This is a genomic window from Stenotrophomonas sp. STEN029, assembly GCF_056760015.1.
The window spans coordinates 1-57,671 of record NZ_JBRREC010000015.1 but is presented as its reverse complement, the minus strand read 5'-3'; the positions used below and the strand labels follow the sequence as shown (position 1 = coordinate 57,671).

The window sequence follows — 57,671 nt, the reverse complement described above, 5'->3', positions numbered from 1 at the left end:
GCGGTGATCGTCCATTGAAAGCCGATACCGTCGATCTGCTCGACGCCATCCAGGGTCTCCGCAACCAGCACGTCGCCGCCCAGCGCGGTATGCAGCCGCAGGAAGCGCTGTGTCTGTGCGGGCCCGGCCAGGGCTGCCAATACGTTGTTTACCAAATCCATGGTGTTGATCTGCCTTCATGGGCTGTAGTGCGCACTACGGCCCGGACTGAAAACTGCTGGATGCATCTGTTTGTTGCCATCCATTCCGGTGCCCGCCAGCACCGGAATGGCGTTGTTACCGTTGCATCAAGCGACCTGCGCGATTTCCTCAAGGCGCAGACGCACGCCTTCGCTGACCTGCAGGCGATAGTCACGCCCACCAGCGGAAATAAGCACCTCACGCATATTGCTCACCAGCTGCGGCTTGCCGACCGGCGCGCTATCCATGTGGATGCGCCAGGAGCCACGGCTGATCTGGCCAGCCACAATGCGTGCATCCTGGCGCGCTGCCGGCACTGCAGTTTCGAGCAGTTCGACGATGTGTTCCGGGCGCAGGCGATTCCATGCGCGCACGCGGTCGAGGTCGCGCCCCAGGCCCAGCTCGAGGCTGTCGCAGTGGTTCAGTGCTGCCTGGCGGTCAAATCCGAAAAATTCCATGCTGTTCTCCTTCTTCCGTAATCAAGAAACTTTGTACTTGAAATCGCCCTTCTTGCCGGCGCTGACTTTGATGCTGTTGATGCGGGTGCCTTCGGCCATGGCAGTCAACACGTTCTCCGCAATCTCCGGCAACAAGGTGCCGTTGAGAATGTGATCGACATTGCGTGCGCCCGAGTCCACCTCGGTGCAGCGCGCCAGTACAGCTTCAACCAGACCTTCGTCCCAGCTGAAGCTGGCCTTGTGGTTTGCGCTGACGCGGTCACGAATGCGGCCGAGCTTGAGGCTGATGATGCGCACCAGCACGTCATCGCTGATCGGGTAATACGGCACCACCTTCAAACGACCAAGGAAGGCCGGCTTGAAGCTGCGCATCAGGATCGGCCGCAGGGCTTCGGCAAGTGCGTCTGCGGCGGGAATTTCTTCTGCCGGCTTGTTCAGGCAGGACTGCATGATCTGCGAGGAGCCGATATTGGAGGTGAGGATGATCAAGGTATTGCGGAAGTCGATCTCGCGGCCTTCGGCATCATCCATCACGCCCTTGTCGAACACCTGGAAGAACATTTCCAGCACGTCCGGATGCGCCTTCTCCACTTCATCGAGCAGCACCACGCTATACGGGTTGCGGCGCACAGCTTCAGTCAGCACGCCGCCTTCGCCGTAGCCGACGTAACCCGGCGGCGAGCCCTTCAAGCCGGACACGCTATGCGCTTCCTGGTACTCACTCATATTGATGGTGATCAGCTTGCGCTCACCACCATACAGAATGTCGGCCAAGGCCAGCGCGGTCTCCGTTTTGCCCACGCCGGAGGGCCCGACAAACATGAACACGCCGCGCGGCTTGTTCGGGTCTTCCAATTTCGCGGTCGCGGTACGCACGCGCTGGGCGATGGCGTCGAGCGCGTGATCCTGGCCGATGACCCGCTCTTCCAGCAGGCTGCCCAGCGAGCGGATGGTGCGGATCTCATCCTTGACCATGCGACCAAGCGGCACGCCGGTCCATGCCGACACGATTTCAGCGACGACGGTGCCATCCACCTGCAGCGGCACCATCGGGGTCTCGCCCTGCAGATCACGCAGCTCCGCCTGCAACTTCGCCAGCTCTGCATGTTGTGGCGAGAGCTCACGCGTTGACTTGCTGCGCTTGCCCGTCGTTTTTGCGACAGCGACGTCGGCCTGCTCGTCCGCCGACGCATCCGCATCACCCTCGCCCGCCAGGCCTTGCTCAAGCTGCTGGCGCAGCGCTGCAACCCGCCCGGCCAGTTCGCGCTCGACACTCAAACGCTGCTCATTGCTGGCAAGCACAGCCTGCGCTTCAAGCTGCTGCGCCTTCAGTTCGGCAAGACGCTCCTCATGCAAGGTGCTGCCGCCGGCGGTCTCGCGCTGCAATGCAGCCAGCTCGGCCTCGAGCCGATCCAGGTGCTTGCGGGTGTCTTCGATGATCGCGGGCGTCGCGCTCTGCCCAAGTGCGACCTTTGCACAGGCGGTATCGAGCACGCTGACGGCCTTGTCCGGCAGCTGGCGGCCACTGATATAGCGGTGCGACAGGCGCACGGCTTCGGTCACGGCTTCATCCAGCACACGAATGCCGAAGTGCGCCTCCATCAGGCTGACCATGCCACGCAGCATGGCGGCGGCCAGCACTTCGCTGGGTTCCTCCACCTTCACCACCTGGAAACGACGCGCCAAGGCGGCGTCCTTTTCAAAGTATTTCTTGTACTCGCTCCAGGTGGTGGCGGCGATGGTCCGCAGCTCACCGCGCGCCAAGGCTGGCTTGAGCAGGTTGGCGGCGTCGTTCTGGCCAGCGGAGCCGCCGGCACCAATCATGGTGTGGGCTTCGTCGATGAACAGGATGATCGGATGCGGGCTTTTCTTGACCTCGTCGATCACGTTCTTCAAGCGGTTCTCGAACTCGCCCTTGACGCTGGCACCGGCCTGCAACAAGCCCATGTCCAAGGTGTGCAGCTCAACGCCTTGCAGCACGTCGGGCACATCCTTCTCGGCAATGCGACGGGCCAGGCCTTCGACGACGGCGGTCTTACCGACGCCGGCCTCACCGGTGAGGATCGGATTGTTCTGGCGGCGGCGCATCAGGATGTCGATGACCTGACGGATTTCGGCATCGCGGCCAATCACCGGGTCGATCTTGCCGTCACGCGCACGTTGGGTGAGGTTGGTGGTGAACTGGTCCAGCGCTGGGGTCTTGGACAGACCGCCCTTGGCCTCGCCCGGTACTGCATCCGCATCTTCGCCAGCACCTTCGCCCGTCGCCGAAGCATCGGCGAAGCGAACGGTCTGCGCTTCCTGCGAGCCTTCGGTCAGCTTGGCGAAGTCGTGCTTCAACTCTTCACGCTTGAAGCGCACGAACAATTTGGAGCCGCGGTAGGCCAGCTGCGCAAGATCAGGCTCGGTCAGCAGCGCCAGCAGCAAGTGGCCACTGCGGATGCGGGTGGTTTCCGAATCCAGCGAGGCGATCAGCCAGGCGTGCTCGAACAGGGCCGGCAGATGCTGGGAGAACACCGGCGTACGCGTATTGCCGGTCTTGAACTGGCCGATCTCGTCGCTGAGATCGCGCTCGAGTGATTCAGGGGATATGCCACTGCGCTGGGCAATCAGCACGAAGTCGCTCTTGGGCTGCTCCAACAAGGCGAGGAACAGATGTTCCAGATCCACCTCGTAGTTGCCACGCGCCATGCACAGATTGGCTGCGCGTTGGGTCGCCTGACGGCAGGTGTCGTCCAACTTGCTGATAAGTGTTTTGAGGTTGATGCTCATTCGGAACCACGCACTCCCTGCTGAAACCGTTCAATTACCGGCAGCGTCATCGCTGCCGGCGCCTCGTTATTGCAATGTATGGATGCCATAGGTGGTGTCGTCGCGCGCGCCGTCTTGCCCGCGTGTACACATATAACTGTCCCAACCCAAGCGCGCTCCTGTTCCCAGTGCGCTGCCTTGGACGTCCTCGGCACGCAGTACCAATCGAACTTCGTACTCGAGCGTCCCGCCGGTGAGTAGCGACAGCCACTTGGCCAAGGCCAGGGCTGCAGTTCCGCCGGGCAGGAAATCGTCAAATGCCGTCTTCGACAACGGGCCGATGCGCAGGCGCAGGCGTAGATCCCGCTGCCAGACGCGATCACCTGCCAACGCGCTGGCACCCAGTACGGCATTGGCTTGCCCCAGACGCGTCGCCTGCCCTGCCGGTACGCGGTACCAGGCGCCGACGAACTGCTGCACTTCGAGCGGCACCTGGAAGTAGTCCAAGAGCACGCGCTGCATCAGCGCTGCCGATACTGGCCGCTGCCGGATCGCGCCCGCGTAGTACGCCACTGCCTGATCGAAGATGTCGCCTTCGCCGTCATGCAGCCGGTCGCGCAGCTCGTGCATCCCCATGCCGAGCAGCGACAAAACCAGCGGCAGGAAGCGCTCGCGCCGGTCCAGCTCGTACTGCAATGCCAGCCGGTGCTTCTTCCAGGCCGCGTAATGCAGCGCTACGGCGCGGGTTGAGAAAATATCGAGGAAAGCACGTGCGGTGCGATCGCGCTCGTACAGTTCGCGAATCTGCAACGTTTCGGTGTAATGCAGCGGCAATGCACCGGAGGTGCCGAGCAAGCCCATGAACTGCGGGGTCAGATGCACTTCGCCCAGGGTTTCGGCAGCCAGCGCCTGCTCGATGTCTTCACGTTCCTGCAGGCGATCGCCGGCGAGCGAGTACACCTCACCTTCGGCAGACAGCTCGGTCGCAGGGAAACCCAGGGACAGGCTGTTGCGGAAACGCAACCGCATCGGAATTGCCTGCCCCGATTTCACTCCTTGTCGCTCGAACACCTGCTCAAGCAGGCGCACCGCCTGGAAGAACTCGAAGCGGTGCGGCTCGGCCAGCAGCTGCTGGGCTACGCCAGGATCGATTCGCCGCTGCGCGCTTCGCATCGGACGATCTCCTCCCCGCTGTCGCCGGAAATCAGCACCAGTCGGGTAAAGCTATTGGCATGCACATACAGTGCGAAGAAATGATCCATCACCTGCGCGAATGCAGCCACGCCGGTGCCGACAAAATGGGCCTCATTGATGGTCAAGCGGATTTCAAGACCGCGTACGACAGATGCGAACTGGCGACCGGACATCCAGGTCGTCGCCGGCACCTGCTCAAGTGCAAGAATGCCGTCCACCTGCCGTGCGGAAACATTGCTGCCAGACAGGTCGTACAGGCGCAGCATTTCCTTCAGCGCTGCCAGGCCGCTGCCACTCAGGGACAGCTGGTTCAGCGACAGATGCGAGATCAGGCGCCATTGCGCACTCCGCCCGTGGCGGAAGCGCAGTGGTCGGGTTGGCTTGCGCAGCAATGTGATGGCCTTGGCAGGGCTGCCGCCTTCGATGCTCAAGTCGCCACCCGCCACGCCATAGGCGAGCTGATGCGGTAGATCGCGGTTGCTGCAGGTCAACTCCAGGCTGACCGTATCGGTCTGCGGCAACACCGGGTTGAAAGAGAGATCGACGAAGCTGATCTCCATTTCGAAACCGGGGCTTTGCCTTGCAATGTCTTCGTCGTGGCGGGCGACCCAGTATTGCCCGGTACGATCCGGGTCTTCGCCGTGATGCAGCGAGTAGAACGGACGGAACTCATGGATGGCCTCGCCCTGCGGTGTCTGCCGGATACGGTAGACCGAATCGATGGAATGCACTTCAAAGGCATAGGCACGGCGTGCGTCCGCCAACACCGGATAGTTCACCGTGCGATGGGTGACCCGGATCGGCTCACCGTTGATCTTGAACAGATTGACGATGGGCGTGCAGCCCAGCCGCACGTTGTGCAGGCCGATGTCCTCCAGCACCATTGCATTGGCCCGCTCCTGCTGCCCGGCGGGCAGGATCAGGTGCAAGGTGAAACGGCGGCTGGCGCCTGCGCTGGTGGCGGTCAGGTCCAGGTCGACGAAACCGAACTTTTCCGGGTAGCCGAACAGTTCTGTCAGCAAGCGATACGCAGGGTGCGAACGCGCCGGGAAATCAATCAGCGCTTCGCTGTCAGCAAAGCCAACCGGGCTGATCGGCACTGACTCAAGCCGACGCCAGCGACCATCGCCGTCCGACTCAACATACGCGGCCTTTACACCGAGCAGCAGTGCGTCACGCAAGGCGGCGCGCACCGACGGCTCCCCATCGAGGAACAGACGCAGTTTGTCGGTGCCCAACTGGGCGAACCCAAGCTGATCGGAGAGCAGATTGAAGCTCAGTGAGATTTGCCCCCCACTACCGCTCGGCAATGCGGTTGCCATGGGCGCGTCGGCCACCGCCCGATAGGTGACGGCGGAGATACCGATGGGTGCCAGCACCACATCGTAACTGGTGCGGAAATCACAAGGGACGCCGCGCACCGCGCGGCTCTGCAAGGACGTGCCGCGCGGAATCCGCACCGGTGCGCTCAGCTTGGAAGCGACGCCGTCCATATCGAAATAGGCGATCGAGCAGGCCGGGAATGGTCGCAGGTAGTGCGGGTACAGCACATCCAACAGCGCGTCGGTGAACTCAGGGTAGTCGTCGTCGATACGCTTGGATACGCGCGCACTCAATAGCGCGAATGCCTCGATCAAACGCTCAACGTGCGGGTCCTGGCTGCCATCTGCGGACAACTGCAGACGGCCGGCGATCTTGGGGTAACGCTCGGCGAACTCGCGGCCATAACGGCGCAGGTAGGCCAGTTCGCGCTCATAGAAGGGCAGCAGATCCTGCATCAGAGCGCCTGCTGGGTGCGACGGGCGCGGGTAACCTGGTACTGCAGCGTGGACGGCTGCAGCATCGCGTCGAAACTTACCGGCTCGCGCGCAGGCTCGAGATCCAGCAGCGCATGAATGGTGAAATGCAGGCCACCGGCGAACTGGTTGCCGGCATCAAGCTGCACATTGACGTTCTTCAAACGGCGCTCATGGCGGCCGACCGCCTGCTCCAACGAGCGGCAGATGGCGGAACGGTCATAGGCATTGGCAAGGCTCATCGCCGAGAAATCGGCAAGCCCATAGGTCAACAGGGATTGGCGGCAGTTCGGGAACTCCGCCATATCGCTTTCCTGGAAAGCGGCGCGCGAGTTCAGCAGCCCCTCCAGGTCACGCGCAATGGACTCCTTGTACTGCTCCAGCGATACGGACTTGAAGATCGGCCCGGCACCCGCACTGCGCGGGTTATCGTCAAACAGCTTTTCCAACAGGCTGGGTTCGAGTCCCTTCATCGTTGTTTCCGGTAGCTGGGCATCCGTGCGTCAAGGCAGCGATGCAACTGCAGGGCCGTTCCTGGCCTTGCCGGGATTGAGACTGCGATGGCGCTTATCGCGCCATCGCAGAACACATCATCAAACGGTGTAGTTCGGGATGTTCTTGGTTGCGCTCCACTGTGCCACGGTCTTGCCACCAACTCCGCCTTCCGGCTTCTGCTGCTGGTAAGTCCACTTGATTGCACCGAAGCTCAACTGAACCACTTCCTGCGGCATACCTTCCTTGTCAACCGTGGTGGTGACGCGGTGTACCAGCACGTTCAGCAGCTCGACCAGGTAGTAATTGATCGCGTTGCCGTCCTTGTCCGCACGCATGAACTCAACGCGTGCCTTCGGGAAGGTGGTGCCGTTTGCGGCGGCCTGGTTAAGGGCCGTGGAAGCGAGATCGATCGACTTGATGATTTCGATCGGCGACAGATTCACGCGGGCTGCCGTGGTACCACCGGAGGTGGAGGCAGTGGCCGAGCGAGGCTGCAGCAGATCCTGCGAGAAGGACTGGATTTCAATCCAATCCTTGTGCTTGTCGTCGTGCGACTCACCTTTGATGGTGTCAATGGAAAGAAAAGCATGTTGCATATCTGGTCTCCTAAATTCCGTTCTTCCGTGAGATTGTTTGCCGGGCGGGGGCCCGGCGGTTGAGGGGGGCTTCGCCCTCTAGAAATGTGCGCCGCCGCTAGGCAGGGACCGAGGTCCCTACCCGACGCTAAAGCAACATCAAAACGTTACGACTTCTTTGCCGACGCCGGCAGTTCAGCAACAAGACGCAACGAAACAGACAGCTCATCGAGCTGGAAATGCGGCCTGATGAAGGCCACAGCGCGGTAGACACCGGGCTTGCCCGGAACTTCCGAAACCTGCACAGATGCTTCACGCAACGGGAACTGCGCCTTGGCTTCCTGGCTGGCGTTGTCGTCCAACAGTACGTATTGGGCGATCCACCGGTTCAGGAATTCCTCGACGTTGCCCGCGGATGCGAAGCTGCCGATCTTCTCGCGCATCATCGCCTTCAGGTAGTGAGCGATACGCGAGACCGCGAAAATGTACTGCAGCTGTGCAGACAGGATCGCGTTGGCATTGGCCGAATCGGTGTTGTACTTCTTCGGCTTCTGTGCCGACTGCGCACCAAAGAAGGCGGCGTAGTCGGTGTTCTTGCAGTGCACCAGCGGCATGAAGCCGAGGTCACTGAGTTCTTTCTCACGACGGTCGGTGATGGCGACCTCGGTCGGGCACTTCAGTGCCACTTCACCGTCATCGGTGCGGAAGGTATGCGTTGGCAGGTCTTCGACCAGGCCGCCACCTTCAACACCGCGAATCGCCGCACACCAGCCGTAGCTCTCGAATGCCTGGGTCAGGCGTGCACCGGCCGCATAGGCGGTGTTGCACCACAGGAACTTGCTGTGATCGGCGGCTTCGATCTCTTCAACGAAGTTGAAGCCTTCAACCGTGGTGCCGTCCTTCGGGTTGTACGGCAAACGACCAAGGAAGCGCGGCAGCGTGAGGCCAACGTAGCGGCTGTCCTCGCTCTCGCGGAACGACTTCCACTTGGCGTACTCAACCGTATCGAACACCTTGGCCAGGTCGCGCGGCTTGCCCAGGTCGGTGAACGACTCCAGGCCGAACATACCTTCGCTGGCGGCAGACAGGAACGGCGCGTGAGCAGCGGCTGCCACATGCGACATCTGCTCGATGAAGTACATGTCTTCCGGCTGACGACCAAGGAAGTAGTCACCGATCAGGGCACCGAACGGCGCACCACCGAAGGTACCGAACTCTTCCTCGTAGACCTTCTTGAACAGCGCGCTCTGGTCGAAATCGATGGCCGACTTGAAGTCCTTGACCAGATCCTTCTTCGGCGAATTGAAGACCTTGATCTTCATGTTCGGGCCGGTGGAGGTCTGCGAGCACAGGTAGTGCAAGCCGCGCCAGCTGCCTTCCAGCGCCTGGAACTCCTGGGCATGCATCACCGCGCTGAGCTGCTCGGAAATGATCCGGTCAATCTCGGCGATACGTGCATCCAGGGTCAGGTTCAGGTTGTCGGACACCACAACCGTACCTTCCATCACTTCCTGCGCCAGCGCAGAGATGATGTCCTTGGCACGCTCATGCTCGGTGCGCGACTTGGCGACCTTGCTCTTCTCTACGATCTGGTCGAGCAGATCGATTTCTTCGGTAGCCGCGACCGGCGCGGACAGTTGACTGGCTTCAGACGCCATCGCTTATTCCTCCTTCGCCGCGCCGAGCTTCTTGAGCTGCTCGGTGTTGTTGAGCACGTCGGTCAACAGGTCCTCGAGCTTTTCATTGCCCGCCAACTTGTTGCGCAGATCAGCCAGCTTGGTGCGCGACTCAAGCAAACGGCGCAGCGGGTCGATCTGCTGCACCACCGACTCCGGACGGAAGTCTTCGATCGAGTTGAACTTCAACTCGACGCCGAACTCGCCACCACTCTCGCTGATCTTGTTGGGCACGCGATAGACCGCGCGCGGGCCAGCCGCTTCCATCACCTCGTCGAAATTGTCGAGGTCGACGTTGACGAACTTGCGGTCCTTGACCTTGGGCAGCGGATTTTCCGGCGTACCACTGAAATCACCCATCACACCGACCACAAACGGCAGCTCTTTCTGCTCGATCGCGTCGCCCTTTTCCACGTCATACGTAAGCTGCACGCGCGGCGGCCGGATCTTCTGCAACCGCTTTTGAACGCTGTCCTTCTTGGCCATGAGTGTCTCCTGACTGGTCCTGTTGATCCGGCTTAGTTGCCAATGTTCTGGAAGGGATCCGCGCCGTTGTCACGCGCCGGACGCGCCGGTGCAGGCTGGGCGGCTGCAGGCTGTGCGGCGCGACGGCTCGCAGCCGTTGAACGTGTTGCCTGTCGCGTCGCACGCGGCTTTGGCTTGCCGGTTTCAAGAATGGCGTCGCCCATGGTGCTACGCAGCGTGGTCACCAACGTCTGCGCTTCACGCTGTGCGGTTTCCGACGCCAACGCACCGCGCCCATCCAGGCGCTGCAGCGATTCGTTGGCAATGCGGAAGCCAGCGACGGTCAGAACGCCGTCAGCAACAAGGTCATCAGGATCACGCTGCAATACTTCTTCGGCCGCGACGATTGCGCGTGCATAGCGGTTCTGGTCGAACTGCAATTGCGCAATGCGTACCCACGGCTCCTTGCGCGTTGGATCAGCTTTCGCTGCAACCTCAAACGCACTGATCGCTGCATCCGCACCCGCGGTAGCGACCTGCGCCTCGGCATTCGCCAACGTTACATCGAAAGGAATTTCTGCTGCCTTCTTTGGTGTCGATGCACATGCGCCCAACCCCGACAGCAGTGCCAACGCCAAAACCGAACGACGTGTTGCCGCCCCAAACACCTTCACATCCATAGTGATTCCTTCGTCGAAATAAGTTCCTAAAGGGAGCCGCATTTCCGCCGATACAACTTGCGGGAATCCAGTCCCAGCGGCGGCAGTGTACATTCGCAAATGCGCGTGGGTATAGTTATTTTCAAATCCGCGATTTGTTTTCTCTAGACATTTCCTTCACATCGTCGTGCTGCACTTGCACCGACATGTCGTCACTTCCCCGCTGTTTTCTTGGCGCCCATCACTAAATGAATGCGTACATGAGCAAACTTCCGCGTGTGGTTTCCGTCACAACTTTCGTCCTTGTTAGCACCATTGGATTAGGTGGTTGTGCGTCCGGTGGCAAGTTGAGCAAGGCGATGGACAGTACACTGCAAGCCGTTGGTCTGCGTGAAAGCAAACCTGAAAAGCCCCCCGTAATACCGCTGAAAATCTACGCTGGGACAAATCTCAATGCCGGCAATGACAAGCGCGCCAGCGCTGCCGTACTGAAGATCTACCACCTGCGCAGTGCACAACGCTTTGAACAAGCCACCTTCAATTCTTTCCTTGACCAGGCCGGCGAACAGACCGCGCTTGGCGCGGACCTTCTTTCTGTGAACGAAGTAGTACTGACACCGGGTGTACGACAGGAATTGCCCGAACAACTCAGTGATGGCACCGCTGTCATTGGCGTCGTCGCGTTGTTTCGTTCACCTGCAGAAGCACGATGGCGCATGGCCTTTGATGCACGCAACAAGACTCTTCCCAATGATGGCCTGACAATCGGCGTACACGCATGTGCACTAACAACTGATAGCGCAGCTTTAAGCTCGCGCATCTCGGGTGATCCAGGCAGCCTGGCTTCCATACGCTGTGCCGGTGCTCGCTGAACGACTGTGCGTTTTTGCTGTAACCACAACATTGCAGCGCAGGCATGCGCTAGTATCTGCCGCGCTCGAACCACAAGATGTGACGAGAATCAGGATGTGAATGGAGTTTTCACATCAAGCTGCGAAGCTGCCGGTGCAGTAGCAATGCACCAGAGGGCAAAGAAAGCCTGAAGCAACGCGCCAACGAAATTTCCAAGGACTGAAATGTGGCTTACGTAAGCAGGATGTCGAAGGTCTTATGGGGTGAAGGCTTGTTCCTTCGCCCGCAGCACTTCCAGCGTCAAGACGCCTATCACGAGGCGCGCCTACAAGACCTGTCGCAGACATTGCATCCCTATGCCTGGGGCGCGCGCCGAGTGCGCTTTGACACGCATGCTCTGACAGGCGGCACGCTGCGCCCCCTAGATCTATCCGCGGTATTTCCTGACGGCGAAAGCTACGATGCTCCGGTACACGACGGCCTGCCGGATGCTGTATCGCTGCAAGATCTTCCACCGGGGATACAGTCAACGATTGTGTATCTCGCATTACCGCTATTGCGTGATGATGGTCGCAATTGCGCTGATGCAGAAGGCACCGCGCTTGCGCGCTATCGGCAGGCCAACCGGGTTTCGGACGACTTGTTCACGGATGCTGCCGAAGCTGAATTGGCATATCTCAGCAAAGCAGTGAAGCTGCTTACCGACGACCAGCCCAAGGATGCCTACGCAACGGTTCCTGTTGCGCGCGTGCGCAGGACCTCGAGTGGCGGCTTCGAGCTGGACGACGAGTTCATTCCTCCGTGCGCACAGTTGCAGGCGTCGCCATTCCTGCATCGCGAACTGCGTTCCGTGCTGGATGCACTGCAGGCAAAGGTCGACGCGCTTTACGGCCTGCATCGGCAGACCTCGCAGAACATCATTGAGTTCCGCTCGGGCGATATCGCATCGTTCTGGCTGCTGCATACGATCAACTCTTCGTTCAGCGCACTGGCGCACCTGCTGCATCATCCGCAGCTGCACCCGGAACGCCTGCATCAGGAGTTGCTGCGCATGGCCGGTGCGCTACTTACCTTCTCCAACACCTACCAGCTCAACGACCTGCCGGTGTATCGCCACGATCAACCGGAGGCATCGTTCCGCAAGTTGCTGGAGATCGTGCGTGCCTTGCTGGAGACGGTGATCTCCACGCGCTATTTCAAGATCGCGCTGAACGAAATCAAGCCGTCCTATCACCTGGGCCGGCTCGACTCGCAGCGTATCGATGGCGAGGCTTCGTTCTACCTTTCGGTATCGGCATCGATGCCGGCACAGGACCTCATCCAGACCGTCCCGATCCGCTTCAAGATCGGCGCGCCGGATGACGTCGAGAAGTGCGTGCTCTCCGCCCTGCCTGGCGTGAAACTCACACACGCGGCGCAGGTTCCTGCGGCAATCCCGGTACGACCGGGCAGCCACTATTTCGAGATTGATCCGCGCGGCGCGCTATACGAGCGCATGCTGAAATCACAGTCGCTGATGATCTACGTCCCGGCCGGCATTGCCGACCTGAAGCTGGAACTCGTTGCGGTGACCACCTGATGAACTCACACCTGCCACCAACCCCGGGCCCGATGCCGTCACTGACCGGCAACGCTGCCATGGCGAGCAACACACCGATCTCGACAGCGCCGCAAAGCCTGCAGGATCTGATGTCCGACGGCTTCTACCTGCTGTTGCTGCTGAAGCGCGGCCAGCTGCCAAATGACGCTGAAGGCTTCGTGCAGACCGTGCAGAAGTTCCTCGACAGCGTCGAGCGCAATGCGATGCGCCTTGGCATAGCAGCTGAAGATGTGTACGCCTCCAAGTACGCGTTCTGTGCGGCCGTTGACGAGGCCATCCTCTCGCAGCCTTCGGCACTGCATGAAGTATGGGAGCGAAGCCCGCTGCAGTTGCGCATGTTTGGTGAGCATCTTGCCGGTGAGCACTTCTTCGAAAAGCTTGAGGAGCTGCGTCGCCAGGGCGGTCCGCGCCTGCCGTCGCTGGAGGTGTACCACTACTGCCTGCTGATGGGCTTCGAGGGCAAGTACCGCCTGGAAGGCACCGAGAAGCTCGGCTATCTCACTGCGCGGCTGGGCGATGAAATCGTCTACCTGAAAGGCAAGCGCCACGGTTTCGCGCCGCATGCGCTACCGCCGGACAATATCCGCAACCAGCTGCGGCGGGTGATTCCTCTATGGCTGCCCGCTGCGGTAGTTGGCTGCGTCGGTGTGCTCGCCTTCATTGGCCTGCGCACCTACATGGCCCACGACACCCGCCAACAGCTGGCTGCTTACAACAACGTTGTGCAGATGCCAGAACGCACTGCACACATCACGATCACTTTGCCATGAGCCTGTCGATATGGACGTCCCGAGCTCCTCGTTGTCTACCGCGCTCGCCGCGATCTCACATAACAATCGGCTGATCAAGCTACAAGCACCGAATGAAGGTTTGGTGGTTGAACGTTTCGAGGGCGAAGAAGCCCTGTGCGGCGATATGCGCCTGCAGATCGACTGCCTCAGCACCGATGCGTATCTGCAGACGGACAGTTGGTTGGAACAAGCACTGACCCTGCAACTGCAGCTACCCGATGGTTCACAGCGCCAGTGGAACGGGCTGTGCACCGACGTAGCGCAGCTCGGCAGCGACGGCGGCCTGGCGCGTTACCAGCTCACCCTCGAGCCCTGGACTGCACTACTGCGCTTGCGCCGCAACGCGGTGATCTTCCAGGAGCTGGATGTACGTGCGATCTGCGGGCAGATATTTGATGATTATCCGCAGGCAGCGTATCGCTTCGACGTCGAATCAAGCCTGCCACAGCGCGCCATCACCACCCAGTATCGCGAGACCGACTGGGAATTTGTCAGTCGGCTGTTGGCGGAAAGCGGGCTTGCCTGGCGTATCGAGCAGAAACAGGATGGCGACGGCGCCCATACCCTGGTCATCTTCGATCCACAGGCCGAACTTCCCGATATTGGAACTGTGCGCTTCCATCGCATCGCGGCCAGCGAGTCCAGCGATGGCATCACCCATTTCGGCGAGCAGCGGCAGTTGGTGCCAAACAGCAGCACGGTTGCGAGTTGGCATAGCGACAAACTCACCGCCATTGCTGCACAGGCAAACGCTGAAACTGGCGACGTTCCATCGCTCGAAGTCTATGTGCAACCACGCGCCGGCCGCTTCAACGAATCGAGCTGGGCGCAAAGCGAGGCGCAGGCAAGGCTGGATGCGCTGCAGCTTGCACAGGTTCTTTACAGCGGCAGCAGCAGTGAACGGCGCATGGCTGCCGGTTCCCGCTTCGCGCTATCCCAGCATCCGCAACACGAAGGCAGCGAGTTCCAATTGCTGGTCGTCGCTCATACCGCAGTCAACAACCTCGACAGCGGCATCGCCGAACTGCTTGGCAACAGCGCGCTTGAGCGCGGCAGCTACCGGAACCATTTTCTTGCAACTGATGCCAGCGTCCCGGTGCGTGCGCTGCCGCACGATCGCCCTGCCCTGCACGGCCTGCAGACCGCACGCGTCGTTGGCGTCGCCGATGCCGCTCTCAGTCCGAACCGCGAGCACCAGGTCCGCGTCCAGTTTTCGTGGCAGCGTGGCAGCACGCCCAATGCGGGTGGCCTGAGTGAAACAGGCAGTGCGCAGGCCGGACACGCTCCCGGCGATCAAACCAGCGGCAGCTGGGTCTCGGTTGCCGAATGGGTTGCCGGCCCCAACTGGGGCACTGCATTCCTGCCGCGTATCGGCAGCGAGGTACTGGTCGAATTCCTGCACGGCGATATCGACCAACCACGCATCACCGGCCAGCTTTACAACGGCAACGTAGCACCGCCGTTTGGCGGCGGCATCGATGAGAACGCAAAGCATCCCGGCGTGCTCAGCGGCCTGCACACGCGCGCGCATGACGGCGGTGGCAGCCAGCAATGGCTGATGGACGACACACCCGGACAGTTGCGCACGCGCCTGCACAGTTCGCTTGCCGACAGTCGCCTGGAGCTTGGCTACTTGGTCCAGCATGAGGACACCGCGCGCGGTGCACTGCGTGGTGAAGGCTTTGAGCTGGCAACACTAGGCTGGGGCAACGTACACGCCGCGCAGGGCTTGTTGCTTTCCGCCAGCACACAAGAGCGCGCTGCTTCCACGGTAATGGACAACGCCGAGGTTGTTGCGCAGCTGAAAGGCGCAGAGCGTAGTCTTGAGCAGATGCAGCAGACACTGCAGCAACAGCAGGTGCCCGGGCTCAAAGCCTGGCAACAAACCGGTCAACTGCGCGAGCAGGTGGATCCAACTGCGGAAGGCAGCTTCAAGTCCGTGGTAAACGGTCAATCGCAGTTCAAGCCCAGCGACGGCCGCGCAGCTGGTGATCAACCGGTGGAGCGTTTCGCCAAGCCAGTGCTGCTTGCCGAGGCGCCGAACCATATCGCATGGACCACACCAGCAAGCGCGATTGCCTTCGCCGGGAAGAATCTGCAGCTCACCGTGCAGCAGGACCTGCATGCAAGCAGCGGCGAAACCATTGCTGCGGTTTCAGGCGGCCAGGTGTCGCTGTTCGCGCAAGCTGGGCCGGTGCGCTTGATTGCCGCCAACGGCCCGGTCAGCCTGCAGTCCAACGATGGCGAGCTGGAACTGCTGGCCGATCAAGCCATCACCGTTACCGCTACGGACCAGCGCATCGATGTGCTCGCCAAGAGCAAGGTCGTGCTTCAAGCCGGCAGCAGCGCGATCACGCTTGAAGGCGGCGACATCACCTTCAGCTGCCCGGGTGAGTTCAAGGTCAAGGCCGGCAAGCATCCGTTCAAGAGCGGCAGCAGTGCATCGCCGCGACTGCCGCCCCTGCCTGCATTCAAGATCAAACCCGATCCGGCACGAAAGATCGAAAGCACTTTCGCCTACGACCAGCTGCGCAGCGCTGCCGAGAAGTCCACCACCATCGAATTCGTGATGATGATGGCACCGACATTCGGCTTCGACATACCTGCCAGAACCTATATGAAGCTGCAGGAGGCATTGAAGGGCGGCAGTTTCCCACAACCCAAGCACGAAGTGCTCAGCGGCGGCCCCTACCCAGCCGACTACGACAACAAGAAGCGTGTCATCCGCGTACATGCCTCGGCGGCTGATCAGGCATCGACGTCGATCGAGGCCTCACGCGAATTGCTGGCCGTGCTTCTGCACGAGTTTGGTCACCACGTAGACAACGTGCTTCGCAACGATCTGGCAGAGAAAGATGCCAGTGGCAAGCCAAGCATCGCCGGCGACAGCGAGCATGAAGAAGGTACGAGCATGGCGTACCGGTTCGCCTTCTTCGATCTTGAAGGCAGCCATGAAACGACCTATGCCGACTACACCTCGCCCGAGTTCAGCGGCCCGCTGAAGGTCAACTATGCCGAGGTGCAGGCTGCACTGCGGCAGCAGGGTCCGGTTGCCGCGCAGGACAACCAGTCACACGACGGTCGCTACGAAGGCTTCAGCGCAGGCGATGGCGAGAACCACGCCAAGAACCCGGGGCAGTCATTTGGCCACCGTTCGATCGAAGCCGTGCTGGGTAGGGTCGGCTTCAGCCGCAGGGACCTGGCGGCGATCTACTTCGGCAACTGGCTGCGCGACTATTCGCAGCTGCTGGATCCGAAGATCGTACGCCCGCCGAACATGCCGAAAGATCTCGGCAAGTATATTTCCCGCGAGGCACTGACCAAGATCGTCGACATCCTCGCCGGCGGCGAATTCCACGAGCTGCGCTACCGCGACAAGGCGCATTACGAGGTCACGCCTGCGCGGCTTGGCGTCTACCGTCCCAGCGAGCACATCGACAACCCAAAGAACATAAAGCCCGATCCAGCCGATCCGAAAACCATCGACAAGGACTTCGAGCCCTGGGTCACTGCCAACAGCCCGCTGCTTGGTGTCGACAAGAACACATCGCTGAAGCGCTACATCAGCAGTTCCAGCGCCTTCATGGCTTCGGAACTGAGGCAGGCCATTTCCCTGGGCCGCACTGCCGACGGTATGCGTCACTTTGGCTCCGCGCTGCATGTGCTGGAGGACTATTTCGCCCACTCCAATTTCTGCGAACTCAGCCTGCGCAAGATTGGGCACAGCAACGTGCTGGTCTGGACGGGCAAGGCGGACTGCAAGCACACCTACCCGGTGGTTACCGGCATGTTCGGTTCCACCGACGTGATTGCCAGCCTGGCCGAACCCATCGCGCACAAGCTGTTCAGCGTGGAGAGCTGGGAATTCAAGGCCAGCAAACCAGGTGACCGCTCGGACAGCGAGAAAATCATGCTTGTCCTGCTTTCCGAGCAGAGTGACCAACGCTACTACAACGCTTTCCAGAATTTCCTGAAACTACGCGATCGCATGCTCAACATTCCAGGCCACGAATACCTGGAACGCGCCGGCTGGATCGCCTCGGCACCAATGCGGTTGATACTGAACAGCTACAACCTTGTCTACCAGCAGTTGCTGCTGCTGATCGGCAACAGCGTCGACGATGCCCAGACCATGTTCGACTCGGACCCGAACAAGAATGGCTCGACCGATCCAAGCCATTCGCAGTTGGCCAAGGATCACGACGTGCATCCACTGCATACCCTCGCAGCGAAGCTGGCCCAGCAAGCAGTAACCGAAGTTGGCAAGGCCATGCTTGCTCGCTGGAACGGGAATGGGCTCTGCGATCCTGTGAAAATTGCACAGGACTACCTGGTCCACCCCTACGACAGCAGCTGGCAATGCCCTCATGTCTCGGCCTGGGCCAAAGACCATGCGGCCAATATCCGCAGGGCTGCATCGGCGACCGAGATCGAGCACCTGCACGAAGAGCATGGCAAAGATGCACTCGAGGGTATCCGCCGCGTTGGCCGCTACGGCACCGACAGCTGGGATTACATCACCAAATTCTATGAAGATCTTTTCGGCGAGAAGAACCAGGTCAAAGGGAGCGGCAAGAAGTGAAGAAGCGCGCACTGGTCACCGCACTGCTCGGCTTGGCACTCATCGGCTGCGATGTCAGCTCATCGCATGCAGTGTCGTCGAAGGCCACAAGCACCGCGCCGGCCAGCACCGCGAAGCCCGTACTTGAAACCACGCCAACGGGCCTGATTTACCAAAGCAAGGCGCTGGAGCTTGGCGCACCAATGAGCGCGTGGATCCAGGCACTGGGCCCAGACCATCGAAGCACGCAACCCAACCCCAGCCTGACGGTTCTGGTCTGGGACAAGCTCGGCATCCGTGTCTATCCCGACAACGCCAAAGAGCCCAACGCCAGCATCGTCACCATCGTCCTGAATCACATGGACAGCGAAGCAGCCGGCTTTGACGTACCCGCGCCCGGCACCGAGCTGGAACCACGGAGCGTCTTCAACCAGACACTCTCTTTGCAAGGGCTGCCGATCACCAACCGGACCACGGTACGCGAGCTACGCGCTGCCGGTGGTGATGTCTGGGATGTCAGCTGCACCAAAGGCGTGGCCACCTGCTTCACCCACCGCACCGATCTTGCAGCGGACCAGCTGTCCATCGCCTTTGCGGTTGATGGGCAGATCGAAGACAGCGTGATCTACACAGTGGAACTGCAGATGGCAGATAAGCGATAACCACGCAATCGGCGTTGGCAAATCGCCGGGAAGTCGCTACTGCATCATGCCGACAAAACGCTCGACGGCAGCTTGGGAACTGAACACCGTTGACCAAGGCGACGCCAGCGACTGGCCATGGAAACAGATACACCTCCACCCGCCCCTTCTTCACCATCTCTAGCGCATCAATGCTGCGAACGGCGATTCAAGCGCAGCAGGCGTCTACAGCCTCAATCCCAGAAGTCACTCTTGGTATACGACGTGATTTCTTCGAAACCCATGCCTTGCAAGCCAGCATCTTCACACGCTGCACGAAACAACGCGTTGCACACCAAGGTGTGGCCGAGATCCAAGCAAAGAAACGCCGCACTTCCAGGCACCTTTTTCTCATCGACAACAAAACTCTCAATCGACTCCAGGACCGGCGCATCTGGAAAATACTTTTGATACAAGACTTCGCCAGTCGCCAGGTCTTTCTCGAGCTCATAGCGAGAACGATCCAAATCGATGACAGAAGCCCACGCGGACCATCTTAAATAGAAGTATTTCTTAACCGACGATGCGCCATCGGAAAGCACTACATCCACTGGAACGGCATCAACGCCAACATCAAATTTCCGGCATATCTCGACAAACTGCTCCGACGCCATCCAGTTCAGGTCCCAGTAGTCGAAGTTCAGAAACTTGTGCTTGGCTTCGTAAACATATCCGACCTCAAATCCGGCATTTGACAGATCCGGATCGAACGCATTCCACGCCCAAGGCTTGTTCAACTTCCCTTTCAAGACTACAGGGCATCCAACGTTGTCAGGAATGTAACGAACCATGTAAAGCATAATCAATCACCCCATCCTGCATGCATTTGATAGCGCGCGTGCCACCTTGCCGCTTTCAATATCGGCAAAAGCCCGCGACTGAACATTGCGAATACCTAACAAAAGCTGCATATCCGACAACTTTCCACTCTTCCAAGCGGTATTCAGCTTATCAATTTTTGCGGAGATATCGGCGGTATACATGTCATGATTACTCCAGTGCCCTACCATGCCTGTCTTTTTTGAAAGACTCTCAGAGCCCGGCATATGTATGCCATTTGCAGCGCCATTTCTATCAAAGCCCATCGACTCCAGGTGATCAAACATATCCTTGAAGGCGGGATTGTCCATCACCTCCTCAGGGATTAGATGATGCGCCTGCATGCCATCACCGACCCTGCCACCGATATTTCTGTCGAGCTCGGTACTCCCCCCCTTCAGGCCAAGTGGATCGGCCCACCTCAGCGTATTGACTGCGTACTCATATATGTTGATACCGCCGAGTATCCTGATGGGATCCTTCGAAACGAACGCGCAGATGTCAGAGGAAAAGTATCTATGCCTGGCATACGCAAGCCCGGTCTCGTCATCGTGGTACTGCCCTTGCAGGCCAATCCGGTTGGCTACCCGGCCATGATAGGTGCCTGACGAACCGCAAGTACCAGAGCCTGCGGACCAAGCAATGGCTCCGAACCTGTCAATCAGGGCATGCGGAGCTCCATTCGGGTCACATTGGTAGATGTAGACCCGGTGCAGCCCCTTTCCCACCAGAACCGACCCACTGTCTGGACGGGATCCCACTACCATGGCTACGGGCGCGGATTTGGAGTCCTCGACTCTACCAATACGCTGTGGCGTCGCCAAAGACATCCCCATCGAACGCGACGGCCCCACCCCAACAGGGGGACCAAGCTCCTTGGCTCTCGCCCCCAGAACCATCCCACCCAATCGACCAATCGATGATTGATCTATCGATGGACCGATCTGCGCTCGTTGTTCCAATGACGTAGACGAATCGACAGCGTCAATTTCGCGGATGGCGCCCGCCTTGATCTCGGCCTGAGCGACTGGTGCGAGCCCATCGTTGGCCGCTTTGCCAGGTTCAATCAGGGCCAGGGGAACAAACGATTTGGCGCAGTAAACATACTCCCGCACCCGTTCATGCAACCTGGAGAGCTGCTGCTGTCGCGCCCTCACCTCCACCAGACTTGCAACATTTCCGACCCAGATCGGTGCGACCTCATCTTCATCGTTGGCCTGCTGGACTTCGCCCAGCAACGCGTCACCATCCCAGAAGAACCAGGTTGTGCAAGCCTGATTCCGTTTGAATACCCGTCGCCCAAGGGGGTCGTATCCATAGTTGGTCGTTACGTGATTCTTTGTACTTTCAGCAAGCCGATGATTCGCATCCCAGACAAGAGTGAGATCATCCGATCCACCTTGCGGACTCCCCCTGCGTACCAGGTCACCCCCCCTATCGAACACATAGCGCACTCCCTGATAGGTCCCCTCGCGCGTCCATGTTCCTTGAGCGTCGCTTTCACCACCCACGATCCTGCGCACTTGTACCTGTTTGATCTCTGTCCGCAGACGATCACCCGCCGGATCAGTAAAAAATCGCTCTATCTTGCCCTTTGGATCGGTGTGCTGCAGCAGCCGCCCAATGACGTCGTACCGATACTCGTCAACGCCCTGGTCACTGTCATTGCGCCGTACCAGGTTACCGCTTCGATCGTAGTCGTAGCTTGTTTCAAGCAGCGGCGCCGCGTCCTTCAGGATGGACTGGGAGGTCATCAGGTTGCGACTGTTGTAGCTGAAGTTGCGCAGCAGATGCGGGCTTAGTACTTCCTGCGTAATCCGACCCAACGCATCGCGCTGCATCAGGATTGGCGACTCATCATTGATCGCGATCGACACCGCTTGATCGAGAAGATCGTAGACAATCGCCACACAGTTGCCGGCGGAAGTCCGCCGCGAAACGCGATTTCCAACCTCGTCGTATCCATAGCTGACCTTGAAGCCGTCCTGCAGCTCCTCCAGCATTTTCCCGGCAGGATCGTAGCGTCGCCTTATGCTCCTCGCCGGATTCCGCAGCTCAATCAGGCGTCCGATCTTGTCGTAGCCGAAATGCTCCTGCACCTGCCTTCCTGGATGCCTTACATCGAGCATTGTCTTGCGGACGATGCGCCCCAGCTTGTCGTTTGAGAAAGAGATTCGCTGCCCAAGCGCATCCACCACGCTTTTGAGGCGCCCCGCCGCATCGTAGTCATAGCGGCGCTCCTGACCCCAATAATCGACCTCATTGACGATACGTCCAAGCGCGTCGCGTACCAGCTGATAGGACTCTCCGCGCTGGTTGATCACCGCGATCAGTTGTTGCTCGCTATCGTAACGGTACTGCACGCTATGGCCATCAGCCTGCATGCGGGTAGACACCTGCCCGACACCCACATACTCCAGACGAGTCTCCGTACCCGCCTCGTCGATGTACCGGATCAACTGGTCTTCAGCATCGTACTCGCATCGAATGCTGGTTCCTTCTGGAGCTCGGACAACCAACAGGCGACCCTTTTTGTCGTATTCGTAATGATTGGTCTGCCCTAGCGCATCCACCTGTTCCAAAAGATTGCCGAGAGGGTCGCTTGCATAGCGCGCTTCGGAGCCGAGCGCATCGATCACCGCACAGACCAGACCGTGCCGATCGTAACGCAACCGTGTCATCGCCTGCCGGGCATTCTGCTGGGCTAGAAGTTGACCTTCCGGGCTGTACTCGAAGCTTGTTCTCGCACCGAGTGGATCCACCTGTGCCACCAGCTTGAACTTACCGTCGAATTCCTGCTGCCACGTCGCGCCGTCTGGGGTCCGCAGAACAACCATGTTGTCCAGCGGATCATAGTCAAACTGAAAGCTGCTTCCGTCTGCCCGTGTCAGGCAGCACAGGTTGCCGCGTGCATCGTAAGCAAAGTCCGTACGCAGGCCTTCCGGATCCGTGACCGCGACCGTGCGGCCGAAATCATCGTACTCGAAGAAGGTGACGCCATCGAGCGGATCAATTTCGCACAGGGGCAGCTGGTTTTCATCGAACTTGATCACACTCAGGTGGCCGAGCGAATCAATCACGCGCGTCTCGCGCAGCAGTGCGTCGTACTCGAAATGGTAGTCGTACAGGCCGCCATCGCCCCAGGAGTGCACTACCCGTCCCTGCGCATCGAACGCGTAGTAGAACGACAACCCGACCCGGTCCGTGTGCTGCACCAATCGATGCTGTTGATAGACAAATGTACGCGCCGCACCCAAAGCGTCCAGCGCTGCAGCCAGATCACCTTCACTGCTGTAGCGGTAACTCACCAGCGGATGCACCAGCCCGGTTGCCGGGTCGTGCAGTGCCATCCGCTCTATGCGGCCATGGCGCGTATCCACGTCGATGAAGCGGCCTTGCAGGCCGTCGGCACCGCTTTCGACGATACGTACCAGATGGCCATCATTGCGTTCGAAGCGCCAGTAGTTGCCACTGGCGTCTTCGATGCGTTCCAACGCCAGCAGGCCATGCACTGGTAGCGCAGCAACGCCACTCCGCAGGTCCCCGCCGAACACATATTGCAGCCCGCCCTTGAAGCGCACCCGCAGCTGACCGTTCTGGCGCAGCAGGCGCGCACCATCCACAAAATCGAGTATCGCTGCCGCTTCACCATCAACCGGTGGCAGCTCGGGGAAGAACGCCACCTGCCCCGGCCCCGACATCCATACCGACCCATCAGCCAGCACTTCCAAGGTGATATCGGCAGGCGTCTGCCAGCCGATACCACAGGCACCGCCACGCCCGATCTGGGCGGAGCTGTAGCTGCGCTGCCATGCGAACGGCAGACGGCCTGGAATATGAAAATCCTGGTGACTGATCACGACGCTGCCGTCTCGTATATCTACCGGCTCGGCGCGCAGGATCTTGCATTTAAGCGTGCCAGACGGCAGATGCCCCCACTTTCCTTGACGCCACTTCTTGAAGGCATCCATCTTGCCCTGGAAGAATTTGCTCTTGCGCAGCTTGCCCAATCCGGCAAACGCGGCGCGGAACGCCATCGCTGTCCACGAAATCGTTGGCGGCCCGCCGACTGTCACGCTGCTGGGAATGGCCACGTTCAAACCGGTCGGCAGGGACATCGCGCGCAGCGGTTTCTTCGGCTTCTTCACCCGGAAGGGATTGATCATCCCGGCCAGGTTGCAGTCCAGCACCGGCATCGCCAACCGGGAGAACGGTTCGCCATCCGCAGATACGGTGCGGCTACCCATGAAGATTTCTTCGCCGTCGAACTGCGGACCCATTGGTGCAGCCAACGGTGGCGCCCAAACGCCGAGCGGAATATGCACGTCCAGCCCACCAGTTCCGGCGGTGGCGCGATGCACACCATTGACCTTGATCGTCGAGCCGATAAACGGGATGTAATCGAAGGGATCCAGCACCAAGCCGATATGCGGCGTTGGCAGTGGGCTTGGCGGCACCGCATACATGTGGATGTCGATGCCCAACTGCGGATCGAGGTGTTTGGCGGCGATGCTCATGGCAACACTCCTTGTCGCTCAGATCGCGCGCAGCAATGCGCGCAGGAAGGCTTTGACCTCGTCGCGATAGTCGGCACTGATCCAGGCCACGACGATGATCCCGACCACGATGGCCACCGCCATCACTGCTGTTTTCCTGCTTGGCGTCATGCCAGTGCTGCTCCTACCGTTGTTGATGCGTCACGTGTCCCAGCCGATGGCTGCAGTAGTGTTGATGGATCGGGCAGTGGCTGCATTGCCGGCGGCTCGCTCCATACGGGTATCTCGTGGTCCAGCGGGTGTTCGAGCGTCGGAATACCGTTCCAACCGGGATCGAGGAAGTCGCGGCCCACGGCGACGATCTTGCGGAAGAACTCATCACCGGCCTGGATCAACCGCTCACGTTCCTGCTGGGCGCGATGGAATCCCTGCTCCAACGCTGCGTCCAACTGCACCTCGATGGCGTCGAGCGCAGCGCGTGCGGGCCGCGGGCCCAACGCCATGGCGTTGCTCTCGGCATCAACAAACACCTTGGTACTGGCCTGCACATAGCGTGCCGAAATCTCCTGCAGCTTCTCGCAGCGTCGTGCGTCCTGCAGCAACAGCAGATCCCACAATGCCTGCGGCAAGGTCGTCGTCTTGCGGTCTGCCGGCGACAGCGGCTTTGCGATGCGAATCGCTTCCAGCAGCTCGGTGCGCGCGATTTCTTTGTTACCCGCCTGCAACTGGCACCAACCGGCCATGCGCTTCCCTTCCAGCTGGAACATGGGATTGGGGATACTGGCAGCCGACGCCGATGCCTGTAGATAGGTCTGTGCGGCGCGTTCTGGCTGCTTCGCAGTCAACCAGCAACCGGCTTCGCCGAACCAGCTCTGCATCACCAGATCCGCGCCTGCGGCATTGCCGCCTGAGCGGGCACTCTCAGCAGCGCTGCGCGCAGTGCGGTAAGCATTGATGGCATTGGCGTGGTCGCCGTGCTTGAGCCAGCTGCCCGCCACCATCATCTGCACTACCGATTGCTGGTCGTGCCAGCCGCTGCGTGACGCCAGCGCCTGCGCGCGATCGGCGCGGGCTAGCACCTGTGCGGGGCTACCGCGTTCGATCAGCAGCATCAGGTCAGCAAGCAACTGACGGTACAGCACCTCTGGGCCGCGTCCACTCGCCTGCGCGGCGGTGTCACGGGCAATGGCGAACATATCGACGTCGCCGCCGATCAAGGCAGCCGTGTCACTGTGTTTCTCCAGCAGTGGCTGCCAACGCGGATCTTCCTGGGTGTCGACCAACACCAATCGCAGGCGCTTGCCCGGGCCGGCGCTGAGTGCCGCCGAGACCCAGCGCTCAAAGCCGTCACCCGGGGCTTGGCGTTCTGGTTCCAACACTGCCGCCATCAGGCGCATATGGTCACCATGATGCGCAACAAAGCTCTCAAGCACCTCGACCACGCCGGAAGCCGAGTCCGGGTGGGTTTCATTGGGGCCGCGCCATCCAAGTGAAACACCCTGCTCCCGCAGTTCATCCTGACTGCCGAGATAGCGCTCCAACAAGTCCTGCTTGATCTGCCGGCTGTAGCGGAAACCGAGCTCGTAGCGCGCGTCGATACGCAGAAAAAAGTCCGGCGTATTGCGTCCTTCGTCGTGCCGCTGCATCTCGAAGAATGCAGCAAGCAGGCGGCTTGCGTTGGCTGGCAAACGCCATATCAGCAATCGCCTGGATGGATCGGAACTGGCCTGTAACCAAGCTTCGCGCAAGGTGTCGAGGCCGCGCAACATGGGGGTGTCCTGCACGCTGAATCTCCGTTCTGCTTAGCAGTTGAGCTTGATCTCGCTACCATTGACCGAAACGCCACTGGCGTTGATCACTACCTCTGAACCACCGGCACTTATCCTGATCTCACCGGCGGTAATCTCGATGGCGGACGATTCGCCCACTGCAGCGATCAGCTTGGCTGCGGACGACAAGGTCATGTCGCCGGTCGAGAACTGCGAGTGGGTTTCGGTGACACCCTGCTCGAACGTTCCCTCCACACCGATGGTGCGCGAGCCCTTGTTTGCATCCTCCACCGCACCGGTGACTCCGCGCTTGTCCAGGCCCGTAATCGTGGTTTCCCGCCCTGCCAGGTATTGCTCGGTAACTTTTCCCTGCACCTGTTCCCACGAGGTCGAGGTGATGGTCTGCTTCCACGTGCCGGTGCGCTGGCTGATGTAGTTGCCGGTCAACGTGGTGGTGAAAGGACCAGTGATGGTTTCGGTATAGCCGGCAGCGAGAATCGTCTTGGTCTGACCGGTGTGAAAGGTCTCGGCGACTGCGCCGGTGACATCAGTGGTGCGAGTGCCGGTCACGGTCGAGGTATCGGTACCGGTAACGGTGATGCCGCGATTGCCGGTGATACCGATGGTCTGGTTGCCGCCCACGGTCATGCCGTGGTCAACCGCCACACTCGTGGTCTTGTTGTTGAGGATGCTCGCGGTCTGGTCATTGAGAACGGTGGTGACCATGTCGCGCTGCGCACGCATGTTCAACAGCTCGCCCCCCGCACCATCGTGCATGGAGACTTCGTTCCAACCACCGCCTTTGACCGTTTTCGACTTCAGGCCGCTGACTTCCATGCCGAACGGCGGCATGTTCTGCTCGTTGTAGACACGGCCGGTGATGATCGGGCGATCCGGATCGCCATCAAGAAAATCGACGATGACTTCCTGGCCGACACGTGGCGGCGACACACCGCCCATGTCAGCGCCCGCCCAAGGGCTGGAGCTACGGATCCAGCATGAGGCGTTCTCACGTCGATCCAGCTTCCTGTCCCAGTGGAACTGCACCTTCACCCGGCCATAGGCGTCGGCATGCAGCTCCTCGCCCGGCGGGCCGACCACCGTTGCGGTCTGCGGTCCAGGCATGCGTGGCCACGGTGTCTGTCGCAAGGGACGGAACGGAATACGCCTGCGCAATACCTGCGCCTGCATCTCAACGCTGGGCAATTCCGCACTGGAGAAATCGCTGGCGAAATTATTGTGACCCTCGCGCTGCATCGACACCACGAAGAACTCACGGTCTGCCTCATCGCGACCAATGAAATCAGGATGCCGCTCGAGACTGAAGCAAGCACCAGCCCCCAGGTCACCGGCGTTGCCAGCGCATTCGAACAACTTGGTCGGCCAGCTCACTTCCTCGTTACGTACTGCCGCCAAGGCTTCACCAACGCGGCTGTTTGCAAAGCGTGCTGCGCCGTCATAACGGTATTGCTCCAGCGGCGGCAACAAGCCCATTGGCACCTGGTTGCCCTGGTTTCCATCAAGTTGCTGCTTGGGCTGCTTGAAATCGAAACTGCGCAATGTCTGCGCACTCGGCCCTACCCTGCGCCGCGCGCCCCAGCGATGCAGACCGGTACGCGCCAGGGTTCCCTGATCGGACACATACGCGATTGCAGCCGGTTCACCGTGTACGACACTGAGTGTGGAGTCATCGCTGATGACCAGCGTGTGCCCCTCATCATCATGTACGAAGCTGTAGTACAGGCCCGCGTCTTCCAGCAAGCGACTGACGAAAGCAAAGTCAGACTCGTTGTACTGCACGCAATAGGACAAGGGCTGCAACTTGCCTGCATTGAGATCGTAGCGGTAGCGCGCCAACTGTTCGTAGCCGGCAAACACTTCTTCGATGATCTGCAGGAGGTTCTTGTCCTGGAAGATGCGGCAATTGCTGGTGTAATCGAGGAAAGCGAACCAAGGTGCCAGTTCGGCGCGGTAACTGTTGAACTGTGCCTGTTGCCCGGTGCTAGCGAATTCGCGCACATAGCCGTGCACACTGCGGCCACCAAATTCGTCGCCCAGAAGCAGACGTAGCGGCTGCCCAACCAGCTGCTTCAGTTCCAGCCTTGGCTGGGTAGACAGCAACTCGACGTGATAGAGGAATGGCGCGGAGACCGATTCATTGCCGTCAAAGCGCTTGACCAGAAAGGTCTCTGGTGAAAGCGCGGTTTCCACTCGAACCAGGCGGCGGTCTTGATGCAGGCGTTGCAAGCCGCCTGCTGCTGAAAGTGATTCTGCAAACATCGGGCGTTCCGTCGTCCCATGCGTTGTCGAGAACCCGACTGTGCCATTGCTTTATGTCACGCGCCAGTTTTCTGACACCCTTATCGGGTCTTTGAATGCTGAATTCGTAGGAATGTATTAGTCGATGGCGGGCTTCATCACGCAGTCCTCACGCAACCAAATCGCGGCTTGGCGGTGAACTGCGCGGATTCTGCTATCGGCGGCTTACAGAAGGTGTTTGTTGTCTGGACATTCGAGACACGTCTTTAGCGATGTAGATCACATAAAGCCGCGCAGACAAGTGTTGTCGCCCGGGTAAGCGCAGCGCAACCGAGGAAAGGAACCAGAATTTCTTCAGGCTTTCTGCCTGCGTTTCCTGATGCGCTGCCCACACCCGGGGGGCGTGCTACGAGTATTGATGGATCGGGGGGGGGAAGCCCCTGCCGAGCATGGCTCGGCACTACGGGAGGTGCGCACGCGTCAGGTCAAACGGATGCGCAGTGCTCGACGATCAATTGGATGGCTTTGCCGCCGCGATAGTCGTCGCTCACCAGTCGGTAGGCGAGCTGTACATGCTGCGCGGGTGCGGTGCCGGTCCAGCCGCTGAAATGGATCGCATTGATCCGCGCCGCGCTGCCGGTCTGACGCAATACGAACTTCAGATGGCGCTCCTTGAGTACGCGCCATTCAAGCACTTCGAAAGCACCGTCAAATAAAGGTTCAGCGAAGCCCTGCCCCCACGGGCCGGCAAGACGCAGTGCTTCGGCGTGCTGGAAATCCAGTTCGGCAGGCGACAACTCCCCATCGCTGAGCAACTGCTGTTGCAGCAATGCCGGGTCCAGACTGCGCTGCACCTGCTGTTCGAAGGCCGCCTTGAATGCATCCAGATTTGCCAATGGCAAACTCAGCCCCGCAGCCATCGCGTGGCCACCGAACTTCTCCATCAATCCCGGATGATTGGCGTTGATCGCAGCCAAGGCATCACGGATGTGGAAGCCGCTGATCGAACGCGCCGAACCACGCAGCGCATCGCCACCGGGTTCAGCTGGTGCAAAGGCAATCACCGGCCGATGCAGGCGGTCCTTCATCTTCGATGCAACCAGGCCCACCACGCCCGGGTGCCACTCAGCGTCGAACAGACAAGCCGCGACGGGGCGCTGCATGTCGTCATCCAACACGGCGCGGGCAACCGCACGTTCGGCATCGTCGGTCATGATCTGCTGCACGGCGCGGCGCTCGGCATTGATCTCTTCCAGCAGCGTGGCGATCTCCCGTGCCTGTGCTGGATCTTCGGTCAACAACAGCTCAATTCCCAGCGCCATGTCTTCCAGACGCCCTGCCGCATTCAAACGCGGCGCAACGGCGTAACCGATGTCGCTGGCGCTGAGCCGACGCGGGTCGCGTCCACTCACCTCGATCAAGGCCTGCAGGCCGACGCTGGCCTTGCCAGCGCGCAGACGGCGTAAGCCCGCTGAAACCAGGGCGCGATTGTTCTCATCCAGTGCCACCAGATCGGCGACAGTGCCGACGGCGACCAGGTCCAGCAGCGTCAGCAGATCAGGTTCCGGCTGGGTCCCGAATGCTGCCTGCTCGCGCAGGTGCCGACGCAACGCCATCAACACGTAGAAGATGACGCCGACACCGGCCAGCGCTTTGCTGGGGAATGCGTCACCGTCCACATTCGGATCGACGATCGCGTCAGCCGGTGGTAGCTGCTCACCAGGAAGATGGTGATCGGTGACCAGCACCTGCCAACCCAAGGCTTTTGCTGCGCGCACGCCTGCATGACAGGCAATGCCGTGGTCGACCGTGACCAGCAGGCCCGGCTTCAACGCGGCAAGTTCTTCGACCAGCGACGGCGATAGGCCGTAGCCATGCACCATCCGGTTCGGCACGGCATGCACCACATCGCGTGCGCCCAGCATACGCAGACCACGCACGCCTACCGCACAGGCCGTGGCGCCGTCGCAGTCGAAATCACCGACGATGAGAATGCGCTTGTCGTTGGCGATTGCAGCGGCCAGCAACTGCACCGCAGCCTGCATGCCGCCGAGTAGATCAGGTGCATGCAACTGGGCCAGTCGTGGCTGCGCCTGCTCTGGCGTGGTAGCACCACGTGCTGCATAGATGCGCCGCAGCAACGGCAGGGTTTCATCGTTCCAGCCGTCGACCGCGACCATGTCGCGGCGAACGATCTTCAAACTGTCACTCATCAGCAAGCGTCATGATCGGTTTCTTCCACAGGAGCCAACGCTGCCCGCGGGTGATGCGATAGCCGGTACCGTCTTCGAAATCCAGCTGCAACTCGCTGAGTTCGCCACGCTTGAGTGCATCGAGCAAGGGGGCGATTGCATCCCGAGCGAGCTGCTGCAGCGAACGCAGTTGGCGCAGATCGACCAACGCATCCACGCTCTGCTCGCCGCCCAGGCGCACCCCGGCCATCGCAGCCAAACCCTGCACCAGGGCATCACGGCTGCGCACCTGCGCGTGCGCGGTATGTACCGATGCCGGCAGGCTGCCAGCGCCCCAGAACCACAGTGAATTGACCGCACGCTGGCCTTGCGCCACGCGTTGTTCATTCCATGGATGCTGGTGCAGGACCACCTGCGTTTCGGTCAACAACGCGCGCCAACGGCGTCCGTTCTCTCCGTTGGGCAGATGCGAGAACAAATCGTCGCCGAGCACCACATCCGGCTCTGCAAACTCGGGCAGTGGCGTGTCAGCCGGCAGACGCAGGTACCAACGCGAGGGCGTCGGTGCATCCAATTGGTAGCCGAAACCAGCGAACAACGGCTGCAGCGCGGGTAACAAGGCGTCAACGTCAGTCTGCTCCAAGCGCAGCGTCTCGGCCGCCGCCATCAGACGCGCCCCCTGCATGTCCGGCACGATATTGGCTGGATCGGCACGCAGCCAGAAGCCGCCCGCGGCGTCGCCGGCATCGGTCTGGCGGGTCAAGGCGGCAGCCGACCAGGCGGCCGGCTGCACGCTGAAGTGACGGCGCAGCTGCGCCGATTCACCGGCCGTACCGAGCGAGCGCTCGGCACGGCCCAGGGCCATGGCCACCTGCGCCGGCAGTTCGCCTGCCGGAAAACGGCTGCGCGCGGGCAGCAGCAGCGTGGCTTTGGCCATCGTCAGTCGAGGTATTCGACGCTGACGATTTCGTACTCGCGCTGGCCAGCCGGCGCGTCGATGGCGATGGCGTCGCCTTCGTGCTTGCCGATCAGTGCACGCGCCACCGGCGAGGAAATGGCGATCAAGCCCAGCTTGATGTCCGCTTCCAGGTCACCAACGATCTGGTAACGCTTTTCTTCGTCGCTCTCGACGTCAGCCAGGGTCACCGTCGCACCGAACACCACCTTGCTGCCAGCGTTGAGCTTGCTGATGTCGATGATCTCCGAATGTGACAGTTCACCTTCCAGCTGCTTGATGCGGCCTTCGATGAAGCCCTGCTCTTCGCGTGCGGCGTGGTACTCGGCGTTCTCCTTCAGGTCACCGTGCTCGCGTGCTTCGGCGATGGCGGCGATGACCTTCGGGCGCTTCTCCGACTTCAGGTGATCCAGTTCGTCACGCAGGCGCTTGGCGCCTTTCATCGTGATGGGGGCTCTCATGCATTCAGCTCCTTGTGCAGTTCCTGCAGCGACAACACCGGACCGGTACCACGGAACTCCAGCGACTGCACCAGCGCCTTGGCGCCAGCAACGGTGGTGGAGTACGTGATGCGGTTCTGCAGTGCCTCGCGGCGGATCGAGAACGAGTCGTTGATCGCAGCACGGCCTTCGGTCGTGTTGACGATGTAGACGATCTCGCCATTCTTGATGCTGTCCACGATATGCGGACGGCCTTCAACTACCTTGTTGACGACGTCACAGGTATAGCCATGCTGCTGCAACCACGCGGCGGTGCCACGGGTAGCCACCAGCGAGTAGCCGCGTTCGACCAGCCCCTGCACCGCCGGCATCACGCGCTGCTTGTCAGCGTCGCGCACCGAGATGAAGACCTTGCCGACCGGCGGGGTCTTGATGCTGCCGGCTTCCTGCGCACGTGCGAACGCTGCGCTGAAGGTACGGCCTACACCCATCACCTCACCGGTGGAGCGCATCTCCGGCCCGAGGATCGGATCGACGCCCTGGAACTTGGCAAACGGGAAGATCGCTTCCTTCACCGAGTAGTAATCCGGCACGATTTCCTTGGTCGCGCCCTGCTCGGCAAGCGTCTTGCCGGCCATGCAGCGGGCGGCGATCTTGGCCAGCGCCATGCCGGTCGCCTTGGACACGAACGGCACGGTGCGCGATGCACGCGGGTTGACTTCCAGCAGGTAGATCACGTCGTTGCCATCAGCATCGGACTGGATCGCGAACTGGGTGTTCATCAGGCCGACGACCTGCAGTGCCTTGGCCAGCTCGGTGACCTGGCGGCGCAGTTCGGCCTGGGTTTCAGCCGACAGCGAGTACGGCGGCAGCGAGCAGGACGAGTCACCGGAGTGCACGCCGGCTTCTTCGATGTGCTCCATCACGCCGCCGATCAGGACCTTGCCGTCCTTGTCGCAGATGATGTCGACGTCGGCTTCGACCGCGGCATCGAGGAAGTGGTCCAGCAGCACCGGCGAATCGTTGGACACCTTGACCGCGTCGCGCACGTAGCGGGCCAGGTCGGCTTCGCTGTAGACGATTTCCATTGCACGGCCGCCAAGCACGTAGCTCGGGCGCACCACCAGCGGGTAGCCGATCTCGCGGGCCAGCAGCAGGGCTTCCTGGTCATTGCGGGCGATGCGGTTCGGCGGCTGCTTCAGGCCGAGCTTCTCGACCAGCTGCTGGAAGCGCTCACGGTCTTCGGCCAGGTCGATGGAGTCCGGCGAGGTACCGATCACCGGCACGCCATTGGCTTCCAGCGCACGCGCCAGCTTCAGCGGGGTCTGGCCGCCGTACTGCACGATCACGCCCTTGGGCTGCTCCAGCTCGACGATCTCCAGCACGTCTTCCAGCGTCAGCGGCTCGAAGTACAGGCGGTCGGAGGTGTCGTAATCGGTCGAAACGGTTTCCGGGTTGCAGTTGACCATGATGGTTTCAAAACCATCCTCGCGCAGGGCGAGCGCAGCGTGCACGCAGCAGTAGTCGAACTCGATGCCCTGGCCGATGCGGTTCGGGCCACCGCCCAGGATCATGATCTTGTCGCGGTTGCTCGGTGCGGCCTCGCACTCGTCCTCGTAGGTCGAGTACAGGTAGGCGGTGCCGGTAGCGAACTCGCCGGCGCAGGAGTCAACACGCTTGTAGACCGGACGCACCTTGTGGGCGCGACGCAGTGCACGGATAGCCGCTTCATTGGTGCCAGTCAGCTGCGCCAGGCGAGCGTCGGAGAAACCGGCGCGCTTGAGCTTGCGCAGGCGCGCTGCGTTCAGCGAATCGATGCCTTCGGCATGCACCTGCTTTTCGTCAGCGATGATCTCTTCGATCTGGTCGAGGAACCACGGGTCGATATGCGACAGGCCGTAGATTTCTTCCACGCTCATGCCGGTGCGGAAGGCATCGCCGACGTAGAACAGACGCTCCGGGCCCGGGGCCTTGAGCTCGCGCTTCATGGTGGCGACGTCGTCTTCGTTGCCCAGGTCCAGCTCGGTCGGGTCGAGGCCGACCTTGCCGGTTTCCAGGCCACGCAGTGCCTTCTGCAGCGATTCCTTGAAGGTGCGGCCCATCGCCATCACCTCGCCCACCGACTTCATCTGGGTGGTCAGGCGCGCGTCGGCGGCCGGGAACTTCTCGAAGGCAAAGCGCGGAATCTTGGTGACGACGTAGTCGATGGACGGCTCGAACGAGGCCGGGGTCAGGCCGCCGGTGATTTCGTTCTTCAATTCGTCCAGGGTGTAACCGACAGCCAGCTTGGCTGCGACCTTGGCGATCGGGAAGCCGGTGGCCTTGGAGGCCAGTGCCGAGGAACGCGACACGCGCGGATTCATCTCGATCACCACCACGCGGCCGGTGGTCGGGCTGATGCCGAACTGCACGTTCGAACCGCCGGTATCCACGCCGATCTTGCGCAGCACGGCGATGGAGGCATCGCGCAGGCGCTGGTATTCCTTGTCGGTCAGGGTCTGTGCCGGTGCCACGGTGATCGAGTCACCGGTGTGCACGCCCATCGGGTCCAGGTTCTCGATCGAGCAGACGATGATGCAGTTGTCCGCGGTGTCGCGGACCACTTCCATTTCGAATTCCTTCCAGCCCAGCACCGATTCTTCCACCAGCACTTCGGTGGTCGGCGACAGTTCCAGGCCACGGCCAACGATCTCGATCAACTCTTCGCGGTTGTAGGCGATGCCGCCGCCGCTGCCGCCGAGGGTGAAGGACGGACGGATGATGGTCGGGTAGCCAACGCGGGTCTGGATTTCCAGCGCCTCTTCCAGCGTGTGGGCAACGGCGGCGGTCGGGCATTCCAGGCCGATCTCGCCCATCGCCACGCGGAACAGCTCGCGGTCTTCGGCCATGCGGATGGCTTCGCGCTTGGCACCGATCAGCTCGACGTTGTACTTCTCCAGCACACCGTGGTCAGCCAGGTCCAGCGCGCAGTTCAGCGCGGTCTGGCCGCCCATGGTCGGCAGCAGCGCGTCGGGGCGCTCCTTGTCGATGATCTTCTCGACCGTCTGCCAGTTGATCGGCTCGATGTAGACGGCATCGGCCATCTCCGGGTCGGTCATGATCGTGGCCGGGTTGGAGTTCACCAACACCACGCGGTAACCCTCGTCACGCAGCGCCTTGCACGCCTGCGCGCCGGAGTAGTCGAACTCACAGGCTTGGCCGATGACGATCGGGCCGGCGCCGATGATCAGGATGGTTTTTAGGTCGGTGCGCTTTGGCATTTTCTTCTCTAAGTCAGTACAGCGTGTCTGGGGGAAGTGATCGCACGCTGTCGATCAGGAAAACTCTTCTGGATCAATCGTGACACCGCATTGGCTCTGGATGCGCTCGCTCATGCGCAGCGGCAGGCCATCGGGCATCTCGCCCAGCTCCGCAAGCACGGCACCCAAGGCTTCATAGGAGCCGCTGGCCATGAACTCGCCTACCTGCTTGCGCTCCAGCTCGCTGGGCTCGCCCTCGAACTCGGCGGGCAAGGCGGTGCCGTACATCATCTGGCGCTGGGTCGCGACCATGCGCTTGCCGCCCTGGCTTGAATAGAACGCCTGCCAGCGCTTGAGGTGCTGCTGCCCGTCGTTGCCAAGATTGGCGACCAGGCGATCCACCAGTGCTTCATTGAGCACCTCGCCGATCGGCGTGGCCAGGCACGCGCGTTGTGCTGCCGGAATCTGCGGGAAGAGCGTGACATTGGCCAACATGGACGTGGCCGCGTCATTGCCCATGCGCTCGAAGCCGGTCAGCGGCAGCAGATCGCGGATCTCCTGCGCGGTCACTGGCGCCGCGCTGGCCACCGAGGTGACCAGCAGCGCCGGCAACATCAGCCAGCGCGCCTTGCTCACGCCTTGGCCCCTTCCATCAGGGTGATGAAGCGGTCAAACAACGGTGCCACGTCACGCGGACCCGGCGAGGCTTCCGGGTGGCCCTGGAAGGAGAACGCCGGCGCATCGGTCAGCGCGATGCCCTGGATGGTCTGGTCGAACAGCGAGCGGTGGGTGACCCGCACATTGGCAGGCAGCACGCTTTCGTCGATGGCGAAGCCGTGGTTCTGCGAGGTGATCATCACCCGGCCGTCGTCGATGTCCTGCACCGGGTGGTTGGCACCGTGGTGGCCGTGGCCCATCTTCATGGTCTTGGCGCCTGCGGCCAGGCCGAGCAGCTGGTGGCCGAGGCAGATACCGAAGGTCGGGACCTTCTGCTCGACGAAGGTCTTGATCGCGCTGATGGCGTAATCGCAGGGTTCCGGGTCGCCCGGGCCGTTGGACAGGAACACACCGTCCGGCTTCAGCGCCAGCACTTCGGCAGCGGGCGTCTGGGCAGGCACCACGGTCAACTCGCAACCGCGCTCGGCCAGCATGCGCAGAATGTTGGTCTTGACGCCGAAGTCATAGGCCACAACCTTGAACTTCGGTTCGGCGCGCACGAATTCGTTGCGGTCCAGGTCCAGCTGGCCTTCGGTCCAGCCATAGGACTTGTCGGTGCTGACCACCTTGGCCAGATCCATGCCCTTCAGGCCGGGGAACTTGCGGGCGGCTTCCAGCGCCTTTTCGACATCGATGTCGGGGCCAGCCATCAGCGCAGCGTTCTGGGCGCCGCGCTCACGCAGGATGCGGGTCAGCTTGCGGGTATCGATGCCGGAGATGGCCACCACGCCGCGCTGGATCAACCAATCCTGCAGCGACACCTGGTTGCGCCAGTTGCTTGGGCGACGCGGCACATCGCGAACGATCAGGCCCGATGCCCATACCTTGGAGGCTTCATCGTCCTGGTCGTTCATACCGGTGTTGCCGATATGCGGATACGTCAGGGTGATCATCTGCCGGGCGTAGGACGGATCGGTCAGCATTTCCTGGTAACCGGTCATGGCGGTGTTGAACACCACCTCACCCACGGATAGGCCGGGCGCGCCTACGGATTCGCCCTCGAATACGGTGCCGTCTTCGAGCACGAGAATTGCGGCTTGGGTCACGGGAATCTCACTTTGGCTACCGGGGGACTCCGAAGCCACGCCTGCGTTCACGGTCAAAAACCGGTTGCAAAAAAGCGCGGACGGCGGTCTGGGAACCGGTCCGGCTAACGTGTTTCGGCGAGCCGGAATTGTAAAGGCAAGGGGGCACCAACGCCAGCGCCCCGTTCGCCTCTCTTCAGCTGTTCAGTGGTGACAAAAGCCATGTTCCGGAAGGAAAGTGCCGCGCATTCAGCTGTTTCAGGCCTGCCCGGACGTCCCAACCAGATCCCGCACCCGGTACTGCCCCGGACTGCGCTGGCGCAGTTGCTTGGCCGCGTGCAGCGCCCCGCGCGCGAAAATGTCCCGATTGGTAGCCCGGTGCACCAGCTCCACTCGCTCGCCAAGTCCGGTGAACTGAACGAAGTGCTCGCCGATGATGTCGCCGGCACGCAGGCTGGCGTAACGCGGCTCCGCACCGCCATGCTGGGCCGACTCCCCCAGTGTCAACGCGGTACCGGAAGGGGCGTCCTTCTTGTGCACGTGATGGGACTCGACGATGTCGCAGTCCCAGCCAGGCAACGCTGCCGCGGCACGCTCCACCAGCTCGGCCAGCACTGCCACGCCGAGACTGAAATTGGTCGCCCAAACCAGAGGGATCTTGTTCGCGGCTGCAGCTAAAGCGGCCTGCTGCACCTCACTGATGCCGGTTGTACCCGATACCAGTCCCACACCGCGCTCCACGCACAGCGCCAGCACCGGATCAAAGCCCTCCGGCAGGCTGAAATCGATCGCCACATCAAATGCAGGCGTACCAGACAGCTCGCTGGCGGCGAAATGCGGAATGCCGTCGATCACGCGCTGGATTGGCGGTTTGCGCACCACCGCGGCGACCACCTGCAACGAGGAATCTTCTGCCGCAAGACGCAGCAGGGCTTGGCCCATGCGGCCGGAGGCGCCATGGATCAGCAAACGGGTTGGAATCGTATTCATGCCGGCACGCTAACGCTTCAGCAGCCCAACACACAAGCGCACAGCGCGCGATTACATCCTGCCGACATGGGTAATCGAACGACTGCCGGTCATATAGGTCCGCCAGCGGCTGCGTTCCACCGTGTCGCGGCCGCGGCTGACCATGCGCACGCCCGCCATTTCGACAATGGCCGATACCTCAACCTCGGCCGAACGACCATCACTGGCAATACTGATGCTGTTCACCTTCTGCTCGTAGCGCAGCGGCATGCGACCACCGAAGGTTTCCCGGAACTGGCGCAGCTGGCTCATGCTTTGAGCCAAGGAGGCGCAGTACTGCTCCCTGTCATAGCGCTGTTCGGCCTGCTGGGTTTCGGTCTTGGTTACCGTGGTCTGCACATAGTCTTTCGACAACATCTCGCACAGCGGCTTGTCGTCGCCTGCTGCAAGCGCCTGGTCGGCGCGCAGGTACAGCGCGCGCACCTGTGACTCGGTGATCTTGTTGCCACCACGCAGATAGAACGAACCACCTGCAGCCAACACCACGACCAACATCACAACGCCAATCAATGACTTCATGTCTTTCCCCTGGTTGCTCCGTGCAATCGACGCAGTGTACAGCCACGATGCTTCAACGAACATCCAAGCCTTGCCTGCACCACTGCCAGCCCCGCGGTCCGGCCGAACGACCCAGCGATGCGCAGCCAGCACCGTAGCCCGGGTAAGCGCAGCGCACCCGGGCTCCCCCTCTGCCAAGCCAGGACACCGCTGCAACGCGCGCGATCCAATTGCTCCTGCCTGCAAAGGCAACAACGCCGGGTTTCCCCGGCGTTGTCGTATTGCTCAATGCTGCTTAGGCTCGCTTGGCCCGCAGCTGTTGCAGCCGCCGCATGCCCCTGCAGCGCTGGCTGCCGGCGGCGCCAGACGTCGTCCCCAGGCCTGCAGCCTCGGCGAACGCTGCGGCTTCACCAGCCACAGCGCCAACACGCCGCGCAGCTTGCGCAATACGCCCGGAAACTGCTTCTTCAGCACCACCCAGGCACTGACCAGCACCGCCACGGCGATGATCAGGTATTGCAGCAGCAGGCCCTTGTCCATCAGCCGGCTCCCAGTGCCACCGCCACCTGGTAGGTGACGAACGCCGCCAGATAGGCCGCGCCGAACAGGTAGACCGTGGCGAAGGCCATCTGCTTCCACGAGTTGGTCTCACGCTTGATCGTGGCCAAGGTGGAAATGCACATCGGCGCGTAGATGAACCAGACCATCAGCGACAAGCCGGTCGCCAAGGTCCAGCCATCGCTGATCACCGGGGTCAGCGCCTGGATGGCAGCGTCGTCATCGGCCGCCGACAAGGCATAGATCGTGGCCAGCGAAGACACCGCCACCTCGCGCGCACCCATGCCCGGGATCAAGGCAATACAGATCTGCCAGTTGAAACCCAGCGGGGCGAAGATCACCGCCATCGCATGGCCGATCTGGCCGGCGAAGCTGTAATCGATGGCCGGCATGGTCGCGTTCTCGGGTGCGCCCGGGTACGACAGCAGGAACCACAACAGGATGGTCAGCGACAGAATGATGCCGCCCACGCGCTTGAGGAAGATCATCGCGCGCTCGTACAGACCCACCAGCAGGTCGCGCGGATTGGGCAGACGGTAGGACGGCAGCTCCAGCATCAAGGGATGCTCGCTCTTGTCGCGCCGGAACTTCTTCATCGTCCACGACATCACCAACGCACTGAGGATGCCGGCCACATACAGGGCAAACAGCACCAGCCCCTGCTGGTTGAACACGCCCCACACAGTCTTGGCCGGGATGAAGGCACCTATCAGCAAGGCGTACACCGGCAGGCGCGCCGAGCAGGTCATCAGCGGCGCCACCAGAATGGTGGCCAGGCGATCACGCGGGTCCTGGATCGAGCGGGTGGACATGATGCCCGGCACCGCGCAAGCGAAACTCGACAGCAGCGGGATGAACGAGCGCCCGGACAAACCGGCCGAGGCCATCATCCGATCCAGCAGGAAGGCAGCGCGCGGCAGATAGCCCGACTCCTCCAATGCCAGGATGAAGGCGAACAGGATCAGGATCTGCGGCAGGAATACCAGCACGCCGCCGACACCGGCAATGATGCCGTCCACCAGCAGGCTGCTGAGCGGCCCTTCCGGCAGCTTCTCGGCCACCACCGGCCCCAGCCAGCCAAAGGCGGCCTCGATGCCATCCATCAATGGCGTCGCCCAGGCATACACCGCCTGGAAGATCAGGAACATCACCACAGCCAGGGTCAGCAGACCGAAAACCGGGTGCAGCAACCAACGGTCCAGCGCGTCATCCACCTTGGCGGTGGGCGCGGGCATGCGCACGGCGGAAGCCAGGATGTCGCGCACCTGCGCGTGGTAATCAGCACCGGGCTCGGCCGCATGCACCGGCATGGCGTCGAGCTTTGGCATCAGGGTATCGATGCGCTCGACCAGCGCGCGCGCGCCGTTGTGACGCACCGCGACGGTTTCCACCACCGGCACGCCCAAGGCTTTCTCAAGTGCAGGTACATCGATCTCGATGCCACGCTTGCGCGCGGCATCGACCATGTTCAGCGCCACCACCATCGGCTTGCCGAGCTCGCGCACTTCCAGCGCAAAGCGCAGGTGCAGGCGCAAGTTGGTCGCGTCGATCACGCAGATCAGCGCATCCGGCGCAGCTTCGCCAGGGTAGAAACCCCGACAAAGATCACGAGTGATGGCCTCGTCCAGGCTGGCCGGGTGCAGGCTGTAGGCGCCCGGCAGATCCAGCACCGCATACTCCTGCCCGGACGGCCCACGCATGCGGCCTTCCTTGCGTTCGACGGTGACGCCGGTGTAGTTGGCCACCTTCTGGCGGCTGCCGGTCAGCTGATTGAACAGCGCGGTCTTGCCGCTGTTCGGGTTGCCCACCAGCGCCAACCTGGCGATCACCGTACTCATGCCTGTGCTCCTTCAGCGCTGATCTGGACCCGCGCGGCCTCGCTACGACGCAGCGCAAAGCGGGTGAAACCGACCTGGAACAGCAGCGGTTCGCCGCCGACCGGTCCCCGCGCAACCAAACGGACTTCTTCTCCGTTCACGAAACCCAGTTCACGCAGACGGCGCGCGATCGCATCGTTTGCATGCAGGTCCTGAACGCTTTCCACGCGCGCTGAAGCATGCAGCGGCAAATCTGACAACGTCACTGAATGGGCGCCTATGTAAAGTTGATAAGAATGGTTATCAATTCTAGCATCGCCGCGCTGCGTCATGGCGTCCCACCCCTGCACCGCTATGATTCGTCGGATTACCGTTCAAACAGGCATTACCAATGAGCGATGCACTGCTCGTGCAGCAGCAGGGCGCGGTAGCGACCCTTTCCATGAACCGGCCGGACCTGCACAACGCCTTCGACGCGGCGCTGATCCAATCCCTGACCGAGACCCTGTCCAGCCTGGGCGCCGACCCGGCCGTGCGCGCCGTGGTGCTGGCAAGTACCGGCCCCTCCTTCTCGGCCGGTGCCGACCTGCAGTGGATGCGTTCCATGGCCAGCGCCAGCCAGGAAGAGAACCGCATCGACTCGCTGGCGCTGGCACGACTGATGCGCACCCTGGATGAGCTGCCCAAGCCGACCATCGCCCGCGTGCAGGGCGCAGCCTTTGGCGGCGGCGTTGGCCTGGTCGCTTGCTGCGATATCGCCATTGCGGCCGAGGGCGCGCGCTTTGGCTTGACCGAAAGCCGGCTCGGCCTGCTGCCCGCGGTGATCTCCCCTTATGTGATCGCAGCGATCGGTCCGCGCCAGGCTCGGCGCTGGTTCGCCACCGGCGAGCATTTCGACGCAACTGCCGCGCAGCAGATCGGCCTGGTCCACCAGGTAGTAGCCGCCGATGCCTTGGACGCCGCCGTGCAGGCCCAGCTCACCCTGCTGGGCAAGGCCGGCCCGGTTGCCGCCGCATCCGCCAAGGTACTGGTCCGCGAGGTCCATGCTGCGCTGGGCGACCGCGATGGGCTGGACCGTGCCAATGCCGGCCTGATCGCCGCCCTGCGCGCCTCCGATGAAGGTCGCGAAGGGCTGACCGCCTTCCTCGAGAAGCGCCCTCCCCGTTGGACCACGCAGTAATCCGCGCTCCTGCCCAACCTGCGCCCTCCTTTAGCCAAAGACCGCTCCATGAATGATTTCGTCCGTATCGTCGAGGTAGGCCCGCGTGACGGCCTGCAGAATGAGAAGCAGCAGGTCGCCACCGCCGACAAGATCGAATTGATCGACCGGCTCTCGGCTACCGGCCTGCGCAGCATCGAAGCCACCAGCTTTGTCAGCCCGAAATGGGTGCCGCAGCTGGCCGACGCCGCCGAGGTGTTTGCAGGCATCCAGCGCAAGCCGGGCGTCAGCTACCCGGTACTGGTGCCCAATGAACAGGGGTACGAGCGCGCCCTGGCGGTAGGTGTCACCGAGGTTGCCGTGTTTACTGCCGCCTCCGAGCAGTTCAACCGCACCAATACCAATGCCGGCATCGATGAGTCGCTGCAGCGCTTCGAACCCATCCTGGCCCGCGCCAAGGCTGACGGTGTGCGGGTGCGTGGCTATGTCTCCACGGTACTGGGCTGCCCCTACCAGGGCGAAGTGCCGTTGGCCGACGTGGTCCGTGTGGCTGTTCGCCTGCACGCCATGGGCTGTCATGAAATATCACTGGGCGACACCATCGGCGTCGGCACCCCACTCAAGGCCCGTGCGATGCTGCGGGCGGTGGCCGCGGAACTGCCGGTCGCCGACCTGGCCGTGCATTTCCACGACACCTACGGGCAGGCCCTGGCCAATATCGCCAGCTGCCTGGAGGAAGGCGTGCGGGTGGTGGATTCGGCCGTGGCTGGCACCGGTGGCTGCCCCTATGCGCGCGGTGCTAGTGGTAATGTCGCCAGCGAAGATGTTATTTACATGCTGCACGGCATGGGGATGCGTACCGGCGTGGATCTGCCGGCGCTGGCCGCTACGGGGAACTGGCTCGCAGAACGACTGGGCCGGCAGACAGGCAGCAAGACAGGAAGGGCATTGACAGTGTCATGACCGGAACCAGCCAGCTTGGGATATCTGACGACGGCGATCACCGCGCCGCGCATGTCGACGCGCTGGCTGGACTGGACAATGCACTTCAGCAACCGCTGCCGATCAGCCTGCAGCAGGCCCTGCTTGCTGCCCGCTCAGCCCTGACCGAGGCCATGGCCGAGCGAAGGCTGGCACAACGCCGCTACGCCGCCCTGTTCAACGCAGTGCCGGACCCGGTCAGCATCCTCAGCGCTACCGGCGTGGTGCTGGACGTCAACAGCGCCGGGGTCCGCGCCTATGGCCGTACCCGCGAGGAGATCGTCGGCCAGCCCATCGAGCTGCTCAATCCCGACCTGCCGGCCGACCACCTTGAGCCGGTCTGGGAAACCCTCAATCGTGGCGAAACCTATGTGGTGGAAGTCACCAACATGCGCGGTGACGGCAGTCGCTTCCCGGTGGAGGTGCATTCGGCCACCATCGAGCACGACGATGCACATTGCATCGTCGCCGTCGCCCGCGACCTGAGCCGGCGCTGGCAGGCCGAAACCCGTTACCGCCTGCTGCTGGAGTCCATCGACAAGGGGGTGATGCTGTTTGACCGCCACCTGGGCATCATTTCCGCCAATCCTGCGGCACACCGCATTTTCAACCTCGGCAGCATTGCCCCGGCCAAAGTTCCGCTGCACAGCGACGAGTGGATCAGCGTCGATGAGCACGGCCGTCGGCTGCGGCCCGAGCACTGGCCGGTAACCCGCTCGTTTGCCGAAGGCAGGACCATCCCCAGCACCATCATCGGCCTGTACCACCGCCCCAACGGGCGGATGATCTGGATCTCGATCACCACGGTGCCGGTGTTCTCGGCCGGTTGTGACCTGCCCGACCATGTATTTTCCCTGTTCAGTGACATCACCGAACTCAAGCGCGACCACGCCCTGTTCGACCGCGCCCAATCGCTGGCGCATATCGGCGGCTGGGAGTGGGACCGTGGCCAGCAGCGGCTTTACCTCACCGGCGAGGCACAGCGCATTCTTGGCCAGCAATCCCCTCCCACCGATCTGGAGCAGCTACTGGCCTGCCTGAACAGCCTGTCGCGCCAGCAACTGCGCGATGCGATGGAACGCGTGGTCGAGCAGCGCACCGGGTTCGAACTGGAACTGCAGGGCCAACGCGCCAGCGGCCACAGCTTCTGGATCAGGATGATCGGCGAAGTGGAGCTTGGCGACCTTGCCTCGAACCGTATCGCCGGCACCCTGCAGGACATCACCGAGCCCAAGCATGCCGAGCAGACCCTCAAGAACCAGGCGCGCACCGACCCGCTGACCGGCATCATGAATCGCGACGCCGCACTCACCGACCTGGAAGCCCGGCTGAGCAACCCCTCGCACGCCGAGGTCGCGGTGCTCTACATCGACCTGGACCGGTTCAAGACCGTCAACGATGTGCTCGGCCACAACGCCGGCGACCTGCTGCTGATCGAAGCCACCCGCCGCATTTCCGATGCGATCGGCACCGAGGGCCTGCTTGCCCGCTTTGGCGGCGATGAGTTCGTGGTCACCTGCGACGCCCGCGAACTGCCAGGCCGACCGGAAAAGCTGGCCGAGGCCATCACCCGCGCCTTCGTCCCGCCGTTCCAGTTCGGCAAGGACGAATTCCCGGTCACTACCAGCATTGGTATTGCCCGCGCGCCCAAGGACGGCGTACGCCCACAGCAACTGATCCAGAACGCCGATCTGGCCATGTACGAATGCAAGCGCCGCGACCGCAATGGCTGGCAGCTGTTCTCGCCGGAACTGGCCCGGCGCCAGCGTGACCGCCTGCAGATCGAGCGGCGCCTGCGCAAGGCCCTGGACCGTGACGAGTTCCGGCTGGTCTACCAGCCGCAGGTTGACCTGCGCAGCGGCCAGACCATCGCCTGCGAAGCCCTGATCCGTTGGCGCAGCCGCCAGCTCGGCGAGCTGCGCCCGGACATCTTCATCAGCCATGCCGAGAACACCGGCGACATCGTGCGCATCGGCGAATGGGTGCTGCACCAGGCCTGCCGGCAGATCCGCGAGTGGCAGCGCGAGGGGCTGGGCATGATGCGGGTGGCGATCAACGTCTCCTACCGCCAGTTCAGTGGCGACCGCCTGGCGCGCCAGGTGCGCGAGGTGCTGGACCATTACGGCCTGCCCGGCAGCGCCTTGGAACTTGAGTTCACCGAGCGCGTATTGATCGAGGACGCCCCGGCGACCCTGCGCACCTTTGCCGAGCTGCGCGCCATGGGCGTGGTGCTGACCATCGACGACTTCGGTGAGGGTTACAGCGCGCTCAACTACCTGCGCACCCTGCCCATCCACGGCCTCAAGCTCAGCCAGCTGTTCATCAGCGGTGTACCTGGCAACCCTTCCGACGTCGCCGTCTGCGAGGCGGTCTGTGGCATCGCCCGCAGCCTCGGCCTGGGTCTGGTCGCCGAAGGCATCGAGTCCGAGGCGCAGCGCCAGTTCCTGCTCGGGCTCGGCGTGCCGGTTGGCCAGGGCTTCCTGTTTGCACCTGGCCTGTCGCCGCCTGACTTCAGCCGGCAACTGACCAGGGCCGACATCGCCGGCCCGGTACCACAGGTCTGATCACCCCCAACCTGGCACAGATCGGAATCACCCCGTAGCCCGGGTAAGCGCAGCGCACCCGGGGCTTTCGGCAGATGCTCCAGGTCCCCCAACTATCCCGCTCCCCGGGTGCGCTGCGCTTACCCGGGCTACCTTGCCGACGAGGACAGGATGTAACGGTCTACGGCCTCGCTGTATCAGGTCCTGTGCCACAGGTCTGCCCGCAGCCGCTGGCCGCGGATCGGCATCAGCTAGAATCGGCGGATCACTCAGCAGGATTGTTCCGATGCAGCTGTCTTCCGTTCGTGCCGTCATCACCGGCGGCGTATCTGGCCTCGGCCTCGGCGTCGCCCAGTTCCTGGTTGCCAATGGCGGCAAGGTCGCCCTGTTCGACCTCAATGATGAAAAAGGCGCCGCTGCGGTCGCCGAACTGGGCGCCGACAATGCCCGCTACTTCACCACCAATGTCACCGACGAAGCCGGTGTCGCCGCCAATCTGGCTGCCGCGCGTGAGTTCCTGGGCGGTTTGAACGTGGTGATGAACTGCGCCGGCATCCTCGGTGCCGGCCGCGTGCTCGGCCGCGAAGCGGCGATGCCGCTGGCCAACTTCCAGACCACGGTGATGGTCAACCTGGTCGGCAGCTTCAACGTCGCCAAGGCCGCCGCCGAACTGATGCAGCACAACGAGGCCAACGCCGACGGCGAGCGCGGTGTGATCATCAATACCGCTTCTGTGGCTGCCTATGAGGGCCAGATCGGCCAGGCCGCCTATTCCGCCTCCAAGGGCGGTGTGGTCGGCATGACCTTGCCGATGGCACGCGAGCTGTCGCGCTTCGGCATCCGCGTACTCACCATTGCCCCGGGTGTGTTCTGGACCCCGATGGTCGACGGCATGCCGCAGAACGTGCAGGAATCGCTGGCTGCCTCCATCCCGTTCCCGTCGCGGCTGGGCCAGCCGGCCGATTTCGCCAGCCTGGTCGGCCACATCATTGGCAATACCTACCTCAACGGTGAGACTATTCGCCTCGACGGTGCGGTACGTCTGGCACCGAAGTAATTGAGCCGGGAATGGGGAATAGAGAGTGGGGAATTGAACCCCGCTATCGCTTCACCATTGCCTGAACCTCATTGCCTGTCCGTAGGATGGAAGGCGGTTGATCTTCCATTCCCGATTCCCTATTCCCATTCCCTGCATTTATGAAAGCCAACGACATCAAGAAAGGCAACGTCGTCGAGTACAACAACGGCGTCTACCAGATCCGCGACATCGAGCGCAGCTCGCCGCAGGGCCGTGGCGGCAACGTCCGCTTCCGCTTCATCATGTACAGCGTGCCGGGCGGCAACAAGCTCGATGCCAGCTTCGATGCCGATGACAACCTGCCGGAAGTCGAGCTGCTACGCCGCCAGTCCACCTTCTCCTACATGGACGGCGACGCCTTCGTGTTCATGGATGACGAGGACTACACCCCGTACACGCTGGACGCCGAGGTCATCGGCGACGACGCCGGCTACATCACCGAAGGCCTGACCGGCATCTACGTGCAGGTCATCGACGACCAGCCGGTCGCCGTGCAGATGCCGCAGCATGTGACCCTGGAAGTGATCGAGACCCCGCCGGAACTGAAGGGCGGCACCGCCACCAAGCGCCCGAAGCCGGCCAAGCTCAGCACCGGCCTGGAAATCATGGTGCCGGAGTACATCGTCAACGGCGAACGCATCCTGGTGAACACCACCACCGGTGAATTCGGCGGCCGCGCTGATTGATTGACGACAGCCTCCCGCCAGACGGTGGGAGGCTGTGCACGGCTTTTTGTAGGAGCGGCGTAAGCCGCGAAGCTGGCTATCTACCAAGACACCCGCATTTGGAGGATTTCTGGATCTGAAGCCATATCGGCTTCGCGGCTTACGCCGCTCCTACAAAAACCAGCCGGCTACGCCACTACCGGGAAATACAGCGACACCGCCGCCCCACCCAGCGCGGACGTACCAATCGTGGCCGTGCCCCCCGACTGCGCCGCAAAGCCATACACCTGGCTCAGCCCCAGCCCGCTGCCATCTCCCACGCTCTTGGTGGTGAAGAACGGTTCGAACACGCTCTCCTGGATCTCGGCCTGGATGCCCGGCCCGCTGTCACCAACGCAGATGCAGACAAACTGCCCGGCCTCACCCGTGCCCGACGGCACGATGATGCTCTCAAGCCGTGCCGACAACAGCACCTTGCCGACACCGTGCATGGCATCGCGGCTGTTGCCCAGCAGGTTCAACAAGGCCGCCTCGAGCTGACCGATGTCCACCGAAATCGGCGGCAGTTCCTCGGCAATGCTCACGTTCAACTGGATGGTTTCGCCGCAGACCCGGCGGTAGAGCTCCAGCGACGCATTGAGCAGATCATCCACATGGCTCAGCTGCGGCACCAGGGTCTGCCCGCGCCCGAACGCCAGCATCTGCCGGGTCAACTGGGTGCCACGCCCAACCGCGCGGTGGGCGATGTCCAGGATGCGTCGCACGCTCTCGTCGCCGGAGCGGCGCAACGACAGCATGTCCAGGCTGTTGCCGATCACCGACAGCAGGTTGTTGAAGTCGTGCGACAGGCCCAGGGTCAACTTGCCCACCGCATCCAGGCGCTGCGCGCGCAGGGCGACTTCCTGTGCCTCGCGCAGCCGCTTCTGGGTCTGGAATGCCTCGGTGACGTCACGGATCAATACCAGCACCCGCACGCCACGCTGGTCGGCTATCCGCTCCAATATCATCGATGCGCGAAAGCGGCCCCCGTCCTTGCGCACCATCGCCAGGCTGAGCTGGTCGCTGCCCTGCTGCAGCGTGCGCGCAACGGCCTGCTGGGCTATGCCGCGCTGCGTATCGGCAGCGCTGAACAACTGCGAGAACGGCAGCCCGCGGATCTCTTCGCAGGAATAGCCAAATACCGTTGCCACCCCGGCATTGCAGTTGAGCACCTGACCATCAGGGTCAAGCTGGAGAATCGCGCAGGAGCGCAGCTTCAACACATCCTCGGCCATCGCATCGACCGTCTGCTGCCCAGTACCAATCAACCGCGCTCTCCTGAAAACCGATCCGGACGGCGCTCATCGAGCGTCGCCGCCTCCCCTGATGGCGTACCGTACCCTAAACGCAGCCGCTGCCGCAGGTACAGCAGGTTCGACTCGATCTGCTCCATCCGCGCGCGCTGTGCTCCAGGCAGCGCGCCCAATGCGGCCTCGCGCAGGGCTTTCCATTGTTGCCGGGCGGGCCCAGCCCCGGCGGCGGCCTCGGCGCTCAAGCGCTCTCGTTCATCCGCATCGGGTATGCCATAACCCTGCCCCGGCCCCAACAGGCTGCCCGGCGCCAGCAGCACCGCAGACCGCTCCATCAGCGCCTGGAAGTCGGCCATTTCCGGCAACCGCTTGCCGCCGGCATGCAGGCTGCGCTTGAGCACATCGGCTGCCGCCACCTCCCCGCGTCGCCACGCAGCCTGCTCCAGCAACAGCATGGCCGCCAGCACCTGATCATCAGCCTGCTGCATCCACCTCCGGCGTTGCGCGGGCGGCAGTGCCAGCCATGCCTCCACGTTGTTGGCCGGCAGTGGCAGGACTTTGCGGGCGATCTCGAACACCAGCGCGTAGTGGGCGGCCGCCGACTCGAAGTAGTAGCCACCGCGCAGCGCCTGTGCACGGTCGCGCGGCGGATCGGCCAATGCTTCGGCGCGCAAGCTGTGCAGCAAACCGGTTGGGGTGATCGACAGCAGATCTGCGGAGCCAAGCCGCGGCGCCCCATCGCCCAGCAGCTTGCCGGTTTCCACCGCACAATTGTTGCTGATGAAGTAATAGCGCCCGTCGTAGTCCCAGTGCAGCCGCGCCGCCTGCTGCAGCACCGCGTTGATCTCATCACGCTGCAGGCGCAGCGGCGTGGATGACACCCCGCGCAGCTCGACCTTGGTGTATTCCTCGATCACCCGGCTAAGCGGCAGCACGAACAGCCGCGACGGATAGGACCCGGTCAGGCCGCGCCAGCTGGATATCTGCACATCACCGACGAAGGCGCGGAACGACAGCACCAGGTGGTATTGCAGATCCATACGACAGGCGGGGCCAAGCGTACGGCCCGGCGCGCACACCACCAGCCGCAGCATGCTGTGGCCCCAGCGGCTCATCAGCTTCTCGTTGCCTTCGGCCAGCAGGTAGTCGATTTCGTAAACGCGCGCCGGGTCGAGATCGAGCAGATCTGCCAGGCCTTCCTGCTCGCCGGCCTGCATGAACGGCAAGGCCTGCGGGCACTGCAGCAGATCCAACTGACGCGGCGCGCCAAGATTCTCAACGAACCAGGCATGCAGAAGCGGACGCCGGCAGGCGTACTCCGGGTCCAGCAGATAGTGTTCGAGGTTTACCGCGAAGAACTCGGTCGGGCTCTCCAACTCGTAGCGATCGGGGCTGCGCAGGCTGAAGTGGTTGCGCCCACGCCCCGGCCACAATGGCCGTTGCTGCCAACCGGCCAGGTCCAGAAAGCGCGGTTGACGTGACCAGCCGCCGATGGCGGAACGGTCCAACGCATGTCCCAGCTCGTGGATCAGCGCTGCACGTGCCTGTTGCCACGCCTGGGCCGAGGCGTCCGAAGATGCGGAGTCCCCCTGCAGCAACAGTGGCAACAGGCGTTTATCCAAACCAAGCTCACGCCCGCGCGCCCTGCCCTGCACATGCTCGGGCAGGTCGTCACGCCAGCGCAGCTGTAGCGTCAATGCGCTGCTGGCTTCAATACCGGCGGGAATCCGAGCCAGTACATCGTCGATCAGTTGCTGGCTGGCCACTACCTGCGCCGAATCCAGCTCCGGTGCGGCTGCCTGCAACTCGATGCGCAGTGCCGCCTGCAGGGGCGCTGCCGCGCAGAGCAGCAGCAACACCGCCAGCCACCGCGCGGGCGGCAGCCGGCGGAGATCCATCACAGGGCCAGGATCTTCCGGGCCAATTCCATGTCGCTGGCATCGCGCGCGGCAGCATCACGTTCGCGCAGCTGGATCAAGGCCGCTTCCAGCCATGCGCCGCGGATCTCGCCATTGCTGGCCACAAAACCCGCCGCGTCTTCGCGTGCGTCCAGCAACACCTTGTCGTCACCCGAGGAGCTACCCGAGGAATTGGACGATGCGCCAGATGCGGAACCGGCCGACGTGCCTGCAAAGCTGGAGGCGAATGCCGACATCGGCAGGGCAATCAAAGCGCAGAACAGGATCGAGCGGATCATTGGCGTGTCAACGTCGGATGAGCAAGGGCGTCAAGAGTACCGACCGTCGCCGCCGGTGGGAACCACCAGCCATGCTGCCCACCAGATCCATTCATGCTGGACTGCGGGCGCACATCTTCGACCCGTTCGCGCGGCGGCTCCGCCGCACATGCGGGCAGCTGCGCGACTACTGATCGAACAGCTTGCCCGGGTTCAACAACCAGTTCGGATCGAAGGTGCGCTTGACCCCACGCATAAGCGCAACTTCGGCCTCGCTGCGGGTGCTGGAAAGATAGGCCTTCTTGACCAGGCCGATGCCATGTTCCGCCGAGATGCTGCCATCAAACCGCAGCAGCACCTGCGCCAGCAGCTTGGTCACGTGCTCGCACTGGCTGAGGAACTCGGCGTCACTGGTGTCATCAGGCTTGAGCACATTGATGTGCAGATTGCCGTCGCCGATATGGCCAAACCAGACCACCTCGAAGTGCGGGTAGGCGCCATTGATCAGCGCCTGGGTTTCGGCCAGGAAGGCCGGCATCGCCGAGATCCGCACCGACACATCGTTCTTGTACGGCTTGTAGCGCGCCACCGACTCGGTGATGCCTTCGCGCAGACGCCACAGCTGCTGCGCCTGTGCTTCGCTGGTGCTGATCACGCCATCCAGCACCCAGCCCTGCTCCATGCAATGCTCGAACGCCGCCAGCGCGGCGGCTTCGCCTGCCTCGTCAGCCGAGGCGTATTCGGTCACCACGTAATACGGGTGAATCTCCTCGAACGGATACTGCGCACCATGCGCAGTGACGTGCTTGACCGCCAGGTCGGTGAAAAACTCGAAGGCCTCAAGCTGCAGGCGCTCACGGAAGGCGGAGAACACCTGCATCAGCACTTCGAACGACGGCAACGCCAGCACCATCACATTGGTGGTAGGCGGTGGATCGGTCAGCTTCAAGGTTGCCTCGACCACGATGCCGAGCGTGCCTTCCGAGCCGATCATCAATTGGCGGAAGTCGTAACCGCTGGAGTTCTTGATCAAGCCCTTGTTGAGCTCCAGCAGTTCGCCGTTGCCGGCAACCACCTTGAGCCCTGCGATCCACTCGCGGGTATTGCCGTAGCGGATCACGCGGATGCCGCCAGCATTGGTGGCGATATTGCCGCCGATGGAACAGGAGCCACGCGCGGCGAAATCCACCGGATAGATCAGCCCATGTTCCTTGGCGGCGTTGTGCACCGCTTCCAGCGGCATGCCGGCCTGCACCACCAAGGTACGATCCACCGCGTCAAAACCGAGCGGTTTGTTCATCCGTTCCAGGCTCAGCACCAGCTCGCCGTTGGCCGCAACCGCGCCACCGGACAGACCAGTGCGGCCACCCGAAGGCACCACGGCCACCTTGTGCTCATTGGCCCAGCGCACCACCGCCTGCACTTCCTCGACACTGCCCGGCAAGGCAATGGCCAGTGGCGACGGCGTCCAGCGCCGGGTCCAATCGCGCCCGTAGTGCTCCAGATCGCCCGGCTCGGTCTTCAGACGCAGCTCGGGGCAGGACTGCAACAGGGTTTCCAGGCGCGGATCGGTCATGGCGGTGTTTCGGCGGCGTGAAAGCCGCCAAGCGTGACAGCCCCGCCGCGCGCCGTCCAGTCGCCGCGGCGGTCCGCTGCGACAGGATCTGGATTTCATATGAAACCTTTTCCCATCAATGCCTTGCCGCGTTGCGCAGCGCACAAAACAGCGCGCCGTTCTGGCATAGTTGGCGACCTACCCACCTTCGCCGCCGTACACGACATGTCGCCCAAGAAGACCTCGTTCCCGAAGCAGGACATCCGCGTTTTGTTGCTTGAGGGGGTCAGCCAGACCGCCGTGGACGTCTTCAAGGCGGCCGGGTACTCGCAGATCGAGCTGTACAGCAAGTCGCTGCCCGAAGAGGAATTGAAGGCGCGTATCGCCGAAGCCCACATCGTCGGCATCCGCTCACGCACCCATCTCAGCGCCGAGGTGCTGGCCGAAGCCAAGCGCCTCATCGCGGTCGGCTGCTTCTGCATCGGCACCAACCAGGTCGACCTGGAAGCGGCCGAGCTCGCCGGCATTCCGGTCTTCAACGCGCCCTACTCCAACACCCGTTCGGTCGCCGAACTGGTGATTGCCGAGGCGATCATGCTGACCCGCGGCATCCCGCAGAAGAATGCCGAATGCCACCGCGGCGGCTGGTCCAAGTCGGCTGCCGGCAGCCATGAAGTACGCGGCAAGACGCTGGGCATCATCGGCTACGGCCATATCGGCACCCAGGTTGGCGTGTTGGCCGAGGCGCTGGGCATGCACGTGATCTTCCATGACATCGAAACCAAGCTGTCGCTGGGCAATGCGCATCCGGCCATCAGCCTGGATGACCTGCTGGCGCGCTCGGACGTGGTCACCCTGCACGTGCCGGAGAACGGCTCCACGCAATGGATGATCGGCGCCGAGCAGCTGGCCAAGATGAAGAAGGGCGCGCACCTGATCAATGCAGCGCGCGGCACCGTGGTCGATATCGCTGCGCTGGATGCAGCACTGGGTTCGGGTCATCTCGGCGGTGCCGCAGTGGACGTGTTCCCGGTCGAGCCCAAGGGCAACGGCGACCTGTTCGAGTCCCCATTGACCGCGCATGACAATGTGATCCTGACCCCGCACGTCGGCGGCTCCACGCTGGAAGCACAGGAAAACATCGGCGTTGAAGTGGCGGCCAAGCTGGTGCGTTACAGCGACAACGGCTCGACCCTGTCTGCCGTCAACTTCCCGGAAGTGACCCTGCCGGAGCACGAGCAGAGCCTGCGCCTGCTGCACATCCACCGCAACGTGCCGGGCGTGCTGTCCAAGATCAACGAGATCTTCTCGCGCCACAACCTCAACATCGACGGCCAGTTCCTGCGCACCGACCCCAAGGTCGGCTACGTGGTGATCGACATCACCGCCAGCGAAGAACAGGCCACCGCCATCCGCGAAGAGCTGGCCGCGATCCAGGGCACGCTGCGTACCCGCATTCTGTATTGACAAGCCGCCCTCACCCCAACCCCCGCTCCGCGCCCCGGCCCTTGCGCTGGCGCAAGGGCGTTCGATGGGCAGCGAACCAATGGTTCGCAAGCTGCCCCTCTCACCCCGCATGCGGGAGAGGGGCTAGATCGGCTGCGCGCCGCAGCGCCATGTAGTGCCAAGCAATGCTCGGCAGGGGCTTTCCCGGTCACGTCTGGTGATTTTGTAGGAGCGGCGTCAGCCGCGAAGCTGATGGACATTCAGATTGCGGGCATTGCCAGCGATCAGGCATTGCCTGTTTCGCGGCTGATGCCGCTCCCACATGCCCCATCTATCTCTGCAACCACCGGCGTGCCATCCGCTGCATGGATTCATCTTCCTCGCTGGCGATCTCAGCTACCGGCCGCCAGGCCAGTTCCAGCGACTCCTCGCTGACGACGAATTGCTCATCTTCCCCGGCGACAACCACATAGCGCACGTCGTAGTGCCAATGCCCCGGCACCTCCTTCCGCTCGGGAATCCAATGCCGGTCCAGGTCGAAGATAGCGCTCGAAGCCAGGCTCAGTCCCGGCAGGCCCGATTCCTCCTCGGCTTCGCGCAGTGCAACAGCCGCCAGATCGTGGTCACCATCGGCATGCCCACCCAACTGTAACCAGCGTTGCAGCTTGCGATGGTGGGTGAGCAGCGCGCGTTTGCCATCGGCGCTGACCAACCAGGCGCTACCGGTGAAATGCCCGGCCAGCCGCTCGCGGGTGAAGGGATCCACCCCGCCTTCGTCAAGCAGGGCCAGGAACGCCTGCGTCACCTGCTCATGTTCCCTGTGGCGCTGGGAATAGTCCACAAATGCCTGACGGAGCAGTAGATCTTCACCGTGCATGACTGTAAGCACATCCAATTCAATCAATCCGGCGGCCATTATCGCTGTCGATGTTGCAGTTGCGCTTGTCGAGTTTCACCAGCTTTGGCAAGGTAGAGCAGTTGCCGACCGTTCAGCTTGCGTCGCCATACAACCGGCCCCGTCGCCCCAGTGCGTTCGGGCCAATACACAGCTCGGGAATTTGCGGAATGCTTAAAACACTGTTGAGGGTCAAACCGGTCGAACCGGCCGCACATGTCGATGCCGGCGAGCCGATCGAAGGCAGCCTGCAAGGCGAAGCCACGCTCAAGCGGACCCTCACCGCCAAGCACCTGATCCTGCTAGGCATTGGTGCGGTGATCGGCGCCGGCATCTTCGTGCTGACCGGCCAGGCTGCGGCCAACCACGCCGGGCCGGCGGTGATGCTGTCCTTCGTCTTCGCTGGTATCGCCTGTGCACTGGCCGGTCTTTGCTACGCAGAATTCGCGGCGATGATGCCGGTCTCCGGCAGTGCCTACTCCTATTCCTACGCCACCCTGGGCGAAGGCATGGCCTGGTTCATCGGCTGGTGCCTGGTACTGGAATACCTGTTCGCCTCGGCCTCGGTAGCGGTCGGTTGGTCGGCCTACCTGATCAGCTTCATCACCACCACGCTGCACATGCCCTTCCCCGATGCCTTGTCGGCCGCGCCGCTGGCCTGGACCGGCAGCGAGTTCGTCAACTCCGGCAAGCTGTTCAACCTGCCTGCGGTGCTGATCGTGGCCGCCATCACCGGCCTGCTCTACGTCGGTGTCACCCAGTCCACCTTCGTCAACGCAGTGATCGTCGCGATCAAGATCACCGTGATCTGCCTGTTCGTCGGCTTTGGCATCCAGTACATCGACCCGGCCAACTGGCAGCCGTTCATCCCGGAAAACACCGGTACCTTCGGTGAATTCGGCTGGAGTGGTGTGTTCCGCGCGGCCACCATCGTGTTCTTTGCCTATATCGGCTTCGATGCCGTTTCGACCGCCGCCGGTGAGACCAAGGACCCGCAGAAGAACATGCCGATCGGCCTGCTCGGCTCGCTGGCCGTCTGCACCCTGGTCTACATCGTGGTCTGCGCGGTCCTGACCGGCATGCTGCCCTACAACCTGCTGGGCACCGACAAGCCGGTGGCCACCGCGCTGGAAGCCTATCCCAGCCTGTCCTGGCTGAAGACCGCGGTCGAGATCGGCGCCATCGCCGGCCTGTCCTCGGTGGTGCTGGTGATGATGATGGGGCAGTCGCGCATCGCCTACACCATCTCCCGCGACGGTCTGCTGCCGAAGATGTTCGGCAAGGTGCACCCTCGCTTCCGTACGCCCTACATCAGTACCCTCGTGGTCGGCGTGCTGGCCGGTGCACTGGCCGGACTGGTACCGCTCAACGTGCTCGGCGAACTGGTTTCGATGGGTACCCTGCTGGCCTTCGCCACCGTCTGCATCGGCGTGCTGGTGCTGCGCCGTACCAAGCCGGACATCGTGCGCCCGTTCAAGGTGCCGGCCGCATGGTTGATCTGCCCGCTGGGCGCGCTGGCCTGCCTGGCCTTGTTCATGCAGGCCTTCGTGGTGCATTGGCACCTGTTCGTCGGCTGGACCGTGCTGGGCCTGTTCATCTACTTCGGCTACGGCATCCGCAACAGCAAGCTGAACAAGCAAGCCTGATCCACACCCACGACCGGCGCCTGGCGCGCCGGTTTTCTTTTGCGCGCCCGCCGCGCACCGATGAGCGAAGACCCGAAACATGTTCAAGCAACTCTGGGCCACCAAACATCCGCACGCCGCACATGAGGAAGCCAATGGCCTGAGCCTGCGCCGAACCCTCGGCCCCTGGGGGCTGACCGCGCTGGGCATTGGCGCGGTGATCGGCGGCGGCATCTTCGTCATCACCGGTCAGGCCGCGGCCAACCACGCCGGCCCAGCCATCATGCTGTCCTTCGTGCTGGCAGCTATCTGCTGCGCCTTCTGTGCGCTGGCCTACGCCGAGTTCGCCTCGATGGTGCCGGTCTCCGGCAGCGCCTACACATATACCTACGCCACCTTCGGCGAGCTGTCGGCCTGGTTCATCGGCTGGATGCTGGTACTGGAGTACGGCGTCTCGGCCTCGGCGGTGGCGGTCAGCTGGACCGGTTACTTCCTCAGCTTTCTCGCCCATTTCGACATCCACCTGCCAGCAGCACTGGTCAGTGCGCCACTGGATGCCCAGCTCAAGCCCACCGGCGCTATTGCCAACATCCCAGCGGCAATCCTGGTGCTGCTCCTGACTTGGCTGTGCTACGTCGGCATCAGCAAGTCCTCGGCGATGAACATGGCCATGGTGGTACTCAAGACCGGCCTGATCCTGCTGGTGATCATCGCTGGCTGGAAGTACGTGGATACCAGCAACTGGACCCCGTTCATCCCCGCCAACGAAGGCCCGGGCAAGTACGGCTTTGAAGGCGTTCTGCGCGGCGCGGCGATGGTGTTCTTCGCCTATATCGGCTTTGAAGCGGTATCGGTGGCCGCGCAGGAATCGCACCGCCCGCAGCGCGACCTGCCAATCGGCATGCTGCTGTCGCTGGTGATCTGCACCGTGCTGTACATCGCCATGGCCGCGGTCATGACTGGCCTGGTGCCTTACCAGTTGCTGGGTACCGCCGAGCCGGTGGTCACCGCCGTTGCCGCGCACCCGCAGCTCGATTGGTTGCGCATCATCGTCGAAGTCGGCGCGCTGATCGGCCTGGCTTCGGTGGTGCTGGTGATGGTGATCGGCCAGCCGCGCATCTTCATGATCATGGGCCGCGACGGCCTGCTGCCACCGGTGTTCACCAAGATCCATCCCAAGTACCGCACCCCGCACATCAACACCGTGATCACCGGCATCGGCATTGCCCTGCTGGCGGCACTGTTCCCATTGGACATCCTCGGTGAACTGACCTCGATGGGCACGCTTATCGCCTTCGCCGCGGTCTGCGCCGGCGTGCTGGTCCTGCGCCGCACCCAGCCGGACCTACCGCGTCCGTTCCGCATCCCGATGGCCTGGCTGGTCTGCAGCCTGGGCGTGCTCAGCTGCATCGCCCTGCTGACCGCGATGACGCTGCATAACTGGATGCTGATGGGCGTATGGACCGCAACCGGCTTCATCATCTACTTCCTGTACGGCGTGCGTCACAGCAAACTCAATGCGGCCAACAAGGCCAGGAACGGCTGAGTTGTCAGCGGTGAACGAAACTGAAGCCCGGGAGCGATCCCGGGCTTTGTCGTTGCCGGGTAAGCCCGCACCGCCCGTAGCCCGGGTAAGCCCCTAGGGCGCCCGGGGGGGGGTGGGAGGCGGAAGCGGCGAAGGGCCCCCGGGGGGGTGGGCGGATCGCCGCGGCC

The 57,671-nt window shown here is 62.3% G+C and carries 44 protein-coding genes (1 of these 44 running past the window's edge); 13 read left to right on the top strand and 31 right to left on the bottom strand.

What is annotated here, in order from left to right; all coding sequences use genetic code 11:
* The 10 genes from ACVOLI_RS05425 to ACVOLI_RS05380 all read right to left on the bottom strand — a co-directional run.
* Window positions 1-161, bottom strand: the 5' portion of a protein-coding gene (locus ACVOLI_RS05425; protein ID WP_481533818.1) for a type VI secretion system Vgr family protein. Its footprint begins 2,575 nt before the window's first position; 161 of the gene's 2,736 nt are visible here — the first part of the coding sequence; it begins with the start codon at window positions 159-161; its stop codon lies off the left edge, out of view.
* Between the two features lie 126 nt (window positions 162-287).
* Window positions 288-638 carry a hypothetical protein gene (locus tag ACVOLI_RS05420; protein WP_303749862.1) on the bottom strand — a complete coding sequence of 117 codons (351 nt, stop codon included), beginning with the start codon at window positions 636-638 and terminating at the stop codon, window positions 288-290.
* A gap of 21 nt (window positions 639-659) precedes the next feature.
* Complete coding sequence (gene tssH / locus ACVOLI_RS05415; RefSeq protein ID WP_481533817.1) at window positions 660-3,410, bottom strand: type VI secretion system ATPase TssH; 2,751 nt, start codon at window positions 3,408-3,410, stop codon at window positions 660-662.
* A gap of 66 nt (window positions 3,411-3,476) precedes the next feature.
* Window positions 3,477-4,562, bottom strand: coding sequence for a type VI secretion system baseplate subunit TssG (gene tssG / locus ACVOLI_RS05410; protein ID WP_481533816.1), 1,086 nt, complete (start codon window positions 4,560-4,562; stop codon window positions 3,477-3,479).
* Complete coding sequence (gene tssF, locus ACVOLI_RS05405; protein ID WP_481533815.1) at window positions 4,526-6,361, bottom strand: type VI secretion system baseplate subunit TssF; 1,836 nt, start codon at window positions 6,359-6,361, stop codon at window positions 4,526-4,528. The genes tssG and tssF overlap by 37 nt, the downstream gene beginning before the upstream one ends.
* The gene (gene tssE, locus ACVOLI_RS05400) at window positions 6,361-6,852 is read right to left on the bottom strand and encodes a type VI secretion system baseplate subunit TssE (protein WP_481533814.1); all 492 of its coding nucleotides are present in this window, start codon (window positions 6,850-6,852) and stop codon (window positions 6,361-6,363) included. Before tssE ends, tssF begins: the two co-directional genes overlap by 1 nt.
* 120 nt (window positions 6,853-6,972) lie before the next feature.
* On the bottom strand, window positions 6,973-7,470 hold the full coding sequence (locus ACVOLI_RS05395; protein WP_057628616.1) for an Hcp family type VI secretion system effector: 498 nt from the start codon (window positions 7,468-7,470) through the stop codon (window positions 6,973-6,975).
* 146 nt (window positions 7,471-7,616) lie between these two features.
* Window positions 7,617-9,107 carry a type VI secretion system contractile sheath large subunit gene (tssC, locus tag ACVOLI_RS05390; RefSeq protein WP_303749858.1) on the bottom strand — a complete coding sequence of 497 codons (1,491 nt, stop codon included), beginning with the start codon at window positions 9,105-9,107 and terminating at the stop codon, window positions 7,617-7,619.
* 3 nt (window positions 9,108-9,110) lie between these two features.
* Window positions 9,111-9,611 (bottom strand): type VI secretion system contractile sheath small subunit, encoded by a 501-nt coding sequence (tssB, locus tag ACVOLI_RS05385; protein WP_313172269.1) that lies wholly within the window; start codon window positions 9,609-9,611, stop codon window positions 9,111-9,113.
* Between the two features lie 32 nt (window positions 9,612-9,643).
* Window positions 9,644-10,147, bottom strand: a complete 504-nt coding sequence (locus tag ACVOLI_RS05380) for a tetratricopeptide repeat protein (RefSeq protein WP_481533813.1) — start codon at window positions 10,145-10,147, stop codon at window positions 9,644-9,646.
* Between the two features lie 362 nt (window positions 10,148-10,509).
* Here ACVOLI_RS05380 and tssJ point away from each other — a divergent pair, with 362 nt between their 5' ends.
* The 5 genes from tssJ to ACVOLI_RS05355 all read left to right on the top strand — a co-directional run bounded on the left by tssJ (window position 10,510) and on the right by ACVOLI_RS05355 (window position 18,715).
* On the top strand, window positions 10,510-11,121 hold the full coding sequence (gene tssJ, locus ACVOLI_RS05375) for a type VI secretion system lipoprotein TssJ (protein ID WP_481533812.1): 612 nt from the start codon (window positions 10,510-10,512) through the stop codon (window positions 11,119-11,121).
* A 224-nt stretch (window positions 11,122-11,345) separates the two neighbouring features.
* Window positions 11,346-12,680 carry a type VI secretion system baseplate subunit TssK gene (gene tssK / locus ACVOLI_RS05370; RefSeq protein WP_303749854.1) on the top strand — a complete coding sequence of 445 codons (1,335 nt, stop codon included), beginning with the start codon at window positions 11,346-11,348 and terminating at the stop codon, window positions 12,678-12,680.
* Entirely contained in the window at window positions 12,680-13,471 is a 792-nt protein-coding gene (icmH, locus tag ACVOLI_RS05365; RefSeq protein WP_481533811.1) for a type IVB secretion system protein IcmH/DotU, read from the top strand. The genes tssK and icmH overlap by 1 nt, the downstream gene beginning before the upstream one ends.
* 103 nt (window positions 13,472-13,574) lie before the next feature.
* Complete coding sequence (gene tssI / locus ACVOLI_RS05360; RefSeq protein WP_481533810.1) at window positions 13,575-18,074, top strand: type VI secretion system tip protein TssI/VgrG; 4,500 nt, start codon at window positions 13,575-13,577, stop codon at window positions 18,072-18,074.
* A complete protein-coding gene (locus ACVOLI_RS05355; protein WP_481533809.1) occupies window positions 18,071-18,715 on the top strand; it encodes a DUF7738 domain-containing protein in 645 nt (214 codons plus the stop codon). The genes tssI and ACVOLI_RS05355 overlap by 4 nt, the downstream gene beginning before the upstream one ends.
* Before the next feature lie 212 nt (window positions 18,716-18,927).
* Here ACVOLI_RS05355 and ACVOLI_RS05350 read toward each other — a convergent pair whose 3' ends face one another.
* The 16 genes from ACVOLI_RS05350 to ACVOLI_RS05275 all read right to left on the bottom strand — a co-directional run bounded on the left by ACVOLI_RS05350 (window position 18,928) and on the right by ACVOLI_RS05275 (window position 40,812).
* Entirely contained in the window at window positions 18,928-19,524 is a 597-nt protein-coding gene (locus ACVOLI_RS05350; protein ID WP_481533808.1) for an imm11 family protein, read from the bottom strand.
* A 15-nt stretch (window positions 19,525-19,539) separates the two neighbouring features.
* Complete coding sequence (locus ACVOLI_RS05345) at window positions 19,540-24,069, bottom strand: RHS repeat-associated core domain-containing protein (protein ID WP_481533807.1); 4,530 nt, start codon at window positions 24,067-24,069, stop codon at window positions 19,540-19,542.
* An 18-nt stretch (window positions 24,070-24,087) separates the two neighbouring features.
* Complete coding sequence (locus ACVOLI_RS05340) at window positions 24,088-24,219, bottom strand: hypothetical protein (protein ID WP_303749847.1); 132 nt, start codon at window positions 24,217-24,219, stop codon at window positions 24,088-24,090.
* Window positions 24,216-25,832 carry a hypothetical protein gene (locus tag ACVOLI_RS05335; protein ID WP_481533806.1) on the bottom strand — a complete coding sequence of 539 codons (1,617 nt, stop codon included), beginning with the start codon at window positions 25,830-25,832 and terminating at the stop codon, window positions 24,216-24,218. The genes ACVOLI_RS05340 and ACVOLI_RS05335 overlap by 4 nt, the downstream gene beginning before the upstream one ends.
* 18 nt (window positions 25,833-25,850) lie before the next feature.
* Window positions 25,851-28,097: a type VI secretion system Vgr family protein gene (locus tag ACVOLI_RS05330; protein ID WP_481533805.1), complete on the bottom strand. Its 2,247-nt coding sequence runs from the start codon at window positions 28,095-28,097 to the stop codon at window positions 25,851-25,853.
* 464 nt (window positions 28,098-28,561) lie between these two features.
* Entirely contained in the window at window positions 28,562-30,289 is a 1,728-nt protein-coding gene (gene recJ / locus ACVOLI_RS05325) for a single-stranded-DNA-specific exonuclease RecJ (RefSeq protein WP_481533804.1), read from the bottom strand.
* Window positions 30,282-31,205, bottom strand: coding sequence for a phosphoglycerate mutase (locus ACVOLI_RS05320; protein WP_481533803.1), 924 nt, complete (start codon window positions 31,203-31,205; stop codon window positions 30,282-30,284). The genes recJ and ACVOLI_RS05320 overlap by 8 nt, the downstream gene beginning before the upstream one ends.
* A gap of 2 nt (window positions 31,206-31,207) precedes the next feature.
* Window positions 31,208-31,672: a transcription elongation factor GreA gene (gene greA / locus ACVOLI_RS05315; protein WP_481533823.1), complete on the bottom strand. Its 465-nt coding sequence runs from the start codon at window positions 31,670-31,672 to the stop codon at window positions 31,208-31,210.
* An 8-nt stretch (window positions 31,673-31,680) separates the two neighbouring features.
* Window positions 31,681-34,923, bottom strand: a complete 3,243-nt coding sequence (gene carB, locus ACVOLI_RS05310; RefSeq protein WP_481533802.1) for a carbamoyl-phosphate synthase large subunit — start codon at window positions 34,921-34,923, stop codon at window positions 31,681-31,683.
* Between the two features lie 54 nt (window positions 34,924-34,977).
* Window positions 34,978-35,538, bottom strand: a complete 561-nt coding sequence (locus ACVOLI_RS05305) for a DUF2059 domain-containing protein (RefSeq protein ID WP_481533801.1) — start codon at window positions 35,536-35,538, stop codon at window positions 34,978-34,980.
* Window positions 35,535-36,665, bottom strand: a complete 1,131-nt coding sequence (gene carA / locus ACVOLI_RS05300; protein WP_481533800.1) for a glutamine-hydrolyzing carbamoyl-phosphate synthase small subunit — start codon at window positions 36,663-36,665, stop codon at window positions 35,535-35,537. The genes ACVOLI_RS05305 and carA overlap by 4 nt, the downstream gene beginning before the upstream one ends.
* A gap of 237 nt (window positions 36,666-36,902) precedes the next feature.
* Window positions 36,903-37,634, bottom strand: a complete 732-nt coding sequence (gene dapB, locus ACVOLI_RS05295; protein ID WP_481533799.1) for a 4-hydroxy-tetrahydrodipicolinate reductase — start codon at window positions 37,632-37,634, stop codon at window positions 36,903-36,905.
* A 51-nt stretch (window positions 37,635-37,685) separates the two neighbouring features.
* Window positions 37,686-38,192, bottom strand: a complete 507-nt coding sequence (locus tag ACVOLI_RS05290; RefSeq protein ID WP_481533798.1) for a hypothetical protein — start codon at window positions 38,190-38,192, stop codon at window positions 37,686-37,688.
* Window positions 38,193-38,456: 264 nt separating this feature from the next.
* A complete protein-coding gene (locus ACVOLI_RS05285) occupies window positions 38,457-38,711 on the bottom strand; it encodes a DUF6587 family protein (RefSeq protein ID WP_296252139.1) in 255 nt (84 codons plus the stop codon).
* The gene (gene feoB, locus ACVOLI_RS05280; RefSeq protein WP_481533797.1) at window positions 38,711-40,567 is read right to left on the bottom strand and encodes a ferrous iron transport protein B; all 1,857 of its coding nucleotides are present in this window, start codon (window positions 40,565-40,567) and stop codon (window positions 38,711-38,713) included. The genes ACVOLI_RS05285 and feoB overlap by 1 nt, the downstream gene beginning before the upstream one ends.
* Window positions 40,564-40,812 (bottom strand): FeoA family protein, encoded by a 249-nt coding sequence (locus ACVOLI_RS05275; protein WP_282270780.1) that lies wholly within the window; start codon window positions 40,810-40,812, stop codon window positions 40,564-40,566. Before ACVOLI_RS05275 ends, feoB begins: the two co-directional genes overlap by 4 nt.
* A 125-nt stretch (window positions 40,813-40,937) precedes the next feature.
* Here ACVOLI_RS05275 and ACVOLI_RS05270 point away from each other — a divergent pair, with 125 nt between their 5' ends.
* The 5 genes from ACVOLI_RS05270 to yeiP all read left to right on the top strand — a co-directional run bounded on the left by ACVOLI_RS05270 (window position 40,938) and on the right by yeiP (window position 46,993).
* Complete coding sequence (locus ACVOLI_RS05270; RefSeq protein ID WP_481533796.1) at window positions 40,938-41,726, top strand: enoyl-CoA hydratase-related protein; 789 nt, start codon at window positions 40,938-40,940, stop codon at window positions 41,724-41,726.
* Window positions 41,727-41,774: 48 nt separating this feature from the next.
* On the top strand, window positions 41,775-42,668 hold the full coding sequence (locus tag ACVOLI_RS05265; RefSeq protein ID WP_481533795.1) for a hydroxymethylglutaryl-CoA lyase: 894 nt from the start codon (window positions 41,775-41,777) through the stop codon (window positions 42,666-42,668).
* Window positions 42,665-45,250 (top strand): sensor domain-containing protein, encoded by a 2,586-nt coding sequence (locus ACVOLI_RS05260; RefSeq protein WP_481533794.1) that lies wholly within the window; start codon window positions 42,665-42,667, stop codon window positions 45,248-45,250. Before ACVOLI_RS05265 ends, ACVOLI_RS05260 begins: the two co-directional genes overlap by 4 nt.
* A gap of 265 nt (window positions 45,251-45,515) precedes the next feature.
* Complete coding sequence (locus tag ACVOLI_RS05255; RefSeq protein ID WP_296252128.1) at window positions 45,516-46,286, top strand: SDR family NAD(P)-dependent oxidoreductase; 771 nt, start codon at window positions 45,516-45,518, stop codon at window positions 46,284-46,286.
* Between the two features lie 140 nt (window positions 46,287-46,426).
* Complete coding sequence (gene yeiP, locus ACVOLI_RS05250; protein ID WP_282270790.1) at window positions 46,427-46,993, top strand: elongation factor P-like protein YeiP; 567 nt, start codon at window positions 46,427-46,429, stop codon at window positions 46,991-46,993.
* A 167-nt stretch (window positions 46,994-47,160) separates the two neighbouring features.
* Here yeiP and ACVOLI_RS05245 read toward each other — a convergent pair whose 3' ends face one another.
* The 4 genes from ACVOLI_RS05245 to ACVOLI_RS05230 all read right to left on the bottom strand — a co-directional run bounded on the left by ACVOLI_RS05245 (window position 47,161) and on the right by ACVOLI_RS05230 (window position 52,013).
* Complete coding sequence (locus ACVOLI_RS05245; protein ID WP_481533793.1) at window positions 47,161-48,279, bottom strand: two-component system sensor histidine kinase NtrB; 1,119 nt, start codon at window positions 48,277-48,279, stop codon at window positions 47,161-47,163.
* Window positions 48,276-50,159, bottom strand: coding sequence for a DUF7844 domain-containing protein (locus tag ACVOLI_RS05240; RefSeq protein ID WP_481533792.1), 1,884 nt, complete (start codon window positions 50,157-50,159; stop codon window positions 48,276-48,278). The genes ACVOLI_RS05245 and ACVOLI_RS05240 overlap by 4 nt, the downstream gene beginning before the upstream one ends.
* Window positions 50,159-50,458, bottom strand: coding sequence for a DUF2388 domain-containing protein (locus tag ACVOLI_RS05235; protein WP_282272621.1), 300 nt, complete (start codon window positions 50,456-50,458; stop codon window positions 50,159-50,161). Before ACVOLI_RS05235 ends, ACVOLI_RS05240 begins: the two co-directional genes overlap by 1 nt.
* A 166-nt stretch (window positions 50,459-50,624) precedes the next feature.
* Window positions 50,625-52,013, bottom strand: a complete 1,389-nt coding sequence (locus ACVOLI_RS05230) for an FAD-binding oxidoreductase (protein ID WP_481533791.1) — start codon at window positions 52,011-52,013, stop codon at window positions 50,625-50,627.
* A 204-nt stretch (window positions 52,014-52,217) separates the two neighbouring features.
* Between ACVOLI_RS05230 and serA the strand changes: the two genes are divergently transcribed.
* Window positions 52,218-53,459: a phosphoglycerate dehydrogenase gene (gene serA / locus ACVOLI_RS05225; protein ID WP_481533822.1), complete on the top strand. Its 1,242-nt coding sequence runs from the start codon at window positions 52,218-52,220 to the stop codon at window positions 53,457-53,459.
* Window positions 53,460-53,769: 310 nt separating this feature from the next.
* Here serA and ACVOLI_RS05220 read toward each other — a convergent pair whose 3' ends face one another.
* Entirely contained in the window at window positions 53,770-54,354 is a 585-nt protein-coding gene (locus tag ACVOLI_RS05220; RefSeq protein ID WP_481533790.1) for an NUDIX hydrolase, read from the bottom strand.
* A gap of 149 nt (window positions 54,355-54,503) precedes the next feature.
* Here ACVOLI_RS05220 and ACVOLI_RS05215 point away from each other — a divergent pair, with 149 nt between their 5' ends.
* Complete coding sequence (locus tag ACVOLI_RS05215) at window positions 54,504-55,979, top strand: amino acid permease (RefSeq protein ID WP_481533789.1); 1,476 nt, start codon at window positions 54,504-54,506, stop codon at window positions 55,977-55,979.
* A gap of 79 nt (window positions 55,980-56,058) precedes the next feature.
* The gene (locus ACVOLI_RS05210; protein WP_481533788.1) at window positions 56,059-57,504 is read left to right on the top strand and encodes an amino acid permease; all 1,446 of its coding nucleotides are present in this window, start codon (window positions 56,059-56,061) and stop codon (window positions 57,502-57,504) included.
* The last annotated feature ends 167 nt before the right edge of the window (window positions 57,505-57,671 follow it).

Excerpts from the sequence above, each read along its gene's own strand:
- tssH (WP_481533817.1), bottom strand. The coding sequence starts at position 3,410 with ATGAGCATCAACCTCAAAACACTTATCAGCAAGTTGGACGACACCTGC.
- icmH (WP_481533811.1), top strand. The coding sequence starts at position 12,680 with ATGAACTCACACCTGCCACCAACCCCGGGCCCGATGCCGTCACTGACC.
- ACVOLI_RS05230 (WP_481533791.1), bottom strand. The coding sequence starts at position 52,013 with ATGACCGATCCGCGCCTGGAAACCCTGTTGCAGTCCTGCCCCGAGCTG.
- ACVOLI_RS05265 (WP_481533795.1), top strand. The coding sequence starts at position 41,775 with ATGAATGATTTCGTCCGTATCGTCGAGGTAGGCCCGCGTGACGGCCTG.
- ACVOLI_RS05340 (WP_303749847.1), bottom strand. The coding sequence starts at position 24,219 with ATGACGCCAAGCAGGAAAACAGCAGTGATGGCGGTGGCCATCGTGGTC.
- ACVOLI_RS05260 (WP_481533794.1), top strand. The coding sequence starts at position 42,665 with ATGACCGGAACCAGCCAGCTTGGGATATCTGACGACGGCGATCACCGC.
- ACVOLI_RS05220 (WP_481533790.1), bottom strand. The coding sequence starts at position 54,354 with ATGGCCGCCGGATTGATTGAATTGGATGTGCTTACAGTCATGCACGGT.
- ACVOLI_RS05255 (WP_296252128.1), top strand. The coding sequence starts at position 45,516 with ATGCAGCTGTCTTCCGTTCGTGCCGTCATCACCGGCGGCGTATCTGGC.
- serA (WP_481533822.1), top strand. The coding sequence starts at position 52,218 with ATGTCGCCCAAGAAGACCTCGTTCCCGAAGCAGGACATCCGCGTTTTG.
- ACVOLI_RS05235 (WP_282272621.1), bottom strand. The coding sequence starts at position 50,458 with ATGATCCGCTCGATCCTGTTCTGCGCTTTGATTGCCCTGCCGATGTCG.
- recJ (WP_481533804.1), bottom strand. The coding sequence starts at position 30,289 with ATGAGTGACAGTTTGAAGATCGTTCGCCGCGACATGGTCGCGGTCGAC.
- tssC (WP_303749858.1), bottom strand. The coding sequence starts at position 9,107 with ATGGCGTCTGAAGCCAGTCAACTGTCCGCGCCGGTCGCGGCTACCGAA.
- tssJ (WP_481533812.1), top strand. The coding sequence starts at position 10,510 with ATGAGCAAACTTCCGCGTGTGGTTTCCGTCACAACTTTCGTCCTTGTT.
- ACVOLI_RS05210 (WP_481533788.1), top strand. The coding sequence starts at position 56,059 with ATGTTCAAGCAACTCTGGGCCACCAAACATCCGCACGCCGCACATGAG.
- ACVOLI_RS05240 (WP_481533792.1), bottom strand. The coding sequence starts at position 50,159 with ATGGATCTCCGCCGGCTGCCGCCCGCGCGGTGGCTGGCGGTGTTGCTG.
- ACVOLI_RS05345 (WP_481533807.1), bottom strand. The coding sequence starts at position 24,069 with ATGAGCATCGCCGCCAAACACCTCGATCCGCAGTTGGGCATCGACATC.
- ACVOLI_RS05350 (WP_481533808.1), bottom strand. The coding sequence starts at position 19,524 with ATGGTTCGTTACATTCCTGACAACGTTGGATGCCCTGTAGTCTTGAAA.
- feoB (WP_481533797.1), bottom strand. The coding sequence starts at position 40,567 with ATGAGTACGGTGATCGCCAGGTTGGCGCTGGTGGGCAACCCGAACAGC.
- ACVOLI_RS05215 (WP_481533789.1), top strand. The coding sequence starts at position 54,504 with ATGCTTAAAACACTGTTGAGGGTCAAACCGGTCGAACCGGCCGCACAT.
- yeiP (WP_282270790.1), top strand. The coding sequence starts at position 46,427 with ATGAAAGCCAACGACATCAAGAAAGGCAACGTCGTCGAGTACAACAAC.
- tssF (WP_481533815.1), bottom strand. The coding sequence starts at position 6,361 with ATGCAGGATCTGCTGCCCTTCTATGAGCGCGAACTGGCCTACCTGCGC.
- carB (WP_481533802.1), bottom strand. The coding sequence starts at position 34,923 with ATGCCAAAGCGCACCGACCTAAAAACCATCCTGATCATCGGCGCCGGC.
- tssK (WP_303749854.1), top strand. The coding sequence starts at position 11,346 with ATGTCGAAGGTCTTATGGGGTGAAGGCTTGTTCCTTCGCCCGCAGCAC.
- ACVOLI_RS05420 (WP_303749862.1), bottom strand. The coding sequence starts at position 638 with ATGGAATTTTTCGGATTTGACCGCCAGGCAGCACTGAACCACTGCGAC.
- tssE (WP_481533814.1), bottom strand. The coding sequence starts at position 6,852 with ATGAAGGGACTCGAACCCAGCCTGTTGGAAAAGCTGTTTGACGATAAC.
- ACVOLI_RS05290 (WP_481533798.1), bottom strand. The coding sequence starts at position 38,192 with ATGAAGTCATTGATTGGCGTTGTGATGTTGGTCGTGGTGTTGGCTGCA.
- ACVOLI_RS05270 (WP_481533796.1), top strand. The coding sequence starts at position 40,938 with ATGAGCGATGCACTGCTCGTGCAGCAGCAGGGCGCGGTAGCGACCCTT.
- tssG (WP_481533816.1), bottom strand. The coding sequence starts at position 4,562 with ATGCGAAGCGCGCAGCGGCGAATCGATCCTGGCGTAGCCCAGCAGCTG.
- tssB (WP_313172269.1), bottom strand. The coding sequence starts at position 9,611 with ATGGCCAAGAAGGACAGCGTTCAAAAGCGGTTGCAGAAGATCCGGCCG.
- ACVOLI_RS05285 (WP_296252139.1), bottom strand. The coding sequence starts at position 38,711 with ATGGACAAGGGCCTGCTGCTGCAATACCTGATCATCGCCGTGGCGGTG.
- ACVOLI_RS05395 (WP_057628616.1), bottom strand. The coding sequence starts at position 7,470 with ATGCAACATGCTTTTCTTTCCATTGACACCATCAAAGGTGAGTCGCAC.
- dapB (WP_481533799.1), bottom strand. The coding sequence starts at position 37,634 with ATGAATACGATTCCAACCCGTTTGCTGATCCATGGCGCCTCCGGCCGC.
- ACVOLI_RS05330 (WP_481533805.1), bottom strand. The coding sequence starts at position 28,097 with ATGTTTGCAGAATCACTTTCAGCAGCAGGCGGCTTGCAACGCCTGCAT.
- ACVOLI_RS05320 (WP_481533803.1), bottom strand. The coding sequence starts at position 31,205 with ATGGCCAAAGCCACGCTGCTGCTGCCCGCGCGCAGCCGTTTTCCGGCA.